The 57,671-nt window shown below is 63.2% G+C and carries 52 protein-coding genes and 1 tRNA gene (2 of these 53 running past the window's edge); 38 read left to right on the forward strand and 15 right to left on the reverse strand.

The annotated features are described in order from the left end of the window. The 3 genes in view from BMI91_RS16115 to BMI91_RS16125 are tightly spaced (at most 1 nt apart) and all read left to right on the forward strand, a layout consistent with a single transcriptional unit that may run on beyond the window. Positions 1–501 carry the 3' portion of a DUF1365 domain-containing protein gene (locus BMI91_RS16115; RefSeq protein ID WP_078605887.1) on the forward strand. Its footprint begins 252 nt before the window's first position, so only the last 501 of its 753 coding nucleotides appear in the window; its start codon lies beyond the left edge, outside the window; the stop codon is at positions 499–501. After that, positions 501–1,664, forward strand: coding sequence for an SAM-dependent methyltransferase (locus BMI91_RS16120; RefSeq protein ID WP_078606075.1), 1,164 nt, complete (start codon positions 501–503; stop codon positions 1,662–1,664). Before BMI91_RS16115 ends, BMI91_RS16120 begins: the two co-directional genes overlap by 1 nt. Position 1,665: 1 nt before the next feature. After that, positions 1,666–2,232 carry a DUF3833 domain-containing protein gene (locus BMI91_RS16125; RefSeq protein ID WP_078523339.1) on the forward strand — a complete coding sequence of 189 codons (567 nt, stop codon included), beginning with the start codon at positions 1,666–1,668 and terminating at the stop codon, positions 2,230–2,232. On the opposite strand, the gene mtgA is transcribed toward BMI91_RS16125, so the two are convergent. From mtgA to BMI91_RS16165, 8 genes are all read right to left on the reverse strand, one after another. Continuing rightward, the gene (mtgA, locus tag BMI91_RS16130) at positions 2,233–2,979 is read right to left on the reverse strand and encodes a monofunctional biosynthetic peptidoglycan transglycosylase (RefSeq protein WP_078570635.1); all 747 of its coding nucleotides are present in this window, start codon (positions 2,977–2,979) and stop codon (positions 2,233–2,235) included. Positions 2,980–3,010: 31 nt separating this feature from the next. Continuing rightward, positions 3,011–3,928: a Hint domain-containing protein gene (locus BMI91_RS16135; protein WP_078605888.1), complete on the reverse strand. Its 918-nt coding sequence runs from the start codon at positions 3,926–3,928 to the stop codon at positions 3,011–3,013. 130 nt (positions 3,929–4,058) lie between these two features. Then, positions 4,059–4,634 (reverse strand): DUF1269 domain-containing protein, encoded by a 576-nt coding sequence (locus BMI91_RS16140; protein ID WP_158522189.1) that lies wholly within the window; start codon positions 4,632–4,634, stop codon positions 4,059–4,061. A gap of 76 nt (positions 4,635–4,710) precedes the next feature. Continuing rightward, entirely contained in the window at positions 4,711–9,249 is a 4,539-nt protein-coding gene (gene gltB / locus BMI91_RS16145; RefSeq protein WP_078605890.1) for a glutamate synthase large subunit, read from the reverse strand. After that, positions 9,246–10,001 carry a hypothetical protein gene (locus tag BMI91_RS16150; RefSeq protein WP_244176667.1) on the reverse strand — a complete coding sequence of 252 codons (756 nt, stop codon included), beginning with the start codon at positions 9,999–10,001 and terminating at the stop codon, positions 9,246–9,248. The genes gltB and BMI91_RS16150 overlap by 4 nt, the downstream gene beginning before the upstream one ends. A 35-nt stretch (positions 10,002–10,036) precedes the next feature. Further along, the gene (locus BMI91_RS16155) at positions 10,037–11,470 is read right to left on the reverse strand and encodes an NAD(P)-dependent oxidoreductase (RefSeq protein WP_078605892.1); all 1,434 of its coding nucleotides are present in this window, start codon (positions 11,468–11,470) and stop codon (positions 10,037–10,039) included. Between the two features lie 217 nt (positions 11,471–11,687). Beyond that, on the reverse strand, positions 11,688–12,485 hold the full coding sequence (locus tag BMI91_RS16160; RefSeq protein ID WP_078523332.1) for an undecaprenyl-diphosphate phosphatase: 798 nt from the start codon (positions 12,483–12,485) through the stop codon (positions 11,688–11,690). 57 nt (positions 12,486–12,542) lie between these two features. After that, positions 12,543–13,529: a complex I NDUFA9 subunit family protein gene (locus tag BMI91_RS16165; RefSeq protein WP_078605893.1), complete on the reverse strand. Its 987-nt coding sequence runs from the start codon at positions 13,527–13,529 to the stop codon at positions 12,543–12,545. A 160-nt stretch (positions 13,530–13,689) separates the two neighbouring features. Here BMI91_RS16165 and BMI91_RS16170 point away from each other — a divergent pair. The 15 genes from BMI91_RS16170 to BMI91_RS16240 all read left to right on the forward strand — a co-directional run bounded on the left by BMI91_RS16170 (position 13,690) and on the right by BMI91_RS16240 (position 31,422). Continuing rightward, positions 13,690–13,774: transfer RNA gene (locus tag BMI91_RS16170), tRNA-Leu, on the forward strand. 708 nt (positions 13,775–14,482) lie between these two features. Beyond that, positions 14,483–16,054, forward strand: coding sequence for an acyl CoA:acetate/3-ketoacid CoA transferase (locus tag BMI91_RS16175; RefSeq protein WP_078605894.1), 1,572 nt, complete (start codon positions 14,483–14,485; stop codon positions 16,052–16,054). Then, the gene (locus tag BMI91_RS16180; protein WP_078605895.1) at positions 16,051–16,818 is read left to right on the forward strand and encodes an enoyl-CoA hydratase/isomerase family protein; all 768 of its coding nucleotides are present in this window, start codon (positions 16,051–16,053) and stop codon (positions 16,816–16,818) included. Before BMI91_RS16175 ends, BMI91_RS16180 begins: the two co-directional genes overlap by 4 nt. Before the next feature lie 2 nt (positions 16,819–16,820). Continuing rightward, a complete protein-coding gene (locus BMI91_RS16185; protein WP_078605896.1) occupies positions 16,821–18,347 on the forward strand; it encodes an aldehyde dehydrogenase family protein in 1,527 nt (508 codons plus the stop codon). A 55-nt stretch (positions 18,348–18,402) separates the two neighbouring features. Continuing rightward, on the forward strand, positions 18,403–19,653 hold the full coding sequence (locus BMI91_RS16190; protein ID WP_078605897.1) for an ABC transporter substrate-binding protein: 1,251 nt from the start codon (positions 18,403–18,405) through the stop codon (positions 19,651–19,653). 73 nt (positions 19,654–19,726) lie between these two features. Beyond that, complete coding sequence (locus BMI91_RS16195) at positions 19,727–20,620, forward strand: carbohydrate ABC transporter permease (protein WP_078522163.1); 894 nt, start codon at positions 19,727–19,729, stop codon at positions 20,618–20,620. Then, complete coding sequence (locus BMI91_RS16200) at positions 20,620–21,504, forward strand: carbohydrate ABC transporter permease (RefSeq protein ID WP_078522164.1); 885 nt, start codon at positions 20,620–20,622, stop codon at positions 21,502–21,504. Before BMI91_RS16195 ends, BMI91_RS16200 begins: the two co-directional genes overlap by 1 nt. A gap of 5 nt (positions 21,505–21,509) precedes the next feature. Beyond that, the gene (locus tag BMI91_RS16205) at positions 21,510–22,622 is read left to right on the forward strand and encodes an ABC transporter ATP-binding protein (RefSeq protein ID WP_078605898.1); all 1,113 of its coding nucleotides are present in this window, start codon (positions 21,510–21,512) and stop codon (positions 22,620–22,622) included. Then, positions 22,619–24,118 (forward strand): FAD-dependent oxidoreductase, encoded by a 1,500-nt coding sequence (locus tag BMI91_RS16210; protein ID WP_078605899.1) that lies wholly within the window; start codon positions 22,619–22,621, stop codon positions 24,116–24,118. The genes BMI91_RS16205 and BMI91_RS16210 overlap by 4 nt, the downstream gene beginning before the upstream one ends. Before the next feature lie 43 nt (positions 24,119–24,161). Further along, on the forward strand, positions 24,162–25,748 hold the full coding sequence (locus tag BMI91_RS16215) for a GMC family oxidoreductase (RefSeq protein WP_078605900.1): 1,587 nt from the start codon (positions 24,162–24,164) through the stop codon (positions 25,746–25,748). A 1-nt stretch (position 25,749) separates the two neighbouring features. Further along, positions 25,750–26,082, forward strand: a complete 333-nt coding sequence (locus tag BMI91_RS16220; protein ID WP_093477220.1) for a Dabb family protein — start codon at positions 25,750–25,752, stop codon at positions 26,080–26,082. 1 nt (position 26,083) lies between these two features. Further along, positions 26,084–27,109 carry a LacI family DNA-binding transcriptional regulator gene (locus BMI91_RS16225; RefSeq protein WP_078605902.1) on the forward strand — a complete coding sequence of 342 codons (1,026 nt, stop codon included), beginning with the start codon at positions 26,084–26,086 and terminating at the stop codon, positions 27,107–27,109. Positions 27,110–27,202: 93 nt separating this feature from the next. Continuing rightward, positions 27,203–28,372, forward strand: a complete 1,170-nt coding sequence (locus tag BMI91_RS16230) for a Gfo/Idh/MocA family protein (RefSeq protein WP_078605903.1) — start codon at positions 27,203–27,205, stop codon at positions 28,370–28,372. A gap of 24 nt (positions 28,373–28,396) precedes the next feature. Next, on the forward strand, positions 28,397–30,487 hold the full coding sequence (locus BMI91_RS16235) for an FAD-dependent oxidoreductase (RefSeq protein ID WP_078605904.1): 2,091 nt from the start codon (positions 28,397–28,399) through the stop codon (positions 30,485–30,487). Next, the gene (locus BMI91_RS16240) at positions 30,484–31,422 is read left to right on the forward strand and encodes a sugar kinase (RefSeq protein WP_078605905.1); all 939 of its coding nucleotides are present in this window, start codon (positions 30,484–30,486) and stop codon (positions 31,420–31,422) included. Before BMI91_RS16235 ends, BMI91_RS16240 begins: the two co-directional genes overlap by 4 nt. 366 nt (positions 31,423–31,788) lie before the next feature. Here BMI91_RS16240 and BMI91_RS20375 read toward each other — a convergent pair whose 3' ends face one another. Then, complete coding sequence (locus BMI91_RS20375) at positions 31,789–32,034, reverse strand: DUF6538 domain-containing protein (RefSeq protein ID WP_425274943.1); 246 nt, start codon at positions 32,032–32,034, stop codon at positions 31,789–31,791. A gap of 169 nt (positions 32,035–32,203) precedes the next feature. Beyond that, the gene (locus BMI91_RS16245) at positions 32,204–33,073 is read right to left on the reverse strand and encodes a MurR/RpiR family transcriptional regulator (protein ID WP_078606076.1); all 870 of its coding nucleotides are present in this window, start codon (positions 33,071–33,073) and stop codon (positions 32,204–32,206) included. Between the two features lie 146 nt (positions 33,074–33,219). Here BMI91_RS16245 and BMI91_RS16250 point away from each other — a divergent pair, with 146 nt between their 5' ends. From BMI91_RS16250 to BMI91_RS16345, 20 genes are all read left to right on the forward strand, one after another. Next, the gene (locus BMI91_RS16250) at positions 33,220–33,990 is read left to right on the forward strand and encodes an N-formylglutamate amidohydrolase (protein ID WP_078605906.1); all 771 of its coding nucleotides are present in this window, start codon (positions 33,220–33,222) and stop codon (positions 33,988–33,990) included. Further along, positions 33,990–34,496 (forward strand): TRAP transporter small permease subunit, encoded by a 507-nt coding sequence (locus BMI91_RS16255; RefSeq protein WP_078522175.1) that lies wholly within the window; start codon positions 33,990–33,992, stop codon positions 34,494–34,496. Before BMI91_RS16250 ends, BMI91_RS16255 begins: the two co-directional genes overlap by 1 nt. Then, entirely contained in the window at positions 34,496–35,821 is a 1,326-nt protein-coding gene (locus BMI91_RS16260) for a TRAP transporter large permease (protein WP_078605907.1), read from the forward strand. The genes BMI91_RS16255 and BMI91_RS16260 overlap by 1 nt, the downstream gene beginning before the upstream one ends. A 43-nt stretch (positions 35,822–35,864) precedes the next feature. Next, entirely contained in the window at positions 35,865–36,902 is a 1,038-nt protein-coding gene (locus tag BMI91_RS16265; protein ID WP_078522177.1) for a TRAP transporter substrate-binding protein, read from the forward strand. A 110-nt stretch (positions 36,903–37,012) separates the two neighbouring features. Further along, entirely contained in the window at positions 37,013–38,377 is a 1,365-nt protein-coding gene (locus BMI91_RS16270; protein WP_078605908.1) for a glutamine synthetase family protein, read from the forward strand. Between the two features lie 44 nt (positions 38,378–38,421). Further along, positions 38,422–39,810: an aldehyde dehydrogenase family protein gene (locus BMI91_RS16275; RefSeq protein ID WP_078570835.1), complete on the forward strand. Its 1,389-nt coding sequence runs from the start codon at positions 38,422–38,424 to the stop codon at positions 39,808–39,810. After that, on the forward strand, positions 39,807–40,961 hold the full coding sequence (locus BMI91_RS16280; protein ID WP_078605909.1) for an iron-containing alcohol dehydrogenase: 1,155 nt from the start codon (positions 39,807–39,809) through the stop codon (positions 40,959–40,961). The genes BMI91_RS16275 and BMI91_RS16280 overlap by 4 nt, the downstream gene beginning before the upstream one ends. Positions 40,962–41,239: 278 nt before the next feature. After that, positions 41,240–42,307: an ABC transporter substrate-binding protein gene (locus BMI91_RS16285; RefSeq protein WP_408648145.1), complete on the forward strand. Its 1,068-nt coding sequence runs from the start codon at positions 41,240–41,242 to the stop codon at positions 42,305–42,307. Between the two features lie 77 nt (positions 42,308–42,384). Then, entirely contained in the window at positions 42,385–43,239 is an 855-nt protein-coding gene (locus BMI91_RS16290) for an ABC transporter permease (RefSeq protein WP_078602374.1), read from the forward strand. Further along, on the forward strand, positions 43,236–44,024 hold the full coding sequence (locus BMI91_RS16295; RefSeq protein WP_078541553.1) for an ABC transporter permease: 789 nt from the start codon (positions 43,236–43,238) through the stop codon (positions 44,022–44,024). The genes BMI91_RS16290 and BMI91_RS16295 overlap by 4 nt, the downstream gene beginning before the upstream one ends. Before the next feature lie 3 nt (positions 44,025–44,027). Next, positions 44,028–45,086: an ABC transporter ATP-binding protein gene (locus BMI91_RS16300; RefSeq protein WP_078541554.1), complete on the forward strand. Its 1,059-nt coding sequence runs from the start codon at positions 44,028–44,030 to the stop codon at positions 45,084–45,086. A 109-nt stretch (positions 45,087–45,195) separates the two neighbouring features. Continuing rightward, entirely contained in the window at positions 45,196–45,939 is a 744-nt protein-coding gene (locus tag BMI91_RS16305) for a hypothetical protein (protein WP_146684131.1), read from the forward strand. A gap of 75 nt (positions 45,940–46,014) precedes the next feature. Beyond that, positions 46,015–46,656 carry a DedA family protein gene (locus BMI91_RS16310; protein WP_078605911.1) on the forward strand — a complete coding sequence of 214 codons (642 nt, stop codon included), beginning with the start codon at positions 46,015–46,017 and terminating at the stop codon, positions 46,654–46,656. Positions 46,657–46,761: 105 nt separating this feature from the next. After that, positions 46,762–47,376 carry a ribonuclease D gene (locus BMI91_RS16315; protein WP_078605912.1) on the forward strand — a complete coding sequence of 205 codons (615 nt, stop codon included), beginning with the start codon at positions 46,762–46,764 and terminating at the stop codon, positions 47,374–47,376. Then, positions 47,357–48,313 carry a KpsF/GutQ family sugar-phosphate isomerase gene (locus BMI91_RS16320; RefSeq protein ID WP_078605913.1) on the forward strand — a complete coding sequence of 319 codons (957 nt, stop codon included), beginning with the start codon at positions 47,357–47,359 and terminating at the stop codon, positions 48,311–48,313. Before BMI91_RS16315 ends, BMI91_RS16320 begins: the two co-directional genes overlap by 20 nt. After that, the gene (gene lptC, locus BMI91_RS16325; protein ID WP_146684133.1) at positions 48,313–48,915 is read left to right on the forward strand and encodes an LPS export ABC transporter periplasmic protein LptC; all 603 of its coding nucleotides are present in this window, start codon (positions 48,313–48,315) and stop codon (positions 48,913–48,915) included. Before BMI91_RS16320 ends, lptC begins: the two co-directional genes overlap by 1 nt. A 41-nt stretch (positions 48,916–48,956) precedes the next feature. Beyond that, positions 48,957–49,415, forward strand: coding sequence for a lipopolysaccharide transport periplasmic protein LptA (gene lptA / locus BMI91_RS16330; protein WP_093477254.1), 459 nt, complete (start codon positions 48,957–48,959; stop codon positions 49,413–49,415). Beyond that, positions 49,415–50,191, forward strand: coding sequence for an LPS export ABC transporter ATP-binding protein (gene lptB / locus BMI91_RS16335; protein ID WP_078605916.1), 777 nt, complete (start codon positions 49,415–49,417; stop codon positions 50,189–50,191). Before lptA ends, lptB begins: the two co-directional genes overlap by 1 nt. A gap of 297 nt (positions 50,192–50,488) precedes the next feature. Further along, positions 50,489–51,064, forward strand: coding sequence for a ribosome hibernation-promoting factor, HPF/YfiA family (gene hpf / locus BMI91_RS16340; protein WP_078522191.1), 576 nt, complete (start codon positions 50,489–50,491; stop codon positions 51,062–51,064). A 33-nt stretch (positions 51,065–51,097) separates the two neighbouring features. Further along, on the forward strand, positions 51,098–51,562 hold the full coding sequence (locus BMI91_RS16345) for a PTS sugar transporter subunit IIA (protein WP_078522192.1): 465 nt from the start codon (positions 51,098–51,100) through the stop codon (positions 51,560–51,562). A gap of 67 nt (positions 51,563–51,629) precedes the next feature. On the opposite strand, the gene BMI91_RS16350 is transcribed toward BMI91_RS16345, so the two are convergent. The 5 genes from BMI91_RS16350 to galE all read right to left on the reverse strand — a co-directional run. Beyond that, positions 51,630–53,021 carry a nodulation protein NodH gene (locus BMI91_RS16350; protein WP_078605917.1) on the reverse strand — a complete coding sequence of 464 codons (1,392 nt, stop codon included), beginning with the start codon at positions 53,019–53,021 and terminating at the stop codon, positions 51,630–51,632. Positions 53,022–53,024: 3 nt separating this feature from the next. Further along, positions 53,025–54,725: a DUF5927 domain-containing protein gene (locus BMI91_RS16355; protein ID WP_078605918.1), complete on the reverse strand. Its 1,701-nt coding sequence runs from the start codon at positions 54,723–54,725 to the stop codon at positions 53,025–53,027. 13 nt (positions 54,726–54,738) lie between these two features. Further along, positions 54,739–55,749 carry a glycosyltransferase family 2 protein gene (locus tag BMI91_RS16360; protein WP_078605919.1) on the reverse strand — a complete coding sequence of 337 codons (1,011 nt, stop codon included), beginning with the start codon at positions 55,747–55,749 and terminating at the stop codon, positions 54,739–54,741. A 212-nt stretch (positions 55,750–55,961) separates the two neighbouring features. Further along, complete coding sequence (locus tag BMI91_RS16365) at positions 55,962–56,984, reverse strand: glycosyltransferase family 2 protein (protein ID WP_078605920.1); 1,023 nt, start codon at positions 56,982–56,984, stop codon at positions 55,962–55,964. A 25-nt stretch (positions 56,985–57,009) separates the two neighbouring features. Then, positions 57,010–57,671 carry the 3' portion of a UDP-glucose 4-epimerase GalE gene (galE, locus tag BMI91_RS16370; protein WP_078605921.1) on the reverse strand. The gene runs 325 nt beyond the window's last position, so 662 of the gene's 987 nt are visible here — the last part of the coding sequence; its start codon lies off the right edge, out of view; its stop codon occupies positions 57,010–57,012.

The following is a 57,671-nucleotide window of genomic DNA, read 5'->3' on the forward strand; positions in this document are numbered from 1 at the left end:
ACGCTGCGCCTTCTGACCCAGCCGAAGATCCTCGGGGCGGGGTTCAACCCGGTGAATTTCTGGCTGGCCTATGATGCGCAAGATGACCTGCGCGCCGTGATCGCAGAGGTGAACAATACCTTCGGCGACCGTCACTCCTATCTCTGCGCCACCCCGAATTTCGACCCTATTTCTGCGGAAACCGAGCTTCATGCTGCGAAAATCTTCTACGTCTCCCCGTTCCAGACCATCGCCGGGGAGTATCGTTTTCGCTTCGACATCGGAGCCGAGCACATCCGCATCCGCATCGATCATCGCAATGGCGAGGAGGGCGTTGTCGCGACCCTCGCCACCCAGCGCCGCAAACTGACTTCGGCGGCGCTTCTCGGTATGGCGCTGCGCCGTCCGCTCACCCCGATCCGCACGCTCGGCCTGATCTACTGGCAGGCCCTGCGGCTCAAGCTCAAAGGCGCCCGCTACTTTTCGCGGCCCACACCCCCCAGCGAGGAGATCAGCCAATGATGCCTTTCCTGACCAACCGGATCCGCAGCGAATTCCTCGCGACCTGCGAGAAGATCGAGCAGGGGACGCTGCATCTGCGCCTGCCTGACGGCACCGTGCGCAGTTTCGGTCGCGGGGAGCCGCAAGCCGACATGGAAATCCGCGACTGGCAGGCCGTGGTGGCGATGGCGTCGCGCGGCGATGTCGGGCTGGGCGAGGCCTATATCGCGGGGCTGTGGGAGACGTCTTCGATTGAGGCGCTTCTGTCGCTCGCGCTGAAGAACCTCGATGTGGTCGACGGCTATGCCTATGCGGGCTTCTGGTCGAACGTGAAGTTCCGCCTGATCGATCGGCTGATGCGGGCCAATTCGCTGCGCGGGGCGTCGCGCAACATCCGGGCGCATTACGACGTGGGGAACGAGTTCTACCAGCTCTGGCTGGACGAGGGGATGAGCTATTCCTCTGCCCTTTTCGCGCCGGGGGACAACGATCTGCACCGGGCGCAGAACCGCAAGCTCGACCGCATTCTCGACCAGATGGGCGACGGGGAACAGGTGCTGGAGATCGGCTGCGGCTGGGGACATTTCGCCGAACGCGCAGCCGAGCAGGGACGTCATGTCACCGGCATCACGATCTCGCCCAGCCAGAAAGGTTACGCCGATGCGCGGCTCGACGGGCGGGCAGATATCCGGTTGCAGGACTATCGCCATACGCCGGGGAAATTCGACCATATCGTTTCGATCGAAATGATCGAAGCGGTCGGCGAGCGCTATTGGCCGAACTATTTCCAAACCGTGAAAGATCGCTTGGCGGAGGGCGGCTCTGCGATGATTCAGGCCATAACAGTGTCTGATTCCTACTTTCCGAAATATCGCGAGACTTCCGATTTCATTCGGCAATACACTTTCCCGGGTGGCATGCTTCTGTCCGATGGGGTGATCCGCGATCAGGCGGCGAAGGCCGGGTTGGCGGTGAAGGAAAGCTTCGCCTTCGGGCAGGACTATGCCGAGACCTGTCGGCAATGGGCGACCCGTCTGAAAGAGCGCAGCGCGCGGGCCACCGAACTTGGCTTCGGGCCGGAGTTCCTGCGCAACTGGTCCTATTATCTCGAAGCCTGCGCGGCGGCCTTCGCGGTAGGCCATACCGATGTGGTGCAGGTCCAACTGGCACATGCGAGGGCGTAAGATGTTGTTAAAATTGCTTTTCACCCTCGCGGTTCTGATCCTGGCGGCTCTCTTGATCCGGCATTTCTTCTTCTCCTTCCCGGCGCAAAAGTCTGCGGATTACGCGGCCGAAAGCCCGGAATTCGATATTCGCCGGGCGTTCGAGGGCCCTGTCGAGGCGCATGGCATGATCTACGGCCCTGACGGGCGGGTCACCTCGCGCTTCCGTGCCGTGATGACGGGGCGGTTCACCAATGATGGCGGCGTGATCGAGGAGGAGTTCGAATATGCCTCCGGTAGGCGACAGAGCCGTGCCTGGAATATCCAGTTCGGGCCGAACGGCGAGATCAGCTCGACCGCCGACGACATCGAAGGTCGCGCCGAGATGGAGCAGTCGGGCAATGCGCTGCGGATGCGCTATCGGTTGCGGCTGCCCGAGGATGCGGGCGGCCACGTGCTCGACGTGACCGACTGGATTTACCTGATGCCGGACGGGACGCTGCTGAATCGGTCGCAGATGCGCAAATTCGGGATCAAGGTCGCGGAGCTCTTCGCCGTCATGCGCCCGATGACCGAACCGGCCGAGTGATCACTCGAAGCAGCTTGCGCGCCCGTCCTTCTGGATCGTCGCCGCGCCGTCCATGATCGATTGCGCGCGGCGCGACAGGAAGCTGCCGGGCTTCGCCGCCGAACGGTCCTTCGGGTCGGGCAGGACGCCAGCGATCAAGGCAGATTGGCGGGCGCTCAGCTTGTCGGGCGTGGTGCGGAAATAGCGATGCGCGGCGGCATCCACCCCGAACGCGCCTTCGTCGAATTCAGCGACGTTAAGATAGATTTCCAAGATCCGCTTCTTGCCCCAGATCGCCTCGGCCAGCGGCGTCATCGACGCCTCAAGCGCCTTGCGCAGCCAGTTTCGGCCCTGCCAGAGGAACACGTTCTTCACGGTCTGCTGGGTGATCGTCGAGGCGCCGCGATTGGCGCCATCGTCGATCGCCTTGCGGATCGCGCGCATGTCGAAGCCCCAGTGGTTGCAGAAATTCGCGTCCTCCGCCGCGACGACGGAGCGGGCGAGCACGGGCGCGATATCCTCGATCGGCACCCATTTCTGATCGACTGCGCCAAGACGCTGGCGTTCGCTCCACATCGTCCAGGTGGTCGGTGGATTAACGAATTTGAACAGGACCATCAGCACAAGCACCAGCGCAACGAGACCCATCACGCCCCGCAGCGCCCATTTCAGGGCAGTGCGGAAAGGCGCGCGCATGCTGCTGGAAACGCTCGATTTCGTGCTGCGTTTGGCGGGTTTGCGGCCCGATTTTTTCTTGCTCTTAGCCATGTGCGTATAAGTCACAGCGTGCCCCGAAGGGTCAAGCGACAAGCAGTGCCAATTCCGGTCCGCGCGCGACCTGTCGCGCCGTTACCATGGTTTCGATCGGCGCATCTGACACCTGCTTCCACGCGGTGCGTATCTCGCGCGCGATACCGTGGTCGTCTTCAAGGACGACATTGCCGGGAAAAAGGCTCTCGGTCGGCGCGCCCTCGGCCATGAGGATGTGATGGCGCGCGAAAAGCAGGTGGCGGTATTGCACGCGCGGGCGCGGAGCCACCCGAATGCTCTTGCCGTTCACGAGATGCTTGGCGGCGACCAGAACTTCGCTATGGGCGCAGGCGATCTCGGCGCGCCAGCCGCGCAGCAACATCCGATGTTGTTGAGACACGTAAAGAGCGCGTCGATTTCCCATAGCCCCCGGCGCGAACCGGATCGGCGCATAGGCCCCGACGCCGCGACAGACCCGACCACCCGTCCAAAGAAGAGGCTGCGGCCCGTCGTCCTCGGTGATGACAAGATCGCCCGCCTTGAGCCGCTCTACCGGTCGCGGCCCTTCGGGCGTGTCGATCCGCGTCCCGGCGAGGAAACATTCCGGCCCCAGATCGCCGACCGGCGCTTGGGTGCTCTGCGTGACATAGGTGGAGCTGATGAAGGTCGCGTTGTGGAGGATCGTGCCATCGGACGGAGTGAACACGGCACTCCCGTCGCGCAGGTAGAACGTGTCGCCGGTGATCGTCTCTTGCACGCCATTCGGACGCTCGATGGTGATCGTGTCGCCGCGCCAGACATCTTCGACGCGTTGGCCGTTGATCGTGTCGCGGGCGCTGTTGCTGCTGGAAATCCAATTGTCGTTATTCCGATCGACAATTTCATATGTCGTCGGCGAAAGCGCCGTGCCCGCAGCGGGCGGACTGCCCGGATCCATGATGTAGAACTGGTCGTAATAGGTTGCCATTTTTGCTGCTCGAGTAACGTTATTATAAATTATTCGTTACTTGGTAAGCACGGAACTGGGCGACACAAAGGCGCCTGTGGGGCGCAAAGTTAACTATGGGTTAAAGAGTGACATCCCGGTCACAGCGGGTTTAGAGGGCAGAGGGGCCCACCATCCGCGCGAGATTTCCTGTGGCACCTTCGGTGATTTCCTCGCCGGTGAAGGCTGTGGTGCCCCCCGAAGACAGGGCGGACTCGAGCCGTTCGTGGAAATCTTCCGGCAAGGGGATCTGCAGCACGCGACCGCGCGCGTGGCCTAGGGTCTTCATCCGGTCGAGGACCTCTGCAGCGGTGCCCTTCTTAAGCAAGATGAACACGGCCGAACCGCCTTGCGGCAAGCTCTCGCCCGCTTCGCGCAGGAAAGAGTCGTTCAACCCGAGGTCGGTGAACTTGCCGGACACAGCGCCCGCGCCCGCACCGATTGCCGCGCCGACGACAGGCGACAGGAAGACGAGACCCAGCAGTCCGCCCCAGACAGCGCCACCAATCGCGCCAAGCGCCATCGTGTTGCTGTTTTCATGAACGTGAATCTCGCCGTTTTCGTCTCGGGTCACGACGACAATGTCCTGCGACCGGAAAAAGCCTTCTCTTTCCAGTGCTCTGAGTTCCTCGCGCGTCGCGAAGCCCGCGGCCTCGGTTTCATGCGCCATCACCAACAGTTCGGACATCGTTACCTCCAGACAGAACAAAGGGCGAAGCATGTGCTTCGCCCTCTGAAACGGTTCCGTAGGGGAAAGGGTTCCCTTATTCCGCCGGCATCGCCTGCGGTTCGTCGCTGAGCGGGTAGGACAGATGCGCCAGCATCTCCTTCGGGCAGACCTGCAGGAAGTTCGCCTTCTCGGTCTCCCAGTGCTGGAGAATATCGGCCCCTTTGCGCGAGCCCGTCTCGGCGACGTGACGCTCGATCAGGCCTTTCAGCTCGGCTTCCCAATGCTCGTGGCCCAGACCGCAGGTGACAAGGCTTTCGAGATTGATCAGCTCTTCCGCCGTGTTGTCCGGATCGTAGAGATAGGCCATCCCGCCGGTCATCCCCGCACCGAAGTTCGGGCCGATCGAGCCGAGGATCACCGCGACGCCGCCGGTCATGTATTCACAGCCGTTGGAACCGCAGCCCTCGATCACCACTTTCGCACCCGAGTTGCGCACCGCGAAGCGCTCGCCTGCGCGGCCCGCCGCAAACAGGTGGCCCTCGGTCGCGCCGTAAAGCACGGTGTTGCCGATGATCGTGTTCTCGGAGGCGACCAGCGGCGAGGCCATCGGCGGACGCACGACGATCATGCCGCCCGAGAGACCCTTGCCGACATAGTCGTTGGCATCGCCCGACACTTCGATCTTCAGCCCCGGGGCCGCGAAAGCGCCCAGCGACTGACCGCAGGAGCCGGTCAGCTTCACCGTCAGGTGGTCCGATTGCAGCGCGTTGCGCATCCCGAAGTTCTTCACGATATGGCTCGAAGCGCGCGTCCCGATAGTGCGCAGCGTGTTGCGCACCGCGTAGGAGAGCTGCATCTTCTCGCCTTCCTCGAAGAAGCGATGACCATCCTTGATGATCTCCGCATCGAGCGTGTCCGAGACCCAGTTACGCGGCTTCGAACGGTCGTAGACGATCTTGTCCCAGCCATCGACGGTGATCAGGAGTGGATTGAGATCCAGATCGTCGAGATGGGCGGAGCCACGGCTCACCTGGCTGAGAAGATCGGCGCGACCGATCACCTCGTCGAGCGAACGCGCACCGATCGAGGCGAGGATCTCGCGCACTTCCTGAGCGTAGAAGGTGATGAGGTTCACCACTTTGTCCGCCGTGCCGGTGAACTTGGCGCGCAGCTCGGGGTCTTGGGTGCAGACGCCAACCGGGCAGGTGTTCGACTGACACTGACGGACCATGATGCAGCCCATCGCGATCAGGGCGGCGGTGCCGATGCCGTATTCCTCGGCCCCCATCATCGCGGCCATCACGATATCGCGGCCCGTGCGCAGACCGCCATCGGTCCGCAGGGTGACGCGTTCGCGCAGGTTGTTCATCGCGAGCACCTGATGCGCCTCGGTCAGACCCATCTCCCACGGGAGACCGGCATATTTGATCGAGGTCGCAGGCGATGCGCCGGTGCCGCCGTTGTGGCCCGAGATCAGGATAATGTCGGCCTTCGCCTTCGCCACACCGGCCGCGATCGTGCCGACGCCCGAGGACGCAACCAGCTTCACCGTCACTTTGACCTTCGGGTTGATCTGCTTGAGGTCGTAGATCAGCTGCGCGAGGTCTTCGATCGAGTAGATGTCGTGGTGCGGCGGCGGCGAGATCAGCGTCACGCCCTTGGTCGAGTGCCGCAGACGCGCGATCAGGTCGGTGACTTTCATCCCCGGAAGCTGACCGCCTTCGCCGGGCTTGGCGCCCTGAGCGACCTTGATCTCGAGCTCTTCACAGTGGTTGAGGTATTCGGCGGTCACACCGAAACGACCCGAAGCCACCTGCTTGATCTTCGCCGACGGGTTGTCGCCGTTGGGCTCGGGCACGAAATGCGCCGGGTCTTCGCCGCCTTCACCCGAGTCCGACTTCGCGCCGATCCGGTTCATCGCGACGTTCAAGAGCTTGTGCGCCTCGGGCGACAGCGCCCCCAGCGACATGCCCGGCGTCACGAAGCGCTTGCGGATCGAGGTGATCGACTCGACCTCTTCGATCGGCACCGGTTTGCCCAGCGATTTGATATCCAGCATGTCGCGGATATGGATCGGCGGGTTCGCCCGCATCATCGAGCTGTATTGCTTCCACAGATCATAGCTCGCGCGGTTACAGGCCGATTGCAGCATGTGCATCGACTGCGCGCCCCACGCATGGGACTCGCCGGTGCGGCGGGCCTTGTAGAAGCCGCCGATCGGGAGCACGTCCTGACCGCCTTTCCAGCCTTTCGCATGCACACCTTCCAGCGCGTGCTGGATGCCGTGCAGACCGATACCGGAGATGCGCGAATGCATGCCGGGGAAGTATTCCGCGACCATTGCGCGCGACAGACCCACGGCTTCGAAGTTCAGACCGCCGCGATAGGAGGAAATCACCGAGATCCCCATCTTCGACATGATCTTCAGCAGGCCGGCGTCGATCGCATCGCGATATTTGCGCATCGCGTCGACCAGCGTGCCGCCCAGCAGACCGCGGTCGATCCGGTCGGCCAGCGTGTCCTGCGCGAGATAGGCGTTCACCGTGGTCGCGCCCGAGCCGATCAGAACCGCGAAGTAATGCGGGTCGATACATTCCGCCGAGCGCACATTGATCGAGCAGAAGGTCCGCAGACCTTTCTGCGTGAGCCAGCTATGCACGGCGCTCGTCGCGAGGATCATCGGCATCGCAACCTTGTCTTCGTCCTGCTCCTCATCGCTCAGCACGATATGGAGCGCGCCCGAGCGCACCGCGTCTTCGGCTTCCTGACGGATCCGGGTCAGACCCTCGCGCAGCGCATCCTGATCGGCATTGGCCGGGAAGGTACAGTCGATGATCGTCACCTGCTCGCCGAATTCGTTGAGCATGTGATCGAATTCGGAATTCGCGAGGAACGGGCTCTCCAAGATCCAGATCTCGGTCTGCGAGCTATCCTCGTCGAGCACGTTCTTGAGGTTACCGAAGCGCGTCTTGAGCGACATCACCCGGCTTTCGCGAAGCGAGTCGATCGGCGGGTTGGTCACCTGGCTGAAGTTCTGACGGAAGAAATGGCTCAGCGGGCGATATTGCTTGGACAGAACCGCAGGCGGCGTGTCGTCGCCCATCGAGGCGATGGCTTCCTTGCCGTCCTCGGCCATCGGCGCGAGGATCTGTTCGATCTCTTCGACCGAATAGCCAGCCGCGACCTGACGCTTGCGCAGTTCACCGCCCGAGAATTTCGGGTTTTCCGGCACGTCGACGAGGATCGCGTTCAGATCGGTGACCTTGCCGACCCATTCGCCGAAGGGCTGGGCCGCGGCCAGTTTGTCCTTGATTTCGGTGTCGTGGTAGAGCTTGCCCTCGCGCATATCGACCGCGATCATCTGACCCGGACCAAGCGCGCCTTTCTCGACAACGCTCGCCTCGTCGACCGGCACCATGCCGGCTTCCGAGCCCGCGATCAGCACGCCGTCGCCGGTGATGACATAGCGCAGCGGACGTAGACCGTTGCGGTCGAGACCGCCACAGACCCAACGACCATCGGTCATCGCCAGCGCCGCCGGGCCGTCCCACGGCTCCATCACGGCGTTGCAATAGGCATACATGTCCTGCCACGCGGAGGGCATCGTGTCGGTGGATTTCGACCACGGCTCGGGGACGAGCATGGTCTTCACCATCGGCGCGTTGCGGCCCGAACGGACCATCAGTTCGAACACCGCATCGAGCGCGCCGGAGTCGGACGCCCCCGCCGGGATGATCGGCTTGATGTCTTCGGCGCTGTCGCCGAAGGCCGAGGAGGCCATGCGGATTTCATGGCTCTTCATCCAGTTGGTGTTGCCCTTGATCGTGTTGATCTCGCCGTTATGCGCCAGCATCCGGAAGGGCTGCGCCAGCCACCATTGCGGGAAGGTGTTGGTGGAATAGCGCTGGTGATAGATCGCGAAGGCGGACTCGAAGCGCTCGTCCTTCAGGTCGGGATAGAATTCCGCGACCTGCTCGGCCAGCATCATGCCTTTGTAGATGATCGAGCGGCACGACAGCGAGCACATGTAGAGCCCGTTGATCTGCGCCGCGATCGCCGCTTTCTCGATACGGCGGCGGATGATGTAGAGCTCGCGCTCGAACTGCTCCTCGTCGATATCCTTGTCGTTGCGGATCAGGATCTGCTCGATCTCGGGGCGGGTCGAATTGGCTTTCTCGCCCAGCACCTCGGTGTTCACCGGAACGTGGCGCCAGCCGTAGATGTAGTGACCCATCCGCAGAACTTCGGATTCCACGATCGTGCGGCAGCGCTCCTGCGCGCCGAAATCGGTGCGCGGCAGGAAGACCTGACCGACGGCGACCATTTTCTCCATGTCCGGCTCGTGGCCGGTGCGGCGGATCTGGTCATAGAAGAAGGGGGCGGGGATCTGGACGTGGATGCCCGCGCCGTCGCCGGTCTTGCCGTCGGCATCGACCGCGCCGCGGTGCCAGATCGCTTTCAGCGCGTCGATGCCGTTCTCCACGACGCGACGCGAGGCCTTGCCGTCGATCGACACCACGAGGCCGACGCCGCAGGACGCCTTCTCGTCTTCTTCCTTCCACAGCGAATTCTCGTTCATCCACTGGCGTTTCGCTTCCTCGGCGGCCACCCAGGCTTCGTCATATTTGGTCATTGCAGTGCCTCCTTGGAGAAAGAGCGGGAAAGGGGGGCGAGGCTGACTTGCGTGGGCCGAAGATCGGCCTGCGTCATCATCAGGTCGCAGTCATATTCGGGCGTCTCGGTCGAGAAACCGGGATCGCCGGGAAAGTCGAAGCGCACGGGGCTGTCGTCATAGCTCACGACATCGCCCTGATCGTTCTCGAACCGCTCCGCGCCGCTGAAAAACACGCGATATTTGCGCGAGATATATTGCGTGCCGGTGCGGGTCGCGACGGTCTGGCCGTTCTGGTCATCCTCGCGCAGATCGAAGGTGATCGTCTCGAGCGGGACATCGTCGATGCTGACCGACTTGCCCGTGAGGGTATCGCTGCCGACATAGCGGCGCAGACCCCGATAATTCGAGCGCGTGACGAAATCGTAATCGTCCTTGCCATCCGACAGGAGCGCCGAGAACGAGGGAGCATCCTTCGATGCGCCCGGATCGAACATCTCGATCTCGCCGTTATCGGTCGACACGCTTTCAAGCCAGCGCGTCTCGGCATCGATATGGCTCAGGTAATAGATGCCCTCACCATCCGCGAAGGCGGTCCAGAGATCTCCCTCCGGATCGGCGGCGCAGCGGTAGTAATTGGCCACCTGACAGTTATGCATCTGCACGGTCATGAAGACCTCGCAGCCCTGCGGCGGCGCGAAGTCTTCGGCATGGGCGGGCAGGGCGCTGAACAGCCCCCCGCAGATCGCCATGCCGAGAAAATTCGACCGCATCGCATACATTCCTTTTCAGATCGGCAGGGCGCGGATCACTCCGCCGCCACCGCCGCCACGTTTTCGAGATAGCGCAGGATCGAGCCCGCCGCTTCGCGCCCGTCGCGGATCGCCCAGACGACGAGGCTTGCGCCGCGCACGATGTCGCCCACCGCATAGACGCCCGGGATCGAGGTCGCGTGGGTGCCGAATTCGGCCTTCACGGTGCCCCAGCGGGTCGTTTCCAGATCGTCGGCCTCCCAAGTGCCGGGCAGGTCTTCGGGCTCGAAGCCGAGCGCCTTGATCACCAGATCGGCCTCTTCGTCATAGATGCCGCCCTCGATCTTCTCGGGGCTCTGACGGCCGGACGCATCCGGCGCGCCCAGACGCATCTGCTGCACCGAACAGTTGGTGACCGGGTTGCCCGAGAAGGCCGCAGGTGCGGAGAGCCAGACGAATTCCACGCCCTCTTCCTCGGCGTTCTGCACTTCGCGCTGCGAGCCCGGCATGTTGGCGCGGTCGCGGCGATAAAGACATTTCACCGACTTGGCGCCCTGACGGATCGCGGTACGCACGCAGTCCATCGCGGTGTCGCCGCCGCCGATGACGATGACGCGCTTGCCTTCCGCGTTCAGCGTGCCGTCTTCGAACTCGGCCACGTCGTCGCCAAAGCTCTTGCGGTTCGAGGCGGTAAGATAGTCGATCGCGCGCACGATGCCGGCCGCATCCGCGCCCTCGTCGGTCAGTTCGCGCGTCTTGTAGACGCCCGTCGCGATCAGCACCGCGTCATGCTTGCCGCGGATCGCGTCGAAGGAAATATCGGTGCCGACATTGCAGTTCAGCACGAATTCGACGCCGCCATCTTCCAGCTGCTTCACGCGCTGCATGACGATGTCTTTCTCCAGCTTGAAGCCGGGGATGCCATAGGTCATCAGGCCGCCCGCGCGGTCATAGCGGTCATAGACCGTGACCTGCACGCCAGCGCGACGCAGCGCGTCGGCGGCCGCCAGACCGCCCGGGCCCGCGCCGATGATGCCGACGCTTTCGGCGCGCTCGGTCGACGGTTTGATCGGTTTCACCCAACCCATGTCGAAGGCGGTGTCGGTGATGTATTTCTCGACCGCGCCGATGGTGACGGTGCCGTGGCCCGACTGTTCGATCACGCAGTTGCCTTCGCACAGACGGTCCTGCGGGCAGATGCGACCGCAAATTTCCGGGAAGGTGTTGGTGGCCTGCGACATCTCGTAGGCTTCCTGCAGACGGCCTTCGGCGGTCAGGCGGAGCCAGTCGGGGATGTTGTTATGGAGCGGGCAATGCGTGTGGCAATAGGGCACGCCGCATTGGCTGCAGCGGCTCGCCTGCTCGGCGGCCTTCTCGGCCGCGTATTCGCGATAGATTTCGTTGAAATCATGGGAGCGCACGTTCGCGTCGCGCTTCTGAGGCATCTCTTTCGCCGTCTTGACGAACTTGAGCATCGGTTGCTTGGCCATTGTGGCGCCTCCCTAGAAAACCGGTGGGTGCGCATGACTACACTGCCTGCCACAGCAATAAAAGTAAGCAAGGCTGACCTAAATGTGCATTTTTTGCGAGAGGCGCACGAGAAGGCACCTCAAATTCGCTCAAAATAGGTCAGCTTCATTTACTTTGTTGCCGCTTTACCCTGATTTTCCTGAGGATCACGCGCTGCCGAAAAGCGATTCGCCTTCGTCAGCCTAACACACCGACCGCCGCAAGGCTCAGCAGGAGCCCGCCGAAGATGATCCGGTAGATCGCGAAGATGGTGAAACGGTGCCCCTGAATATAGCCAAGAAGCCATTTCACCGCGACAAAGGCCGTGACGGTCGAGACGACGAAAGCGATGCCGAGCCCGGCCCAATCCTCGTTGCCGCCGGTCCCGTCCTTGAGCTGCTTGAGCAATTCGTAACCGCTCGCCGCGTACATGGTGGGAATACCGACGAGGAAGGCGAATTCGGTCGCCGCCGCCCGGTTCGAGGTGCCCAGAAGCATCGCCACGAAAATCGTCGTGGCCGAGCGCGAGGTGCCCGGAAAGACCCCGGCCACGATCTGCGCGATCCCGACCGCGATGGCGACGCGCCAGAAGATTTGGCTGTTATCGGCCTGCCGATCCGCGACGCGTTCCGCAAACAGCATCCAGAAGCCGCCGATCACAAGCGCCCAGGCGACGGGTTGGATCGTTGTCGGCAGCTCGAAGCCCATCTTTTTCACGATCAGGCCCAAAACGGCGGTGATCAGGAAGGCCACGGTGAGCTTCGCGAGATAGTCGCGGTTCTCCGGATTGCGCCAGTTGAACAGAAGCTCCATCAGGCGACGCCAATAGATCAGCGTCACAGCGAGGATCGCCCCGGCCTGAATGACGATATTGTAGGTATCCGAGCGCGTGCCAAGCCAATGTTCGGCCAAGATCAGGTGGCCAGTGCTCGAAATCGGGAGAAACTCGGTGATCCCTTCGATCACACCGAGCAGAACGTCGTTCAGATAGCTCAAGAAATACCGCCTAGGTCAGAGAGGCGCCGCAAGCGGCACCGGGGAGGAAGGAGGGGGTTATGTCTTGCGAAGGTTCTTCGCCGAAGCTTTGATGTCGTCATATTGCCCACCGGGGCGGAAGCGCCACAGGTAGCCGGGCATCACCGCTTCCATTGCCATAGGCTGAATTCCGAGATCGGAGAAGCCTTTCGCGCCCTCGGACACGACATTGTCAGCTTGCAGGTTCTTCACCTGATCGCGCGTGAGAATGCGGTTAGTGAACAGCCCGCCGGTGACCGCCTGACCCAGATCGAAGACGCCGCCGAGGATGCTCGCGATCCAGCGCGGCAACGACAGTACGAGGCGACGACGGTGAATCACCGTCAGCATCTGCTTCATCAGGTCGTGGAACGTCTCCACATCCGGCCCGCCGAGTTCATAGGTGCCGGGCGAAACTTCCCCGTCCGCTGCCATCACCGCGACCTTCGCCACGTCGTCGACGAAAACCGGCTGGAATTTCGTGTGACCGCCGGTGATCGGAAGGATCGGGGTGAAGCGCGACATCGAGGCGAATTTGTTGAAGAACCCGTCCTCGTTGCCGAAAATGATCGAGGGGCGCAGGATCACGGCCTGCGGATAGGCGTCCAGCACCGCCTTCTCGCCTGCAGCCTTGGTGCGGGCATATTCGCTCTCGCTGTCGGGATTGGCGCCGATGGCCGAGATCTGCACCAGTTTCGGCACATCCATCTCTGCGGCGATACGCGCCACGCGACCCGCACCTTCGGCTTGCACGGCGCCGAACTTGTTCTTGCCTTCATTGACGAGAATACCGACGCAGTTGATCACCGCATCCGCGCCCTGCATCGCCGCGCGCACGCTGGCGTCGTCGCGAATGTTGCAGAAGACCGGCTCGACTTGCCCGACCGCACCATAGGGTTTGACGAAGAGCGCCTCGTTCGGACGCCGGACCGCAACGCGAATCCGCCAACCGTCCTTTGCCATGCGCTGCGCGATATAGCGCCCGACGAACCCCGAACCGCCGTAGATCGTAACCAGCTTGGACATGGGCAGAGGCCTTTCCTTGCAAGAATTTCGTTCTTTGATTACCGCCTCGCCCCCGCGGGAACAAGGCCAAAGACCCGAAGAGTCGAAGCTTGCGAATTTTTCGTGTCGATCCCCGTTGACAGTCCCAGCGCCGCTATGTATCTCGCGCTCCACGACACCTGCCCAGGTGGCGGAATTGGTAGACGCGCACGGTTCAGGTCCGTGTGCCGCAAGGCGTGGAGGTTCGAGTCCTCTCCTGGGCACCATAAACCAAGCGAAAAGCTCGGAAAACTTCGGTTTTCCGAGCTTTTCTCTGTCTTGGGCCTGATTTTGCCTCAAAAACGGTCCCGCATGTGAATTTCATGAGGTGGGTTATGAATATCGTTCGTGAGGCTCGACCCTGAGGCGTAACGATAAGATTCGGGCGCACCGGTTCCGGTTCAGTGGAGCAAATGCGGAAAGGATTTGGTGGCGCGCCCAGTTGAGCATTGGCTCGCCATCTCTTCAGCGCGATTACCGGCTCGCCTAAAGCCGCGCAGGCAAGTCCACCGACGCCGCCTGATCCAGCCGATGAAGGCTTGGCCTTCACGGGCCAAGGCGGCCAGTCAACTGCCCGCTACCTGGGGAGCGCGGTTGACCGGTCGCTGTCTCATAGTGCGCGTCGCGCCCTTACCCCGAAGTCGCCGTTTTTTGCGCCGCCGATGGCAGGATTTTACCCCGCCGTTGACAGTTGCTCCTCATCGTCAAGGCTCTGCGCGGGCCGCCGACCTCCTTAGCGCGGCAAAAAGGGGCCTCTTCGCGCGATCGTCTCGTTTCCATGTCCTCTCGAATGAATTTGTTCAGCTAAAAACGTTTGACACAAATTTGGAACGTTCCTATAGGTATTTGGAACGTTCCTATTTGCTGAGTCTTTTTGGGGCGTGTCGACTGAAATCTTGTCTGGGGTCGGCAATTTGGATTGGGAGAAGCGAACTATGGGCACGATCGTCAGTGCATCGGAAGCAGTGGGGAAAATCGCGGATGGCGCTATCATCACGGTGTCCTCGTCTTCGGCGTTGGGCTGCCCCGATTCCGTGCTCAAGGCGATCGGCGAGCGCTTCGATCAGGAGCAACATCCGCAGAACCTGACCATGATCCATCCGATCGCTGCGGGGGACATGTACGGTGTGAAGGGCATCGATCACATCGCCAAGGATGGTCTGCTCAGCACAGTTCTGGCCGGATCCTATCCGTCGGGTTCGTCGAACCTGCCGATGCCGGAAATCTGGAAGATGGTCGTCGAGGATCGGGTTGCTGCCTATAACGTGCCCTCCGGCATCCTGTTCGACATGCATCGCGAAGCGGCCGCGCGGCGTCCGGGGGTGATGACCAAGGTCGGTCTGAAAACCTTCGTCGATCCCGAGCGCGAGGGCTGTGCGATGAACGATCGCGCAGCAGGCGCCCCCATCGTGCGCCGCGTGGAATTCGATGGCGACACCTGGCTCCATTTCCCGAATATCTATCCCGATGTCTGCATTCTGCGCGCAACCACCGCCGATGAGCGCGGCAATCTGACCTATGAGCACGAAGGCGCCTATCTCGGCGGGCTCGAGCAGGCGATTGCGGTGCGCAACAATGGCGGGCTGGTGATCGCGCAGGTGGAGCGGGTTACAGCGGCGGGTTCGCTGCGTCCCCATGACGTCCGGGTGCCGGGCCATCTCGTGGATTACGTGGTCGTGGACGAAGATCAGAAACAGACCTGCGAGACTCCCTATGATCCGGCGATCTCGGGTCAGGTAATGCGTCCGTGGTCGAGCTTCGAACTGGCCGAGCACGGGATCGAGAAGGTGATCGCACGGCGCGCGGCAATGGAGCTGCGCGGAGGCATGACGGCCAATCTCGGCTTTGGGATTTCGGCGATGGTGCCGCGCATCCTGCTCGAGGAAGGCCATCCCGACGCGGTCACCTGGGCGATCGAACAAGGCGCGGTGGGCGGGATGCCCCTGACCGGCTTCGCCTTCGGCTGCGCATCGAACGCCGATGGCTACGTGCCCTCGCCGCAGCAATTCATCTATTTCCAGGGCGCCGGGTTCGACATGTCCTTCCTGTCCTTCCTCGAAGTCGATGTGGAGGGGAACGTGAATGTCTCCAAGCTCGGCAAGAAACCTTACCTGACCGCTGGCTGCGGCGGTTTCGTCGATATCACCGCCCATGCGCGCAAGATCGTCTTCTCGGGTTGGTTCGAGGCCGGGGCGCAGATGGAGATGGACGCGACCGGCATCCGTGTCCGTGCGCCCGGCAAGTTCACCAAGATGGTGGACCGGGTCGAGCATGTCACCTTCTCCGGGGAGCGTGCGCGCGAGCAGGGGCAGGAAGTGCTCTATATCACCGAGCGCTGCGTGATGCGGCTCGATGACAAAGGGCTCATCGCGACCGAAATCATGCCGGGGATCGATCCCGAGCGGGACATCGTCGGCGCCTCCGAGGGGCGGGTGCGCGTGGCGGAGAATGCCGTCACCATGTCCACGAAGCTTCTCGCCGATGCCCCGATGGGGTGGACGCCATGAGCGATATTCACCTGATCATCGACGGCGCGGTTGCAGAGCTGCGTCTCGACAACCCGGCGAAGATGAACGCCCTGACAGTGGAGATGCTGCGCGCGCTCAAGGCGCATCTCGATCGGATCGAACGCGATGTCGAGATTCGCTGCGTGCTAGTGACCGCCGAGGGCGACCGGGCCTTCTGCACCGGGGCGGATATCAACGGTTGGGGCGATCTGAGCCCCGCCCAGTTCGCGCGGCATTGGGTCCGCGACGGACACCGGATCTTCGACCGGCTGGCGCGCCTCTCGAAGCCGACGATTGCGGCGCTGAACGGACACGCCTTCGGGGGCGGTCTCGAACTTGCCGCAGCCTGCGACCTTCGGGTCATGGCACCCGGCGCCAGCCTTGCCCTCCCGGAAGCTGGCGTCGGGATCGTTCCCGGTTGGTCGGGCACGCAGCGGCTGATGCGTCTGCTGCCCGAACCGATGGTGAAGGAGATGGCGCTTTTCGGTCACCGGGTGAAAGCCGAGCGGGCTTTGGCGGTCGGCTTCGTGGCCGCGGTCTCCGACGATCCGCGCGCCGCAGCGCAGACCCTGATCGACCGTGCGCTCGGGCTGTCGCCCCGCGCCGTCGAAATCACGAAATCGATGATCCATGTCGCGGCGGGTGAAGATCGCGGCGCCATGGCTGAGGCGCTCGGAAGTGCCGCCATTTCGGCCAGCGAAGATCGCGCCGAAGGGGTCACGGCTTTCCGCGAGAAACGCAAACCTAATTTTTCGGGACTTTGAACATGACCGAGCTGAACCTGATCTCCGCCGTTGACGCGGCGATCCCCGCAGAGCCCTTCATCTGTCGTCACCTGATCGCAGGCGAGTGGCGCGACAGTGCCTCTGGCGAGACCTACGATCGGATGTCCCCGGCGCATGGCTGCCTCGTGAGCCGCGCGGCGCTGGGCGCCGAAGCCGATGCGGAAGCCGCGATCGTCGCGGCGCGCGAAGCGTTCGACAGTGGCGTCTGGAGCCGGATTTCGGGCAAGGAACGCGCCACGATCCTGCTGCGCGTTGCCGATCTGATCGAGGGCAATGTCGAGCGCATGGCACTGCTGGAGACGCTCGAAAGCGGCAAGCCGATCTCGCAGTCGCGGGCCGAAGTGTCGGGCGCGGCCGATCTGTGGCGCTACGCGGCTTCGTTGGCGCGCACCATGCATGGGGACAGCCACAACACGCTGGGGCCGGACATGCTCGGCGTCGTCGTGAAAGACCCGATCGGCGTCGTGTCGATGATCACGCCTTGGAATTTCCCGTTCTGGATCCTGAGCCAGAAGCTGCCCTTCGCGCTCGCCGCCGGCTGCACCACGGTCATCAAGCCGTCCGAACTGACGCCGTCGACGACGGTGATGCTCGGGGAACTGCTGTTCGAGGCGGGGATGCCCGCGGGCGTCGTGAATATCGTTCTGGGTTACGGGCCTGCCGTGGGCGGCCTGATGTCGACGCATGAGGCCGTGGACATGGTGACCTTCACCGGCTCGACCGCGGTCGGCAAGGCGATCTCGGCGGCCGCGTCGAGCACGTTGAAGAAGGTCGCGCTGGAGCTTGGCGGGAAGAACCCGCAAGTCGTGTTCCCAGATGCCGATATCGAGAGCGCAGCCGATGCGATTACCTTCGGCGTCTATTTCAACACCGGGCAATGCTGCAACTCGAGCAGCCGGATCATCGTCCATGAAGATATCGTGGATGAGGTGGTCGAGCGCGTGGTGGAACTGTCGAAGCGCGTGGCTTTCGGCGACCCGCTCGATCCCCGCACGCAGGTCGGGGCGATCATTTCCGTCCAGCATCAGGGCAAGATCGACGATTACGTTCGCGCAGCCGTCACCGAAGGCGCAGAGATCGCGCTGGGTGGCGGGCCGATGACCGTGCCGGGGCTCGAAGGGCAATTCTATCAACCCACCGTCGTGCGCGGCGTCTCGCCCGAGATGGCGATCGCCCGCGAGGAGGTCTTCGGACCGGTGCTTTCGGTTCTGACCTTCCGCACGATGGACGAAGCGGTAGCGCTAACGAATGATGCAAGCTACGGTTTGTCTGCGGGCGTTTGGAGCGAGAACGTCCACACCTGCCTCGAGTTCTCGACGCGGGCGCACGCTGGGACCGTCTGGACGAATACCTGGATGGACGGTTTCCCGGAATTGAGCTTCGGCGGGGTCAAGCAATCCGGTCAAGGGAGAGAGATCGGACGCTACGGCCTCGAGGAGTTCTTCGAGATCAAGACGCTCGTGATGCGCATCGGTCGCACGCGAGAGCCTTGGGTAAGACCCGAATGACCTGATCGGTCGCACGGGAGGAGAAGTGTAACGACAACGCAGAGGGAGGAAAATCATGCGTAGTTACATCGGACGGACACTGAAAATGGCGAGCGTTCTGGCGCTCGTCGCAGGTTCGGCACAGGCGGAGGATGTGGAGGTCCTTCACTGGTGGACTTCGGGCGGCGAAGCAGCCGCGCTCAACGTTCTCAAGGACGATCTGCAGAAAGAAGGCATCGGCTGGAAGGACATGCCCGTTGCAGGTGGCGGTGGCCAAAGCGCGATGACCGTGCTGCGTGCGCGTGTCACCTCGGGTGATCCGCCGACCGCGGTTCAGATGCTCGGCTTCGACATCTCGGACTGGGCGCAGCAAGGCGCGCTGGCCGATCTCGACAAGGTCGCGGCCGATGGCAACTGGGATGCCGTGGTGCCTGCGGCGCTGCAGAAGTTCTCGAAATATGACGGCCATTGGGTCGCGGTTCCGGTGAACGTGCACTCGACCAACTGGGTCTGGTCGAACAAGAAGATGCTCGCCGATCTCGGCATCGAAGAGCCGAAGACCTGGGACGAGTTCATCGCTGCGATGCAGAAGGTGAAGGATTCCGGGAAGATCGCGCTCGCCGCGGGCGGCCAACCCTGGCAGGAAGCCACGATGTTCGATGGCGTCGTGCTGTCGGTCGGTGGCCCCGAGTTCTACAAGAAGGCCTTCGTCGATCTCGATCCCGAAGCGCTCGGCGGTCCGCAGATGGTCGAATCCTTCAAGCGCATGGAGCAGCTTCACAGCTTCGTCGACCCGAACTTCTCGGGCCGCGACTGGAACCTCGCGACCGCGATGGTCATCAATGGCGAAGCCGCCTTCCAGATGATGGGCGACTGGGCCAAGGGTGAATTCCTGCGGGCCGGCAAAGAAGCCGAGGTCGATTTCGGCTGCTTCCGCACCCCGGGGACCGCAGGCGATGTGACCTTCAACTCCGACCAGTTCGCGATGTTCAAGGTCGGCGGGGATGCGCAGGCCGCGCAGGACGCGATGGCGAAAGCCGTGATGTCGCCCTCGTTCCAGATCGCCTTCAACACGGTGAAAGGCTCTGTTCCCTCGCGCACGGACGTGTCGGACGAAGAGTTCGACGCCTGCGGCAAGAAGGCGATGGCTCAGCTGAAATCGGCGAGCGAGAACGGCACGCTGCTGGGTTCGATGGCGCATGGCCATGCTGACCCGGCTTCGGTGAAGAACGCGATCTATGACGTGGTGACGGCGAATTTCAACGGCGAATATGACGCCGAGACCGCCGCCAAGGAACTCGTCAAGGCCGTGTCGCTGGCTCAGTAACAGGCCCTCGGGCCGGTCGATCTGACCGGCCCGAACCTCACCCATCCGTCTCATTTCCCCAAAGGAGAGAGCAATGGCCCGTCCGGTCCAGTCAGACTTGCGTACCCGGCTTCAGGAATGGATTCCCAAGATCGTCCTCGCGCCCTCTGTCGCGTCCATGTTGATCTTCGTCTACGGCTTCATCGTGTTCACCGGGTACCTGTCGTTCACAAACAGCCGGATCCTGCCGAGCTTCGACCTTGTCGGCTGGCACAATTACTGGCGGCTTTTCCAATTGCCGACCTGGACGATCGCGGTGCAGAACCTTGCGATCTTCGCCTCGCTCTACATCGCGATTTGTATCGCGATCGGCCTCACCCTCGCGATCTTTCTGGATCAGAAAATCCGCGGCGAGGGGATGTTGCGCCCGATCTTCCTCTATCCGATGGCGCTTTCGTTCATCGTGACGGGCACGGCGTGGAAATGGCTTCTCGATCCGGGCATCGGCATCGAACATACCCTGCATCTCTGGGGATGGGAGAGCTTCCATTTCGGTTGGATCAAGAGCTCGTCCATGGCGATCTACACGGTGGTGATCGCCGCGGTCTGGCAAAGCTCGGGCTTCGTCATGGCGATGTTCCTCGCCGGGCTGCGCGGCATCGACAACGAGATCCTGAAAGCGGCACAGATGGATGGCGCCTCGAACTGGAACCTCTATCGCCGCATCATCATTCCGCAGCTTCGGCCCGCGTTCCTGTCGGCCTTTGTCATCCTCGCGCACCTCGCGGTCAAATCCTATGACCTCGTCATCGCGCTGACCGGTGGCGGCCCGGGCCGGGCAACCGAACTGCCCGCGACCTTCATGTATTCCTACACTTTCACCCGCAACGAGATGGGCGTGGGCGCAGCGTCGGCGGTTATCATGCTGATGACCATCGCCGCGATCATGATCCCCTATCTCTACGCTGAACTGAAGGAGCCGAAGTAATGTCCGGCGCCGTCGATACCGGGGTCGCGATCCGCACAAATCGCGTGACCCGCACCTTCATCTATCTCTTCCTGCTGCTGTTCGCGCTGTTCTACCTGCTGCCGCTCGCGGTGATGCTGATCAACTCGGTCAAACCTCTGAGCGAGATCACGGGCGGCAACATGATGGCGCTGCCCAATGTCTGGACCTTCGAGCCTTGGCGCGAAGCCTGGTCCTCGGCCCAGATCGGCGTTCAGCCGACCGGCCTGCGCCCCTACTTCATCAACTCGATCCTGATCGTGGTTCCGGCGGTGGCGATCTCGACCATCATGGGCGCGCTCAACGGCTACGTGCTGACCAAGTGGCGGTTCCGCGGCGACACGATCCTTTTCGGGATGCTGCTGTTTTCGTGCTTCATTCCGTTCCAGATCGTGCTGATCCCGATGGCGCGGGTGCTGGGCATGATCGGGCTCGCAGGCTCGGTGCCGGGGCTGATCCTCGTCCACGTCGTCTACGGGCTCGGCTTCACGACGCTTTATTTCCGCAACTACTACTCGGCCTTCCCGACCGAGCTGGTGCGCGCGGCGCAGATCGACGGGGCCGGGTTCTTCCGGATCTTCTACCGCATCCTGCTGCCGCTGTCGGGGCCGATCATCGTGGTCACGATCATCTGGCAGTTCACCAATATCTGGAACGACTTCCTGTTCGGGTCGTCCTTCGCCGGGCAGGCCAGCCAGCCGATGACCGTCGCCTTGAACAACCTCGTTCAAAGCTCGACCGGCGTGAAGGCCTACAACGTTCACTTCGCGGGTGCGATCCTTGCGGCGCTGCCCACTCTCATCGTCTACATCGTCTCGGGGCGCTTCTTCGTGCGCGGCCTGATGGCGGGCTCAGTCAAGGGGTAATGCCAATGGGTCTCCTCGATATTTCAAACGTCACCAAGTCCTACGGCGCGGTCGAAGTGCTACACAGCGTCGACATCTCGGTCGATGAAGGTGAATTCCTCGTGCTGGTCGGCCCGTCCGGCTGCGGCAAGTCCACGCTTCTGAGCATGATCGCGGGGCTGGAAGGGATCACCTCCGGCGAGATTTCGATCAAGGGGCGCACGATGAACGGTGTGCACCCGTCGAAGCGCAACATCGCGATGGTGTTCCAGTCCTACGCGCTCTACCCGAACATGACCGTCGGCCAGAACATCACTTTCGGTCTCGAGATGCATGGCACACCCAAGCCCGAACGCGAGGACGCGATGAACCGGGTGGCGGAGATGCTGCAGATCGACAATCTGCTCTCGCGCAAACCGGGGCAGCTTTCGGGCGGTCAGCGTCAGCGCGTCGCAATGGGCCGTGCTCTGGTGCGTGACCCGGATGTGTTCCTGTTCGACGAGCCGCTGTCGAACCTCGACGCAAAACTGCGCGTCGATATGCGCACCGAGATCAAGAAGCTGCACCAGAGCCTTGGCACCACGATCGTCTACGTGACCCACGACCAGATCGAGGCGATGACGCTCTCGACCCGGATCGCGGTGATGAACAAGGGCTATGTGCAGCAGCTCGGCACGCCGAAGGAAATCTACGACACGCCGTCGAATGTCTTCGTGGCGACCTTCATGGGCAGCCCCGCGATGAACGTGTTCCCGTCGCGGATCGTGGTGAAGGACGGTGCGCCCCATGCGGCCGTGACGGGCCATGACGGGGTGGAGCAACTGCTCCGCTTTCCGCAAGCCAATCTCGCCGCGTGGGACGGGCGCGAAATCCTTCTCGGGATTCGGCCGGAGACGATCACCGATCCGGAGGGGGCCGATCGCAACGCCGCCCATATCGCATCGCTGCGCAACCATATCGGTGTCACCGAACCTGCCGGGTCCGATACTTTCGTGACGATGACGCTGGGCGGGCGCGACGCCATCGCCCGGATGCGGGCCGATGTGACCGTGCGGGCGGGCGAGATCTTCGATTTCGCCGTCAACATGGACAAGGCGGTGGCCTTCGATCCCAAGACGGAGGAGCGCATCCAGCCATGAGCGATGCCGACGTCATCATCATCGGCTCGGGCATGGGCGGTGCGACCACGGCGGCGGCACTGGCCCGGACGGGGCGGCGCGTGCTGGTGCTCGAGCGTGGCGAACGCCTGCCCGACACGCCGGACGCGCGCGACCCGGACGCGATTTTCGCGCGCGGTCATTACCGCCCCGAGGAAACCTGGCTCGATGGCGATGACGTGCCGTTCAACCCCGGCAATTACTACAATGTCGGCGGCAATTCGAAATTCTACGGCGCGGTTCTGATGCGCTACCGCAAGGCGGATTTCTCGCCCGTCGCGCATCAGGGCGGGACCACGCCGGGCTGGCCAATCGCCTATGACGAGATCGAGCCGTTTTACCAGAAGGCCGAGGCGCTCTATCAGGTGCGCGGTCAGCTTGGAGAGGACCCGACGGAGCCGCGTCATTCCGGTCTCTACACCCATGCGCCGGTCCCGGACGAGCCCGATATCAAGGCGCTCCGGCGGCGGTTGAAATCGGTCGGGCTGCATCCGTCCTCCCTGCCGCTCGGGGTCGATATCGACCGCTGGCTCACGCATGGGCAGACGCCTTGGGATGCGTTCCCCGATACCTGCGGCGGCAAGATGGATGCCGAAAGCGTCGGTCTGGCGACGGCGCTGAAATCCCCGAATGTGGAGCTGATGACGGGCGCGCGGGCGCAGCGTCTGATCGTGGACGACGAGAACCGCATCAGCGGGGTCGAGATCGAGAAAGATGGGCAGACGCAGACACTCACGGCGTCGGTCGTGGTGCTCGCCGCCGGGGCAGTGCAAAGCGCGGCCCTCTTGCTGGCCTCTGCGAATGAGCGCCATCCGACCGGGCTGGCGAACGGTTCCGATCAGGTCGGGCGCAATTTCATGAACCACAACTGCTCGGCCGTTCTGGCGCTGCACCCGCTGCGCCGGAACCGGGCGGTCTATCAGAAAACGCTGGCGATCAACGATTTCTATCTGTCGGGCGGGGCGAACGGCGCGCCGCTGGGCAATATCCAGCTGCTCGGCAAAATCTCCGGTCCGATCCTCGCCTCGGCCTCGCCGCTGCCGCGACCGGTGGCGAGCTGGATCGCCAACCGCTCGGTCGATCTTTACGCGATGTCCGAAGACCTGCCCAATCCCGAGAGTCGCGTGACGCTGAAGGACGGCAAGATCCGGCTCGACTGGAAGCGCTCCAACTGGGAGGCCCATCTCGAACTCGTCGCCATGCTGCGCCGGAAGCTGCGCGCTGCGGGCTATCCGATCGTGCTCGCGCGGCCGTTCGACCGGCAGACCCCGTCGCATCAGTGCGGGACGGCGCGGATGGGTAACGATCCGGCGTCGAGCGTCGTCGATACGTTCTGCCGCAGCCATGATCACCCGAACCTGTTCATCGCCGATGCGTCCGTCCTGCCGACCTCGGCTGCCGTGAACCCCGCCCTTACCGTCGCGGCGCTCGCCCTGCGCGCAGCCGAGCATATCGCACAGACAGAGCTTGCCGCCTGAGCCACCCGGGCTGCGGCGAGAGACTTGGCCAAAGGAGGCCAGCATGAAGACGACTTACGATTTCATCATTATCGGCGGTGGTTCGGCGGGCTCGGTGCTGGCCGGGCGTCTCTCCGAGGACCCGTCGGCTGACGTGTTGCTGCTCGAGGCGGGCGGCAGCGATCGCCACCCGTTCTATCATCTGCCCGCGGGCTTCGCGAAGATGACCAAGGGCATCGGCAGCTGGGGTTGGGACACGGTTCCGCAGCGCCACATGCAGAACAAGGTCTTTCGCTACACGCAGGCCAAGGTGATCGGCGGCGGCTCCGCGATCAACGCGCAGGTCTATACCCGTGGCAATGCGCGCGATTACGACGAATGGCGTCAGATGGGATGCACCGGCTGGGGCTATGAGGACGTGCTGCCCTATTTCCGCAAGGCCGAGGATAACGCGAGCCTCGAGAACCGGTATCACGGCAAGGGCGGCCCGCTCGGCGTGAGCGATCCGCGTGCGCCCCTGCCGGTCTGCGAGGCCTATTTCGAAGCGGCCGCCGAGCTTGGCATTCCGCGAAATTACGACGTGAACGGCGAGAAGCAGGACGGGGTCGCCTATTACCAGCTGACTCAGCGAAATGTGCGCCGCTCCTCGGCCGCGATGGCCTATGTCGCGCCCAATCGTCACCGCGAGAACCTCACGGTGAAGCTGGGTGCTCAGGTGCGCCGGATCGTGGTCGAGAATGGCCGCGCCACCGGGGTCGAGCTTGTCGATGGCACGCGGCTTCGGGCGGAAAGCGAAGTGCTGCTCTGCTCCGGGGCGATCGGCTCGCCGCGGCTGCTGCAGCTGTCGGGGATCGGGCCGGCGGATGAGCTGGCCTCGCTCGGGATCGATGTCGTCTTCGACCAGCCGGAGGTGGGGTCCAATCTGCAGGATCACCTCGACCTTTATTGCATCAGCGAACTCTCGGGCCCCTATAGCTACGACCGTTATGCGAAACCGCATTGGGCGGCGCTGGCGGGGCTGCAGTATCTGTTCGGACGCAAGGGGCCGGTGGCGTCGTCTTTGTTTGAAACCGGTGGCTTCTGGTATGCCGATCCCGAGGCGCGGTCCCCGGATCTGCAGTTTCACCTCGGGCTCGGGACCGGTATCGAACACGGCGTCGTCTCGATGCCGCAGGGCGGTATCACGCTCAATTCCTGTTACCTGCGCCCGCGCTCGCGCGGCAGCGTCCGCCTGCGAAGCGACGATCCGGCGAAGGCGCCGCTGATCGATCCGAACTACCTGCAGGATCCGCTCGATCGCGAAATGTCGATCCGGGGGCTGAAGCTGACGCAGGAAATCCTGTCGCAATCGGCTCTGCGCAAATATATCCTCGCCGAGCGTCTTCCGGGGCCTGACGTCCGAACCGATGAGGATTACTTCGATTTCATCTGCACCCATTCGAAAACGTCGCATCACTGCGCGGGGACATGTCGCATGGGCGCCGATCCGGGAGCTGTCGTAGACCCGACATTGCGGTTCAACGGGATCGAGGGGCTGCGCGTCGTCGACAACTCGATTATGCCACGTGTGATCTCGTCCAACACCAACGCCGCGGCGATCATGATCGGCGAGAAAGCCGCCGATATGATCCGCGCGGCACATGGAGGCTGACATGACAGTGCGCCACATTGTTCTCGTCAAATTCAAATCCGAGCTGAGCGAGGAAGAGATCGCGCCGCTCTGGCAGGAGCTGCATGCGATCGAGGGCAAGGTGGACGGGCTTGGCGCGATCTGCGCGGGCCGCTCCGAGAGCCCCGAGAAGATCGAGCGCGGTTACATGCACGGCTTCACGGTCGATTTCCGCGACTGGGAGGCGCTCGCCGCCTATCAGGAACATCCCGATCACCGGGCGCTCGGTGCGAAGCTCGTGGCCAACGCCCAAGGCGGGATCGACGGCATCCTCGTCTTCGACCTTGAGATCGCGGCACAGCCGCAGGGGGCGTGACATGGCGCCGAGCGACCGCAGACCGACGATCATCGACGTGGCCCGCAAGGCCGGGGTCTCGAAATCGACCGTCAGCCTCGTGATCCAGAACAGCCCTCTGGTGAAGCAGAAAACGCGCGAGCAGGTGCAGGCTGCGATGACCGAGATCGGCTATGTCTATAACCGGGCGGCGGCCAATCTGCGCAGCGCCGGGGCAGGGCTTGTCGGTCTCGTGATCAACGACCTGCGCAACCCGTTCTTCACCGAATTCGCGACATCCGTTCAAATGGCGTTGTCGAGCCGCGGCTATGCGGCGGTCGTGGCCAATACCGACGAAGACCCGCAGCTGCAGGCGCAGGTGGTCGAGGCGATGATCGAGCACGGCGTCTCCGCGATGATCCTCTCGCCCGCCTATGGCGACGAGGCGCTGAGCTTCGAGGCGCTTCAGCGGGCGGGCATTCCGGCGATGCAGGTGCTGCGCAAAGTCGAGATGCGGACCGAGCTTTTTCCCTTCGCCGCGCCGGACTATCCAAACGGGACGCGCATCGCGACCGAGCATCTCCTCGAACAAGGCGCGAAGCGGATCGCTTTCGTGGGCGGTCTGGAAGGCCGGGCCGTCACGCAGGAACGCATGGCGGGGTATCTGAGTGCGATCGAGATGGCCGGGCTCGAGCCCCATGTTCTGACCGGCAGCGCGAGCCGCGCTTTCGGCAGGCAGGCGGCGCACGCGTTGGCGGACGACCATCCGGAAGTGGATGGCGCGGTCTGCTTCAACGATCAGGTCGCGCTCGGGATGATTTCGGGCTGCGCCGAGATCGGGCGCAACGTCGGCCGCGATCTGCGCATTGTGGGCTTCGATGACATCGAGGAGGCGGCCCATTCCTGGCCCCCGCTCAGCTCGGTGCGCTGCGACATTGACGGCTTCGGGAAGCTTGTCGCCGAAACGATCCTGGCCTGGCTCGAGAACGACAAGGTGCCGGCGCCGGAAATCCGCACGCCGGTCTCGCTGGCCATACGTGGATCGAGTGGCGAGACGCCTGCGGGCTGAGACGACAGGGAGACGGGAGGCCCGCCCGTTCGGACGAAACAGAGACGAGACCGCGCGGAGAGACACCGGCGCGAACAGGAGAGGAGTGTTCAAATGACAGAGATCCGCGTTGCCGTGCTCGGCGCTTCGGGGTGGATGGGCAAAGTCCATACGATGGCCTACCAGACCTTTCCGCATTTCTTCGGGACCGAGGGAGGCACGGCGCGCGTCGTCACCCTCGTCGATCGTAATCCTGCGCGGGCGCAGGAACTTGCCGCGCGGGTGCCCGGTGCGCGGATCGTTCAGGACTGGCGCGAGGTTATCGCCGATCCCGAGGTCGATCTCGTAGATATCTGCCTGCCCGACAACCTGCATTACGAGGTTGCGAAAGCCGCGCTCGAAGCAGGCAAGCATGTCTTTTGCGAAAAGCCCCTTGCCGAGTCCGCCGAAGAGGCGCGCGAGCTTGCCGATATCGCGAAGGCGCGCGGCCTGATCACCCGCGTCGGTCACGGCTTTCCGCGCAACCCCGTCCATGATCTCGCAAAGGAGATCATCGATGCGGGCGAGATCGGCGAGATAACGATGTTCAAAGGGTGCCAGCATGTCGACATGTATGGCGACCCGATGGTGCCCTACATGTGGCGCGCCGACGGGTCGCTCGCGCCGACCGGGATCGTCGGGGATACCGGCAGCCACGTCTTCAGCTTCATGGAATTCCTCGTCGGTCGCGTCTCGTCTCTGATTGCCAACAACATCATCGTCACGCCGCGCCGTCCCAAGATCGAAGGGCTGGGGCTCGGCGAGACGGCGGAGCTGACCGGCAGCGAGGAATGGGCCGACATCACCAATCCCGACGCGAGCCAGATACTGTGCATGTTCGAGAACGGTGCCAACGGGATCGTGGATTTCAGCCGTGTCGCGACCGGGCGCAAGTTCATGCAGACCTATGAGATCTACGGCACGAAAGGCAGCCTCGCCTATACGTTCGACGAGGTGAACCGGCTGCGCTTCTACACCAATGCCGATCCGATTGGGCGCCGCGGCTACCGCGAGATCGATGTCGGGCCCGAGCATCCGACCTACGCGGCCTTCCTGCCGCTGCCGAATTTCGCGCTCGGCTATAACGAGACCAAGATCATCGAAGCGGCGGAGGTCATCCGCTCCATCGTCTCCGGCAAGGAGATGTGGCCGACCTTCGAGACAGGCCATCACATCACCCAGATCGTCGACGCCTGCATGAGCTCGTCCCGGCAACGCGCCTGGGTCGATATTCCGCAAAGCTGACCGGACCGCAAACGGAGCCAAGACATGGACAGTGCAATCCCTCAGGAAATCCTAGACGCCCTGACCGATATCGAGATGCCGCGGCTGCGGGCCGACGAGGCGGTCCCGGAGATGCTCGAGATCGCGGGCCTCACCCTGCCGGTCTATCGCACCGGCTGTCTCGTCGTCGGCAGCGGGGCCGCGGGTCTGCGCGCCGCCGTCGAACTCAAGCGGCGCGGCGGCGAGGTGATCGTCGCGAGCCAGAGCGCCTGGGGCGGGACCTCCGCCTGCTCGGGCTCCGACAAGCAGACGCTACACACCGCGAATACCGCCGATCACGGGGATGATTTCCAGGCGATGGCGCGGGCGATCCGGGCTGGCGGCGCGATGGACGAGGACACGGCCTATATCGAGGCGGTCGGCTCGCCGCGCATGATGGCCTCGCTGCAATATCTCGGCCTGCCGCTGCCGCAGGACCGGTTCGGCGCGACGCTGCGCTACAAGACCGACCATGACGAGACCGGGCGCGCCACAAGCTGCGGCCCCCGAACCTCGCGGCTGATGGTCAAGGTGCTGGCGGAAGAGGCGCTGCGGCTCCATGTGCCGATCTTCAACCACACGACGGTCGTGCAACTGCTCACCGAAGGCGAGGGCGATGGCCGCCGAGTCACCGGCGCGCTGGCCTTCCGCAAATCCGACCGCAGCGAGGCCAATCCCTACGGTCTCGTGCTGTTTGCCGCGCCGAATGTCGTGCTGGCGGCGGGCGGGCCGGGCGAGCTCTATCGCGACAGCGTCTATCCCAATGGCTGTTTCGGAACGCTGGGTCTCGCGCTCGAAGCGGGGATCGAACTGGTCAACCTCACCGAGAGCCAGTTCGGCATCGGGACGCGCCGCGAGGGGTTCCCGTGGAACCTTTCGGGGACTTACGTGCAGTCGCTGCCGCATATCTATTCGGTCGATGCCGAAGGGCGCGAGCATCATTTCCTCGCGCAATATTACCGAACGACGCAGGAGCTGGCCTCCAACGTGTTCCGCAAGGGCTATCAATGGCCGTTCCACGCGACGCGGATGCTGGATTTCGCGTCGAGCCTCGTCGATCTGGCGGTCTGGCGCGAGAGCGCTGCGGGGCGCCGGGTCTTCATGGACTTCAACCGCAATCCGCTTCCGGTGCCCGGGGATCAGCCCTTCGATCTTAACCGCCTCGACGAGGATGTGCGGACCTATCTGGGCACGGCCGGCGCGGATCAGGAGTTGCCGATCGATCGGCTGCGCCACATGAACCCGCTCGCGATCGAACTGTACCGCCGCTACAAGGTCGACATCGCCGCCGCGCCGCTCGAATTCGCGGTGAACAACCAACATATGAATGGCGGGATCGCGGTCGATCCCTGGGGACGTTCCAACCTGCGCGGTGTCTATGCCGCGGGCGAGGCGGCGGGCACGCATGGCGTGACGCGCCCGGGCGGATCGGCCCTGAATGCCGGTCAGGTCTTCGGCACCCGCGTTGGCGAGCATATCGGCGCAAGCCGCACGGCGCATGCGCCGGATGCCGTCGGATCGGAGGCCCTCACGGCGGCGGTGACGGATCTGCTTGCACGGTTGAACACGGACAGCGCGCATTCCGTGAAGTCGGTCCGCGACGAAGTTCAGGCCCGGATGAGCGACCATGCCGGGATGATCTGCAACGGCGAGGACGTGGCCGAAGCGCTTGCAGCGGCGCGCCAGTTGAACCGGAGTTTGCGCAGCGGCGGGATCGCCCCGGAGCGCGCGGGCGATGGCGGGCGCGCGATCCAGTGGCAGCAGATGGCGCTTGCCTCCGAGGCTGTTCTTGCTGCGCTCGACCAGTATATCTCGCAAGGCGGTGGCAGCCGCGGCGCGCGCGCGATCTGTTCCGATGACGGAGAAGCGATCCCGATGGCGCGCGATACGGATCTGAGCGCGTTCCGCTTCAAGACGGAGCGCGACATCGACAAGCAGACGCAAATCCTCGTCCGTCTGGAGGGGGAAGACTTGAAGATCGACACTCGCGAAAACCGCCGCTTCGACGAGAGCGCACGCGCGTTCTTCGAGCGGGACTGGCCCGATTGGCTGACCGGCCGCATCTTTGACCTCGATGCGAAAGGCCTGCGCGAATGAGTGAGAACCCGAAGAAGATGGTCGCCGTCGGGGAAGCGATGCTGGAACTCGCCCCGGTCGAGGGCGGCACGTTCCGCCTTGGCTATGCGGGCGATACGTTCAACACGCTGTGGCATGCGGCGCAACTGCTTGGGGCGCGTGCCCGGGCGGGCTTCGTCACGCGCATCGGCGTGGATAAGCTGTCCGGTCGTTTCCTCGCCGAGATGGAGGCGGATGGCTTGGACATCTCCACCGTTCAGCGCGATGCCGAGCGCGAGATGGGGCTCTACATGATCGAGCTCGAGGGGGCGGAGCGCAGTTTTCACTATTGGCGCCAGCTCTCTGCGGCGCGTCGGCTCGCGGATGATCCCGATACCCTCGGGCGCGCCTTGTCCGGCGCGGATCTCGTCCATGTGTCGGGCATCACCCTTGCCATTCTCTTGCCGGAGGCGCGCGAGACGCTGTTCGACGCGATTGCCAAAGCGCGCAGCGAAGGCGCGCGAATTTCCTTCGATCCGAACTATCGGCCACGGCTCTGGCAATCGCCGGAGGAGGCGCGTGACACGTGTCTGCGCATGCTCGACCATACCGATATCGCGCTGCCGAGCTTTGACGACGAGGCTGCCTTGTGGGGCGATGCGACGCCGGAACAGACCTTGGAGCGATTGAGTGGGCAGGGGGTTGCTGAGATCGCCGTGAAGGATGGCGCGCAACCCGTCTGGTATCATGCCGAGGGCCACACTGGTCGGCGCGACACCCCGGTTCTGACAGAGTTGCGCGATACCACCGGCGCGGGCGATGCGTTCAATGCGGGCTATCTTGCCTCCCGTCTTCTTGGGCATTCGGTCGAACAGGCGATCGGCATGGGGCAGACAGTCGGCGGCGCGGTCTTGGGCGAGCCAGGCGCGCGGCTGGGCAAGGACGCAGCACGCGCCCTCGCGGCATCGCTGAAATAGGCGGGTTCGGTCCATCGCGTGACCTCATGCCTATGCGGTGGTCGTCATTCCGCCGCGCCGTGACGCTTCAAACCTGTCAGGCTGCCGTGTCGGGCGCGGGTCTTCCACCCACGCCAAACCACTCTGGCATCCGAAAATAGGTAAGCGTTGACGTGTGTTCTTCGCACGAACCTCATTCGCCTTCAGGATGGGCATGCCTTTGGCTCTCATAGAGAGACAGGTCGGGGAGGCCTATGGCTCCGCGTGCTGCCGGGACTGCGGGCGACAGAGGATCCACATTGGCAATGGCCTCGATTCGGGAATGGAGGTCGCTGAGAGGTCCCGTAATCAGGTCTGCCATCGGGCTGAAGCTCATGCCCCAGGCCTTCAGTATGTTGACCTAGGCGTCGAACATAGCTCGTGTATCTGCGGCACGCCCGGCGCGACGCGCCCTCCACTCGGTGAAGAGAGCAAGCCTGACGATGGCACAGCGTGGCTCGGCCTTGATGAGTCCCTCGTCTTAAGAGACCTGTTAATCTCACGGAGGGGTTCGACGTCCGTAAACTCATTCGGGACGCGCATGCGGAAGTAGTAGGTCTTGCCCGTTGCCCCACCCGGGTGGAGTTCTCGCAAATTCCACCCGCAGTTGGGTGGAGAAATTTCTCCAAAGAAACCAGGAGCTTCCGACGCCCGAGAGAAAATTGCTTTCTCCCTCGAGGCAGCATCTCCTGGGCACCATTACTCAAAAAGTCGCGCAACTCATCCGGGCTGAGCTTTTTCGCGCAGGCGCGCGCGCTGGGCCTTATTTCCTGCGGAAAAAGCGCGCACGGTCATAAAGGGCCTCCAGCCGCGCCATGCGGGCCGAGGTTTCTTCCCAAGTCAGCGACTGGATCGCGGCCATGAGCGTTTCGACCAGAACCTGAATCGCGACCGTCGAATCCCAGGCCGAGGGCGCTTCGATCTGCGCCGAGAAGCGATAGCGTGCATGGGTCGCGGCGGGCGAGACCCATGGGTCGGTGATCAGCACGACTTCCGCGCCCTGCTCGACCGCCATCTCGACCAGTTGCAGCACGCTCGATTCGTAGCGGCGAATGTCGAAAACCAGCAGCACGTCGCCCTTCTGCATCTCGAGAAGCGCGGGCGGCCAGCTGTTCGAGAGCGGTTCGAGCAGTTCGACCCCGGGGCGGATCACCTTCATATGCGCCACGAAATAGGCCGCGATCGGGCCGGTGACCCGGCCCCCGGTCGCGAAGATGCGGCGCTTCGGGTCGGCCATCAGCGCGGCGGTGGCGTCGAACTCGGCATGGTCGATCTGTTTCAGCGTCGCCTGCAGATTGCCCAGAACCGTATCGGCGAAGCGGTTGATCATATGGGTGTCGGGCGCATCCCCTGCCCAGCGATCGTGTTTGACCAGCGGCGAGACAAGCTGCGCCTCCAACTCGTCGCGCACCGCCTGCTGCAGCCCCGGATAGCCGCCATAGCCCATCTTCTGCGCCAATCGCACCACGGTGGGAGAGGACACTTCGGCGGCCCGCGCCAGCTGCGCGACAGATCCCAGAAGCGCCATCGGATAGTGGCGCAGGATATGTCCGGCGAGTTGTTTCTCGGTTCGGGTCATCTCTTCGATGCCCGTCCGGAGCCTGTCTTCGATGCTTTGCGTCGCTGCTGACAAATCGGGCACCCCCGTGCGAATCAAGTTAGAAATGATTGTAACAGAATTTTCTTCTCTGAAATTTTCTTGACAGATGCGGCTTGGCGGGGCGAGCCTGACCCCAGGACGCGACGTAGAATCGCGCCGCTCAACAGAGAGGGACCGATTTGAACAGCGCGCATGCAGCGGTGGAAATCGAAGGCGCGGATCGACCGGGTGAGGTCGTTCTGGTCTGCGAACATGCGTCGAATGCCTTTCCTGCGCCTTGGGGCGATCTGGGTCTGACACCCGATCAGCGCGAGGCGCATATCGCTTGGGATCCCGGTGCGCTGGGCCTTGCGCGCGGTCTGGCTGCGCAATTGGAGGCGCCGCTGGTCGCCGCCCGCCAGTCGCGACTGATCTACGATCTCAACCGCCCGCCGCATCATCCGGGTGCAATGCCCGTGACTTCCGAGATTCACGACATTCCCGGCAATGCGGCGCTTTCGCCGGACGACCGTAGTGCGCGCACCGAGGCGCTATACGAGCCGTTCCACGCATCCCTACGTAGTCTGATCGCCGAGCGGTTGGCCCGCGGGCGGCCGACGGCGCTGGTGACGGTCCATTCCTTCACGCCGATCTGGTTCGGGAAGCCCCGCGAAGTCGAGCTTGGCGTGATCCACGATGCCGATCCGAGCCTGGCGCAGGCGGTTCTCGAGGAAGCCCGCCGTGTGACCCAGCTCGATGCGCGTCTTAACGAACCTTACTCCGGCGCGGATGGCGTCTGTCATACGCTGGCGCTGCAGGCCACGCCGATGGGGCTGCCGAATGTCATGCTGGAGCTGCGCAACGATCTGATCGCCGATCCTACCGCGCAAGAGGCGATGGCCGTGACGCTTGCCCCGGTGCTGCAAGCCGCGCTGTCGCAGATCACCGCAAATAACGGGGAGGCCGCCTGATGCCACGCTGGAGTGTCGCCTATGTCCGCCTGATCGACGGGTTCAACCGCAAGCTCGGCAAGGTGGCGATGTACCTGCTCTACGTGATGATGGCGATCATGTTGTTTTCGTCGCTGACGAAAATCTTCGAGATTCCCGCGCTCTGGACGCTCGAAATGGCCCAGTTCACGCTGGTTGCCTATTACATGCTCGGCGCGCCGTGGACGCTGCAGGGAGATACCAATGTGCGGATGGACCTGCTGTATTCTCGCTGGTCGCCGAAAGGGCAGGCCTGGTGGGATGCCTTCACCGTTTTCGCGCTGATGTTCTACCTCGGGATCATGGTCTACTCGGCCTTCGATTCCACGGTCTATTCCTTCGAATATAACGAGCGAAACCCGACCGCGTGGCGTCCGGTGCTGTGGCCGATCAAGGTCATCATCACCACGGGCTTCGCGCTTCTGTTCTTGCAGGCCGTGGCGCTTCTGATCCGCGATGTCGCGACTATTCGCGGAGAGGAAATCTGATGGATCACAACACCATCGCCCTTCTGATGTTCTCGACGATGCTGCTGATGATGCTGACCGGTCAGCGTGTCTTCGGCGCGATCGGCTTCGTCGCAGTCGTCGCGGCGTTCTGGCTCTGGGGGCCGGGCGGCACGCAGATGGGCTTCGGCTCGGTCATGAAGCTGATGAAATGGACGCCGCTGCTGACGCTGCCGATGTTCGTCTACATGGGCTACGTGATGTCCGAGAGCCGTCTGGCCGAAGACCTCTACCGCATGTTCCACGTCTGGTTCGGGCCATTACCGGGCGGCCTCGCCATCGGGACGATCATGCTGATGGTGATGATCTCGGTGATGAACGGGCTGTCGGTCGCGGGCATGGCCATTGGCGCGACGATCGCGCTGCCGGAACTGCTGCGGCGCAACTACGACAAGCTGATGATCTCGGGGGTGATTCAGGCGGGCTCGTCCTTGGGCATCCTGATCCCGCCCTCGGTCGTGCTGGTGCTGTTCTCTCTGATCGCGCGGCAGCCGGTGTCGGAACTTTGGCTGGCAGGTGCGGTGCCGGGGCTGCTGATGGCCACGCTTTTTGTCGCCTATATCGTGATCCGCTGCAAACTGAACCCGGACCTCGCGCCGCCGATGGATGCGGAAGAGCGCGCCATGATCACCATGCGCGAGAAGCTGCGCCTGCTGCGCGCGGGTCTGATGCCGGTCTTCATCTTCGTTGCGATGATGGTGCCCTTCCTTAAGGGGTGGGCGAGCCTGACCGAAGCCTCGGTGATCGGCGCGCTGGCCGCTGTCTTCGCGGCGGCCATCAAGCGGCGCTTCACCTGGCAGGTCTTCAAGGTTTCGACCGAGAACACGCTCAAGATCACCGTCATGTTTATGCTGATCATCACCGCGGCGCTCTCCTTCGGGGCGGTGTTCGACGGTCTCGGCGCGGGCCGCGCGATCGAAGACTTCTTCACCGAAAGTCTCGGTCTTGGCCCGTGGCAGATCCTGATCCTGATGCAGCTGAGCTTCCTCGTGATGGGGATGTTCCTCGACGACACGGCGATGCTGGTGATCGTGGCGCCCGTCTATGTCTCGCTCGCCCGGCATCTGGGCTTCGACATGATCTGGTACGGTGTCCTTTATACCATCACCTGTCAGGTTGCCTATCTCACGCCGCCCTTCGGTTATAATCTGTTCCTGATGAAGGCGATGGCGCCCAAGGAATTCACCCTGCCGGTGATCTACGCCTCGGTGATCCCCTTCGTGGGCGTGATGGTCCTGACGCTGATCCTCGTGATGATCTTTCCGCAGCTGGCGCTCTGGCTGCCGCATGCGGTGCTTGGAAGATAACCATAACCCGGAAAAACCGGGATCAACCAACAAGGAGAGAGTGATGACGACAAGAAGACAGTTCCTCACCACCGGTGCGGTGGGTGCGGCTGCGGCGGGCCTTGCGGCCCCGGCCGTCGCGCAGACCACGCCGATCAAGTGGCGTATGCAGACCTATGCCGGACCTGCGCTGGCCGAACAGGTCGTGGACAATTGCATCAAGACCTTCAACGAAATCGCCGATGGCGAGATGGAGATCGAACTTTACTACGCCGACCAGCTGGTGCCGACCTCCGAGCTGTTCCGCGCGATGCAGTCGGGCACGATCGACGCCGTGCAATCCGACGATGACTCGATGGCCTCGCCCACCGAAGTCACCGTCTTCGGCGGCTATTTCCCCTTCGGCCTGCGCTACTCGCTCGATGTGCCGACGCTGTTCAACGAATGGGGTCTCAACGAGATCTGGGACGAGCAGTATTCGGCCGTCGGCGTGAAGCACATCTCGGCGGGCTCGTGGGACCCGTGTAACTTCGCCATGAAAGAGCCGGTGAAGTCGCTCGACGATCTGAACGGCAAACGGGTCTTCACCTTCCCGACCGCCGGGCGCTTCCTCGCGCAGTTCGGCGTCGTGCCGGTGACGATCCCGTGGGAAGACGTGGAAGTCGCGCTGCAGACGGGCGAGCTGGACGGCGTCGCATGGTCGGGCATCACCGAGGATTACACCTCGGGCTGGGGCAAGAACGCGCCCTATTTCCTGACCAACAACATCTCGGGCGCATGGATCGGCCACTTCTTCGCCAACATGGATCGTTGGAACGAGGTGCCGGATCGTCTGAAGACGCTGATGAAGACCTGCTTCGATCAATCGCATTACCACCGCCAGTACTGGTACTGGTCGGGCGAGGCGAAGCTGCGCGTCGAAGGCACCGATATGGAGCTGACGACCATTCCGGACGCCGAATGGCAGAAGGTCGAAGACGCCGCCCACAAGTTCTGGGACGAGATCGCGGCCGAGAGCGAGTTGAAGGCCAAGGTCGTCGACATCTTCAAGAAATACAACGCGACGATGGCGAAGGCAGGCCCGCCCTATCGCTGCGGCTAAGCAGAGCGGGGGCGGCGGAAACGCTGCCCCTACGACGCAACATTTGCCCTCTTGTGGGGCCCCGCACCGCGCGGCAATCTCGCGCGGTGATCTTGATCCCGGAGGAACTCATGTCGCGTAAATTATCGTTCGACGCGCTCAAGAAATCGGTCAATGCAGGCGAGGTCGATACGGTCATCGCAGCCCTTGTGGATATGCAGGGACGGCTTCAGGGCAAGCGGTTCCACGCGGCGCATTTCATCGACAGCGCATGGGAAGAGACCCATTGCTGCAACTACCTGCTGGCGACCGACATGGAGATGGTCACGGTGCCGGGCTATGACGCGTCCAGCTGGGAGCGCGGCTACGGCGATTACGTGATGAAGCCCGACATGGAGACGCTGCGGCTGATCCCGTGGGTTCCGGGCACGGCGCTGGTGATCTGCGATCTGCTCGATCATCACAGACACGAGCCGATCCCCCATGCGCCGCGCCAGATGCTGAAATCGCAGCTCAAGCGCGCCAAGGACATGGGCTTTGACGTGATGATGGCGACCGAGCTGGAGTTCTTCCTGTTCGAGGAAAGCTATCCGCAGCTCTTTGATGCGGGTTATCCCGATCCGACCCCGGTCGCGCGCTACAATGTCGACTATTCGCTGATGGGCAATTCGCGCGCCGAACCGGCGATGCGGGCGATGCGCAACGCGCTTTATGCGGCGGGCGTGCCGGTCGAATGCTCCAAGGGCGAGGCCGAATGCGGTCAGGAAGAGCTGAACGTGAAATATGCGGGCGGGCTTCAGACCGCCGACATGCATGTGCTGGTCAAGCAATGCGCCAAGGAAGTCGCCCAGTCCCACGGGCTCTCGGCGACCTTCATGGCGAAATACCACACCGACAAGGCGGGCTCGTCGAGCCACGTTCACCAGTCGCTCTGGAAGGGCGGCAAACCGGCCTTCTTCGACAAGGACGCGCCGAACGGCATGTCCGAGTTGATGCACCAATTCCTTGCCGGGCAGCTGACCCATGCGCGCGAGATCACCTATTTCCTCGCGCCGTATACCAACAGCTACAAGCGCTTCTGCGAGGGGCTTTTCGCGCCGACGAAAGCGGTCTGGTCGCTCGACAACCGCACGGCGGGCTTCCGCATCTGCGGCGAGGGCACGAAAGGAATTCGCGTCGAGTGCCGCATCGGCGGGGCCGACCTGAACCCCTATCTGGCCTGCGCGTCGCTTCTCGCGGCGGGGCTGGCCGGGATCGAGGGTGAGATGGACCCGAGGCCGGAAGCCGCGGGCGACATCTACAAGGCGGGCGAAGTGACCGAGGTGCCGAAATCCCTGACCGAGGCGCTGGGCGCTCTCGAAGGTTCGGACATGCTCAAATCCGCCTTCGGTGAGGACGTGATGGCCCATTACGTGCGCGCCGCTCGCTGGGAAATCGAAGAACAGAACCGAGTTGTGACCGACTGGGAGCGGATGCGCGGTTTCGAACGCGCCTGAGTTTTGACAGACCCGCGGGGCCCTACACCCCGCAAGGAGACATGATGACCAAGACCCTGAAATGTATCTCGCCCGTCGACGGGCAGGTCTATGCCGAACGCGAGGCGCTGAGCGCCTCCGACGCGCAGGCGCTGGCCGCGAGCCTTCGCGCCGCGCAGCCCGCATGGGCCGAACGCCCGCTGTCGGAGCGTATCGCGCTCGTCGAGGCGGGCATCGCCAAGCTCAACGAGATGAAGGATCTCGTGGTCGAGGAGCTTGCGTGGCAGATGGGCCGCCCGACCCGCTATGGCGGCGAATTCGGCGGCATGAACGAGCGCGCGGGCTACATGGCCTCGATCGCTGAAGAGGCGCTCGCCCCGATGGTGGTCGAGCAGAGCGACAGCTTCCTGCGCCAGATCGCGCGCGAACCGGTCGGCGTCGTCTTCATCATCGCGCCGTGGAACTACCCCTATATGACGGTGATCAACTCGCTGGTTCCGGCGCTGATCGCGGGTAACACGGTGATGTTGAAGCACGCGACCCAGACCATGCTGGTGGGCGAGCGTATCGCCGAAGCCTTCCACGCGGCGGGCGTGCCGCAGGACGTGTTCCAGAACGTCTACCTCACGCACGAGACCTCGGAAGAGCTGATGGGCGCGAAGGCGTTCGATTTCGTCAACTTCACTGGCTCGGTCGGGGGCGGCCGCGCGGTGGAGCGCGCGCTGGCGGGCACCTTCACCGGGCTGGGCCTAGAACTGGGCGGCAAGGATCCGGGCTATGTGGCCGCGGATGCCGATCTGGATGCGGCGGTCGACGGGCTGATGGATGGCGCGCTGTTCAACGCGGGCCAGTGCTGCTGCGGGATCGAGCGGATCTACGTCCATGCCAGCCTCTACGATGCGTTCGTCGAAAAGGCCGCAGCCTGGGCGAGCAAGCTGACCCTCGGCAATCCGTTCGAACCGGAGACGACCCTCGGCCCGATGGCCAACAAGCGCTTCGCCGAAGTGGTGCGCGGCCAGATCGAGGATGCGATCACCGATGGCGCCAAGCCGCTGCTCGACCCCGAGCTGTTCCCGGCAGACGACGGTGGCGCCTATCTCGCGCCGCAGATCCTCGTCGACGTGAACCACGAGATGCGCGTGATGCGCGAGGAAAGCTTCGGTCCCGTCGTCGGCATCATGCCGGTGAAGGATGACGAGGAAGCCATCGCCGCGATGAACGATTGCGATTACGGGCTGACCTGCTCGATCTGGACCGCCGATCCCGCCCGCGCCGAGGCGATGGGCAAGCGGCTGCAGACCGGCACCGTCTTCATGAACCGCTGCGACTATCTCGACCCGGCGCTGTGCTGGACCGGCTGCAAGGAAACGGGCCGTGGCGGCTCGCTCTCGGTGCTGGGCTACCACGCGCTGACGCGTCCGAAATCCTACCATCTCAAGAAGGTGACGAAATGACTGCCCCCACCGCAAACTGGTCCTATCCGACCACGATCAAATTCGGCCCCGGCCGGATTTCGGAACTGGCCGATCACTGCAAATCCGTGGGTATCGCGAAGCCGCTTCTGGTGACCGACAAGGCGCTGGCCGCACTGCCGATCACCGCCGGGGCGCTCGACGTGCTGGATGCGGCGGGTCTTGGCCGCGCTGTGTTCTCCGAGGTTGATCCGAACCCGAACGAGGGCAACATGGCCGCCGGGATCGAGGTCTATAAGGCGGGTGGCCATGACGGCGTGATCTGCTTCGGCGGCGGCTCCGCGCTCGATCTGGGCAAGATGATCGCGCTGATGGCGGGGCAGGACGCTTCGCTGAGCGTCTGGGATCTGGAAGATATCGGCGACTGGTGGACGCGGGCGAATGGTGACGCCATCGCGCCGATCATCGCGGTGCCGACGACGGCCGGGACCGGCTCGGAAGTGGGCCGCGCAGGCGTTCTGACCAATTCCGAGACTCACAAGAAGAAGATCATCTTCCACCCGAAACTGATGCCTGCGATCACGATCTGCGATCCGGAGCTGACGGTCGGCATGCCGCCCTTCATCACGGCGGGCACCGGGATGGACGCGCTGGCGCATTGCCTCGAGGCGTTCTGTAGCCCGCATTACCACCCGATGAGCCAGGGTATCGCGCTCGAAGGGATGCGGCTCGTCTTCGAGAACCTGCCGCGTGCCTATACGACGCCGGACGATCTGGAAGCCCGCGCGAACATGATGTCGGCTGCGGCGATGGGGGCGGTGGCCTTCCAGAAGGGCCTCGGCGCGATCCACTCGCTGAGCCACCCGGTCGGCGCGGTCTACGGCACCCATCACGGCACCACCAATGCCTGCGTGATGCCGATGGTGCTCGACTTCAACCGCGCCACCATCGAGGAGCGGATCAACCGCGCGGCGGCGTATCTGGCCATCGCGGGCGGCTTCGAGGGCTTCAAGGCCCGGATCGAGAGCCTGCGGACCGAATTGTCCATCCCGGCGAACCTGACCGAGATGGGCGTGAAGCGCGAAGATCTCGACATGCTGGTCGAGATGGCGCTGGAAGATCCGTCCTGTGGCGGCAACCCGGTCGAGATGACGGCCGAGAATACCCGCGCGCTTTACGAGGCGTGCCTTTGACATCGGCGCGAGCGGGGGCTGCGCCCTCGCTCGTTGGCGCGGCTCACGCGTCTGTAACTAGTGTTGATGAGGAATTTTGCTTCAACATCTGTACTGCCAAAAATCTGTTACAACGCCCGCATAAAGGGTCGCCGATGCCGGAGCCAACCGGACGGCACAACCGTCGAAAGACATTAGCTCGGGGGAGACAGGACCGCATGAGGCGGCACCGCCCTCCATCAACGGGGAGAGACCTGAAAATGACCTTCAAGTTCCGTTACCTTGCAGCGGCCAGCGCCATGGCCCTTGCTGCCAGCACCGGCGTCAGCTTCGCCGACAGCATGGATGACCTCTACGCTGCTGCGAAAGAAGAAGGCAGTCTGACCACGATCGCGCTGCCGCATTCGTGGTGCAACTACGCGGGCGTGATCGACGGCTTCAAGAAGAAGTATCCCGGGATCACCGTGAACGAGCTGAACCCCGATGCGGGCTCGGCCGATGAACTCGAAGCGATCCGCGCCAACAAGGACAACAAGGGTCCGCAGGCGCCCGACGTGATCGACGTGGGCCTTTCCTTCGGCCCGGCGGCCAAGGACGAGGGTCTGATCCAGCCCTACAAGGTCTCGACCTGGGACACGATCCCGGACAGCGCCAAGGATGCCGAAGGCTACTGGTATGGCGACTACTACGGCGTGCTGTCGTTCGCGGTGAACAAAGACATCGTCGACAACGTGCCGCAGGACTGGTCGGACCTGCTCAAGCCGGAATACGCGAACTCGGTGGCTCTGGCGGGCGATCCGCGCGCCTCGAACCAGGCGATCCTCGGCGTTCTGGCCGCGGGCGTCGCAGCAGGCGGCGAGCCGGGCAAAGCCTCGGGCGAAGCCGGTCTGAAATACTTCGCCGAGATGAACAAGAACGGCAACTTCGTGCCCGTCATCGGCAAGACCGGGACGCTCGCTCAGGGCGCGACCCCGATCGTCGTCGAGTGGGACTATAACGCTCTGGCCGGTCGCGACACGCTGAACGGCAACCCGCCGGTCGACGTCGTCGTGCCGAAATCGGGCGTCGTCGCCGGCGTCTACGTTCAGGCGATCTCGGCCTACGCGCCGCACCCGAACGCAGCCAAACTCTGGATGGAATACCTCTATTCGGACGAAGGTCAGCTCGGCTGGCTCGAAGGCTATTGCCACCCGATCCGCTTCAACGACCTGTCGGCCAACGGCAAGGTTCCGCAGAAGATGCTCGACGCGATGCCGCCCGCCGAGGGCTACGCCAAGGCGGTCTTCCCGTCGCTCGACGCGCAGGCTGCGAACAAGGAAGTCGTGACCGGCGGCTGGGATAGCGTCGTCGGCGCGAACGTCCAGTAACCGAACCCGCATAAGCACACGCCCCGCGCCTGATCGCGCGGGGCGACTTTATTGAAAATTCTGCAAAGCGAGGCCCGATGCAAAGCCGCAAGCTGCCGCTGACTTGGGTGGGGATGGTTCCCTTCACGCTCTTCGCGCTTTTGTTCCTGATCGCACCGACGATGTATATCGTGGTGGGCGCGTTTAGGACGAGCGACGGGGGCTTCACGCTGTCGAACCTCGTGAACCTGTTTCAACCGACGATCCTCGCGAGCTACTGGATCTCGATCAAGATCAGCCTCGCCACTGCGCTTGTAGGCTGCCTGATCGGCTTCGCGCTGGCCGCCGCCGTCACGCTGGGCGGCCTGCCGAACTGGCTTCGCGGTCCGGTGATGACCTTCTCGGGCGTGGCCTCGAACTTCGCAGGCGTGCCACTGGCCTTCGCCTTCCTCGCGACGCTGGGACGTCTGGGTCTCGTGACCGTGCTGCTGAAGTCGTGGTTCGGCTTCAACATCTACAGCCACGGCTTCAACCTTCTCAGCTTCTTCGGCCTGACGCTGACCTATCTGTTCTTCCAGATCCCGCTGATGGTGCTGATCATCACCCCGGCGCTGGACGGTCTGAAGCGCGAATGGAAAGAGGCGGCGAGCATCCTCGGTGCGACCGGCTTCCAGTATTGGCGCATTGTCGCGCTGCCGATCCTCTGGCCCTCTCTGCTGGGCACGCTGGCGCTGCTGTTCGCCAATAGCTTCGGCGCGGTGGCGACGGCCTATGCGCTCACCGGCTCGTCGATGTCGATCGTGCCAATCATGCTTTACGCGCAAATCCGCGGCGATGTGCTGCAGGACCCGCATCTGGGCTACGCGCTGGCCTTCGGGATGATCGTCATCACCGGCCTCGCCAACCTCGCCTATGTCTGGCTCCGCGTACGCTCGGAAAGGTGGATGCGATGAAATCCAAGAAACTCTGGTCCTGGCTCGCACTGGCGTTCGGGGCGCTTTATTTCGCGCTGCCGCTGCTCGGCACGCTGGAATTCTCGCTGCGCGCGCGGCGCGGGGTCTATTCGCTCGACGCTTACCGCTCGGTGCTCGCCGATCCGCAATTCCGCGAAACCTTCAGCTACTCCGTCGTGATGGCGATCTTTACGATCCTCGTGGGCGCGCTGATCGTGGTGCCGACCGCCTATTGGGTGCGTCTCAAGCTGCCGCATTGGCGCCCGGTGGTGGAGTTCATCACGCTCCTGCCGCTGGTGATCCCGCCGATCGTGATCGTCTTCGGCTATATCCGGCTCTATAACACCTCGTCGATCCTGCCGCTGACCGGCACGACGACGGGCACCAACCTCCTGCTGATGCTGGGCTATGCCACGCTCTCGCTGCCTTACATGTATCGCGCGGTCGATACCGGGCTGCGCACCATCGATGTCGGCACGCTGACCGAAGCCGCGCAAAGCCTCGGCGCCGGGTGGAGCACGATCCTCGCCCGCGTCATCCTGCCGAACGTGCTGGTAGCGGTGCTCTCGGGCGCCTTCATCACCTTCGCCATCGTCATCGGCGAGTTCGTCCTCGCCTCGCTCCTCAACCGGCCAGCATTCGGCCCCTATATGCAGCTGACCGGCGCGAACAAGGCTTACGAGCCCGCCGCGCTTGCGGTGATCGCCTTCTCGATCACCTGGATCTGCATGGGGCTGATCCAACTCGTCACCCGGTTTTCCAAACATACGAACGCAAAGCGGTAACCCATGGCCTCTCTCGAGATCGAACATCTGGAAAAATCCTTCGGCGCGAACCGCGTGGTGAAGGATTTCAACCTCTCCATCGAAGAGGGCGAATTTATCTCGCTGCTCGGCCCGTCGGGCTGCGGCAAGACGACCGTGCTGCGGATGGTGGCAGGCTTCGAGAGCCCTTCGGGCGGCGCGATCCGCATCGGTGGGCAGGACGTCACGCATCTGGGGGCGAACCAGCGCAATATCGGCATGGTGTTCCAGGCCTACGCGCTGTTTCCCAACCTGACGGTCGCGCAGAACGTGGGCTTCGGGCTGCGCGTGGCGAAACGTCCGCGCGCCGAGATCAAAGCCCGTGTGACCGAGATGCTGGAGCTGATCGGCCTGCCCGATCTGGGCAACCGCTACCCGTTCCAGCTGTCGGGTGGGCAACAGCAGCGGGTGGCGCTGGCCCGCGCGCTCGCCATTCAGCCGCGCGTGCTGCTGCTCGACGAGCCGCTTTCCGCGCTTGATGCGAAGATCCGCGTCTCCTTGCGCGAAGAGATCCGCGACATTCAGCGCCGCCTCGGCATCACCACGATCTTCGTGACGCACGATCAGGAAGAGGCGCTGTCGATCTCGGATCGGGTGGTGGTGATGAATGGCGGTGTGGCCGAGCAGATCGGCGCGCCTTTCGAGATCTACAACCAGCCGAAGACCCGCTTCGTCGCGCAATTCGTGGGCACGCTGAACGCGCTCGAGGCCGAAGTGGCCGATCCGGAACGCGGCGCTCTGCGCGTCGGCAGCACCGAGGTGATCCTGTCCGAACCGGTCACCGCGGGCCAAGGCACTCCGGTCACGCTGGCCGCGCGGCCCGAAGTTCTGGCGCTGGGCCGCCGCGAGGGCAATGACACAGTGTTCACGGGGCGGATCGTCGAGACGCATTTCCTCGGCTCGATTCTGCGGGTGAGAATGGAAGTGGAAGGGCAGCTTATCGCGCTCGACACGTTCAACCGTCCCGGCAATCCGCCGCCCAAGGTCGGCACCGAGGCCGAGGTCAGCGTCGCAAGCCGCGATCTGCTCGTTCTGGCCGACTGACGACGCGAAACAAGCCCTGCGCCCTTCTTTTCTCCGGGTTTCGGACCCGGAGCCCCTTCTGCCGCGTTGCCGATGAAAGCTTACACGCGACCGTAGCAGAAGGATGAAAATGGAGTGGCTCGTCGATCATAATCAGGTGGTGAGTATCGCGGTGCAGATCGTCACCGCGCTCGTCTGGATTATCTATCTGCAACTTCTGCTGCAGAATTTCCGGCGGGAGCGTCGCTCGAAACTGCTGCTCACCCGTGTCGCGGGCGGCCATGAGCGCGGGCATCTGATGCTCGGCAATATGGGTGCCGAGCCGATTTTCGTGAAAGCCCTTCTGGCCGATCTCGTGATCGACGGGAAAACCTATCACTCGATCGCCAGCGATTCCGGGGGCTTTGCGCCATTCGCGGAGTCCAGCCCCAACGAGTCGATCAAGGGCCCGCTGAAAACCGCAGCATATCGCGATCTCGGTCGCATTTCCGATCTTGTGGACGTCGCGCTGGAATTCTCCGACCTGCCCGAAGACGCAAAACGGGTGGAAACGGTGATTTTCACCGTGCTGGCAGAGGGCAGTCGCGACAATATCCTGACCGCCGGGCGGCTCTGTTTCGATGTCTATCACGCCGGGGAGCATCAGCGCTTCTTGCCGCAGACCTCTTCGACGGTGCAGTTGCGCAGTTTCCGCAAACGTCGCGAATTGGCGGCGCGGCTGAAGGAAATGCTGGAGCAGGAAGCGCGCGCTTTCCTCACCAGTGAAGACGGCCAACGCCGCGAGCGTGGCGCAGAGCTACAGCAGCTGCGGCGTCGCCAGCGACAAAGCGAGAAGGAACGCCAGGCCGACGCTCCGCACGAGGCTGCCGAATGAGGCTTTGCGAGACCTGTCGTCCAATATAACCGAACCCAGCGCGCCGTTCCGGCTTGAGGCGCCAAAGGAGACATCATGTTCAACTGGATCACCGGCGTCATCGCATCCTTCGGCTATTTCGGTATCGCGGGGCTGATGCTGCTGGAGAACGTGTTTCCGCCGATCCCGTCCGAACTGATCATGCCACTCGCAGGCTACATGGCGGCGCAGGGGAAATTCTCGCTCACATTGTTGATCGTTGCGGGCACTATCGGTTCGGTGCTGGGCGCGCTCCTTTGGTACTGGATCGGCCTCAAGATCGGGATCAAGCGCCTGTGCCACCTGTCGAGCCGCCATGGCCGCTGGATCGGCATCACCCCGCGCGACATTACCCGGACCAAGAAATGGTTCGACAAGCACGGCTGGGTGGGCGTGTTCTTCGGGCGCATGCTTCCCGGCGTCCGCACGCTGATCTCGGTGCCGGCGGGCATGGCGCGGATGCCCTTCGTCCCGTTCCTTGCCTACACGACGCTGGGCAGCGCGCTCTGGACCGCCTTGCTGACCGTCGCGGGCTATCTGCTCGGGAAGCAGTACAGCGAAGTCGCAAGCTGGGTGAACCCGGTCTCGACCGGCGTGATCGTGGTGCTCGTCCTGCTCTACGCCTATCGGGTGATTACCTGGAAGCCGCTGAGAGATGACGACGAACCCAGCGGCGCCACGCCCGCGCGCGAGAGCTGAACTGCTGAGCACAAGCGACACCTAAGCCGGGTTTTGCCATCTCGCGTTGGCAAGAACGCGGCAAAAGGCTTATATGCCCGGCAAGACGTTAAAGAAGGACACGCCGTGGCAATCCACCTGCATCAAAACGACCTTCCCGACGGGCTCGATCTCGGTCCCGTCGTAGCCATCGACTCCGAGACGATGGGCCTCGACCCGCGCCGCGACCGGCTCTGCCTCGTGCAGCTTTCGGCGGGCGACGGCGACGCGCATCTGGTGAAGATCGCCCAAGGTCAGACCGAAGCGCCAAACCTGTGCCGCATGCTGGCCGATCCCTCGGTGGAGAAGCTGTTCCACTTCGCGCGCTTCGACGTCGCCGCGCTTTTTAATGCGTTCGGGGTGGAGACGAAGCCGGTCTTCTGCACCAAGATCGCCTCGAAGATGGTGCGGACCTTCACCGATCGCCACGGGCTGAAGGTGCTGGTGCAGGAGCTTGTCGGCGTCGACATTTCCAAGCAGCAGCAAAGCTCGGACTGGGGCGCGGCGGAGCTGACCGACGCGCAGATGGAATATGCGGCTTCGGACGTACTCTACCTGCACCAGATCAAAGCCGAACTCGTGGCACGGCTGGAGCGCGAGAACCGGCTCGGGCTGGCGCAGGCCTGTTTCGATTTCCTGCCGACGCGTGCGAAGCTCGACCTGCTGGGCTGGGATGAACCCAATGACATCTTCCACCACTGATTATTCCGACGTCGCCCGCCGCGTGATCGGCATCGAGGTCGCCGGGCTGGAAGCCTTGGCGGCGAGCCTCGATGGCGAGTTTTCGCGCGCGGTGGCGATGATCCTCAAGACCGAGGGGCGCGTGATCGTCTCCGGCATGGGGAAATCGGGCCATATCGGGCGCAAGATCGCGGCGACGCTGGCCTCCACCGGGACGCCTGCGCATTTCGTGCATCCGGCGGAGGCGAGCCACGGCGATCTGGGCATGGTCACCCGGCACGACCTGGCGCTGGTGCTGTCGAATTCCGGGGAGACGCCGGAGCTGGCCGACCTGATCGCCCATACACGGCGCTTTCAGATCCCGCTGATCGGTGTCGCGAGCCGCCCGGACTCGACGCTGCTGCGGCAGGCCGATCTGGCGCTGGTGCTGCCCAAGGCCGAGGAAGCCTGCGGGACGGGCGTGGTGCCCACTACATCTACGACGATGACGCTCGCACTCGGTGACGCGTTGGCCGTCGCGCTGATGGAGCATCGCGAATTCACCGCCGAGCATTTCCGCACCTTCCATCCGGGCGGCAAGCTGGGCGCGCGTCTGTCAAAGGTTTCCGATCTGATGCATCGCGATATGCCGCTGGTGGCGGAAGACACGCCGATGCCCGATGCGCTCTTGATGATGAGCCAGAAGGGCTTTGGCGTCGTCGGCGTCACCGATGACGCGGGCCGCCTGACCGGGATCGTCACCGACGGCGATTTGCGGCGCCACATGCAGGGGCTGCTGGAGCATAAGGTCTCCGAGGTGATGACCGCCAATCCGCGCACCATCGCGCCCGGGCAGCTGGCCGAGGCTGCCGTGGCGCAGATGAACGAGCGAAAGATCACCGCGCTTTTCGTGGTCGAAGATGAGAAACCCGTGGGCTTCCTGCAGATCCACGACTGCCTGAGGGCCGGGATCGTCTGATGATGTACGACAACAGCCATACGCGACTGGTGAACTGGGCGAAGATCGTCCTGCCGCTGCTCGCGCTGGCGCTGTTGTCGACGATCTTTCTCGTCTCGCGCCGGATCGATCCGAGCGCCGCGATTCCCTATGCCAAGGTCGATGTCGAGAAACTCGCGCGCGAAAATGCGGTCACCCGGCCCGAATATTCCGGCGTGACCGATACCGGCGCGACGCTGTCGGTGACGGCCGCGCAGGCCCGCACCCAGCCCTCGCAGGATCAGGGTGCGAGTGCCGATCAGGTCGCGGCGAAGCTGACCGCACCCGATGGCCATGTGACCGATTTGAGCGCGAATGAGGGTCTATTCCAGCCCAATTCGAACCGGATCGACCTGACCGGCAAGGTCGCGATGCAGACCTCCGATGGCTACCGGGTGAACTCCGACAAGGTCGAGTTGCAGACCGATAGCAGTATCCTGACCTCGCCCGGCCCGATCCATGGGACGTCCCCTTTCGGAACGCTCGATGCGGGCTATATGCAGATGGTCCCGACGGCGGATGGCAGCAGTCACGATCTTGTTTTCAAACAGGGTGTGAAGCTGGTATATCAGCCGCAACAATGAGGGTGTGGATGTTTCGAGCGCGTTTTTTCACCGCCTGTGCGATGGCGGTTTCGTTCCCGGTTCTCGTGATGGCGCAAAGCGTCGATTTCGGCGGGCTGCGCGCCGACAAGACCGCCCCGGTCGAAGTCACGGCCGACTCGCTCAACGTCAATCAGGAAAGCGGGCAGGCGGTGTTCTCCGGCAATGTGGAGGTCACGCAGGGCGACATGCACATGAAAGCCGCCGAGCTTGAGGTGTTCTACGCCAGCGACAAGCGCTCCGAGATCACGAAGCTGCACGCGACGGGCGGCGTCACGCTGGTTTCGCCCACCGAGGCGGCGGAGGCCGAGGAAGCCGTCTATGACGTGAAGGCGGGCACCGTCGTGATGACCGGCAAGGTGCTGCTGACCCAAGGCGACAACGTGATGTCCGGCAACAAGCTCAATGTCGACCTGAGCACCGGCGCCGGCACGATGGACGGGCGTGTGCGCACGCTTCTGAAGCCCGCCGGGAGCAAGTGATGGCCGAGGATGCCGTCAAAAGCGACGCCGGGCTGGCCCCGGTCGCGGGCCAGGGCGGTTTGCAGGTCCGGGGGCTGCGCAAGAGCTACAAGCGCCGCCCCGTGATTCGCGACGTCTCGCTCGACCTGTCGCGCGGTGAGGTCGTGGCGCTTCTCGGGCCGAACGGGTCGGGCAAAACCACCTGTTTTTATAATATCGCCGGTCTGATCCGCCCCGATGCGGGCGAGGTTCTGATCGACGGGCGCGATGTGACGGGCCTGCCGATGTATCGCCGCGCGCGGCTCGGGATCGGTTATCTGCCGCAGGAAGCCTCGATTTTCCGCGGGCTTTCGGTCGAAGACAACATCATGGCGGTGCTCGAAGTCGCGGAGTCCGATCCGCACACCCGTCGCGAGCGTCTGGAAGAACTTCTGGGCGATTTCTCGATCGGCCATTTGCGTCACGCGCCCGCTTTGGCGCTGTCGGGGGGCGAACGCCGGCGCTGCGAAATCGCACGCTGTCTGGCCGCCGATCCGAAATATCTGTTGCTGGACGAACCCTTCGCTGGCGTCGATCCGATCGCCGTGTCGGAGATTCGCGCGCTCGTCGCACAGCTGAAAGATCGGGGTATCGGGGTTTTGATCACCGATCACAATGTGCGCGAAACGCTCGAGATCGTGGATCGTGCCTACATTCTGCACGACGGGACGGTGCTGATGTCAGGCACCGCGGAAGAGGTTGTGCAGGACGAAAACGTGCGCCGCGTCTATCTCGGCCAGCACTTCCGCATCCTCTGATCGTGATCCGCGGATCCCTGCCGGGCGCCTCCGCCTACCGGCAGTTTTGCACTGCAGCGAGGGAGACCCGTTGACACCCCCCACGATCCATCCCCAAATACATAAGAGATGCGTAATGTTCGCCCCCACTCCCCGGGCGCGCTTGCGGCCCCCGAGAGGGGTCCGGCGCGCGGAAGGTCCCCGAAAGAGGGCCCGGGCGAATTCAGACTCAACGCGACTTTTCAAGAGATTAACCGGCCCGAAACACCTCAGCCCAAAGGCTGGGGTCACTGGCCCAATGCGTGAAGGAGGAAATCCATGCGTTACCAAATCACCGGCAAACAAATCGATGTCGGAGAGGCCCTGCAATCTCACGTCAAGTCGGAGTTGGGCGAGGTCGCCGAGAAATACATGCAGCGTCCCACCGACGCGCAGATCACCTTCTCGCGCGATGCGCATGAGTTTATTTGCGAGGCGACGGTGCACCTGTCGACCGGGCTCACCGCTTCGGCCAAGGGTCATGCCACGGAAATCTATGCGGCCTTCGATGCGGCGCGCGAAAAGATGGACAAGCAACTGCGGCGTCACAAGCGCAGATTGAAAGATCATCACCGTGACCGTGCTGAACCAGTTGAATTCGAAGCTGCAGGTCTGTATGTGCTCGCCTCGGAAGAGGATGACGATACCGGCGAGACGCACGAAGGTGCTCCGATGATCGTAGCCGAGATGGAAACCAAGGTTCCCACTCTCTCGGTCGGTGAAGCGGTCATGCAGATGGAGCTGTCTGATGCGTCGCTACTCGTCTTCCGCAACGAAAAACATGGCGGGGTCAACGTCGTTCATCGGCGTGAAGACGGCAATGTCGGCTGGATCGACCCGCGCAACAGCAAATGAGCGGCCCGGAACGGGCGCGGAGTAGACGAGTTCATGGACCTATCTAAACTTCTCGTGCCAGGCGCGGTCAAAGTGCTGTCGAATGTCACGAGCAAGAAACGCCTGTTTCAGGATCTCGGTGACATCGCGGCGGCGTGCTACAAGATCGACGCCGCGGAGACTGTCGATGCGCTGCAGGAGCGTGAAAGCCTCGGGCCGACCGGTGTCGGCCACGGCGTTGCGCTTCCGCATGCGCGGCTCGACGGGCTGAGCGAAGTCGTGGGTGTCTTCCTGCGTCTGGAAAAGCCGCTCGATTTCGACGCGGTGGACCGGCTGCCGGTCGATCTGGTCTTCGCGCTCTTCGCGCCGAAGGATTCCGGGGTCGAGCATCTCAAGGCGCTGGCCCTCGTGTCGCGCACGATGCGCGATCCGGAAACCTGCGAGAAGCTGCGGGCGAATACCGATCCGTCGACGCTGCACGCAGTGCTGACGGAGGCTCAGAGCCGTCAGGCGGCCTGAACCGGTCTCGAATGAAAATCGAAAAAGCGCGTCGGTCCGCCCGGCGCGCTTTTTTCGTGGGGTAGGCTCAGTCGCGCCAGTTGCCGAAGCCGAACTGCATCATGTCGCGCGTATAGGTCTCGCGCGCGGCGGCTTCGAGGTCAGGCGTCCAGATATCGGCGAGCTTGATCGGCGCGGTGTCGGTCTCGCCGGGCGCGAAGGCAGGCGCCTCCACACCGGCCATGCTGGCGAGATAGGCGAAGTCCTCCGCCATCCGCTCCTCGCGCACCAGAAGGTCGGGCAGAGCGAACTGGCCGATCCCCTGAAGCGCCGCGGATTGCGTGGCCCAAAGCGTATTCACCGGCAGGCTCGTCTGGTTCGCGAGATTGGATTTGAGCCAGCCCAGGAAAGCGATCAGCGCCTCGGCATAGTCGCCTTGCGCGATGCTCTGCCCCTCCTTCGGGATCGGCAGCTTGTAGCTTTGACGCAGGACGGCGCGGGTCTCGTCCATGTTGTCCCAGTTGAGCACCGCGTTGAACGCCAGATGCGCGCGCATCAGCGGGTGGCGCAGCACGGTGAAGCTGCGATGGCCGTGATGGCGACGTTTCCACTGGCGCAGGGTCTTCTGGCTGAACCCTTCGACCAGTTCGCCGGTCGCCGCCAGCCAGTCGCGGATCGGCGCATCCATCGCGGGTCGAAGCGGCATATACAGCAGCCCCGCCTCGCTCGCGATGAAACCGGGCACGCCGGGACCGCGCCGGGGCTCGAAATTCGGGGTTTTCGACAGGTTGAACCGATCGAGCCGCGCCAGCGATGCCTCCATCCCCGGGAAATTCGCGACCTTCGTCTCCAGCGGCTCGGGGTTCTGCACCTTGAGGTTCTCGGGCAACTGTTTCAGCCGCCCCGCGACGCCCAGCCAATTCGCGAGACCGTTGAGCACCTCGACCGACTGCGCATCCTCGTAATCGATATAGAAGGCCGTCTGCCCCGAGCGCTGCAGCGCGTTCAACAGTGTCACCTGAAAGTCCTGCAGCCCTTCCAAATGAGCTTCGAACTCCTCGGCGTCGAAGCGCGCCTTCGTGGCTTTGCGGTGCTTCGCATCGCCCAGCTTCCACTGGCCCGTGGCGCGCGCGATCATCAGGCTGACATAGCTCTCGATCGGATTGCGGGTCAGCACGATCTTCGCGCATTTCGGATCGTTCACGAACACGGCGAGCATCCGCGGGTCGTGATCGTGGAAATAGCGGCAGCCGTTCAGCCCGTCCTGCGATTGGATTGCGTTCCATAGCGCCAGCGGATCGTCATCGCGCTGCGCCTTGGTAACGCCCACCAGCTCCTTGCGGTTGGGATAGCCGATCAGCGCCGGATTGAACGCCTCGCCATGGCAGGTCACGCCGTCCAGATCGTTCAGCGCAGCTTCCAGCAGATTGGAGCCGGTGCGCATCTCGGCAAAGACGACGAAACTGTCAAATTTGGGCATGTCTTATTTCACCAGATATGGGCGACCGCGGCGGGTGGCGGCATCGCGCTGCCCGCTTTGCTCGAGCGGGAAATCCCCCATCACGAGTGGCTGCATCCCCTGGTTCTTGAGATTTTGCAGGAATTGGTTGAACCCCGACAGATCGACCATCTGCGGCGCTTCGGTCAGACGACGGGTGGCGCGGGGGCTGATCTCGTCGATGATGGTCTGCAGGGGCTCCATCGGGTTCTCGATGAAATCCGCGACGGTCCAGATCCGCACGCGCGCCTTCACATACATCGAGCGCAGAATATCCAGATGCTCCAGCTCGCGTTTCTGCAGCATCGCGGCCTCGCGCCGGATCGTCGCGAAATTCTCGTTCTTGCGCGACAGCGGCAGCGCCCAGGCCCCGGTGATGACCGAGATTTGGGCATTCGGATCGGTCGCGGTGAACCAGTTATTCGCCTGATTGTCGCGCGGCGAGAACATGTAGCACTGACGTTCGCCACGCGAGTTCCAGATCAGGTTTGTGAGAAAAGCACGCGGGTTGTAGTCGCGCAGCGCCGCGTCGTCGGTCAGGCAGCCGTTGAACATCCGCTCATTGCCCGCGAATTCGGCGCGCTCGGGGGCGTAGAGATGCCCATGCACCCGCGCGCCCACGTATTTCGCGAGCCAGCCGTCGAAATTCTCGAAGAGATCCGAGAAGCCGTGGAAGATCGAATAGGGCGCCGAGGTCTTGCCGTTCTCGTGGTCTTTCCTGGGAAAACGGCTTTGCATGTAGAGGCCGGGCCGCCCGCGCGTGCGCCGCTCGATCGACTTGGAAAACAGCCGGTCGATCTTGGCGGGGTTCGGTTCCGCCATGACGGACCGCCCGGGGCTCTTGTCGAGGAAGGTCCGATAGAGCTTGTCCGCCTTGGGCCAGATCTTCCGCGCCACGAAACAGTCCGACCGCCGCAGAAGCTGCAGGTGATCGTCGTAGAAGATATGCGGCTTGCCCTGAAAATCGAACTTCGTCAGCGTCAGAGACCGGCTCTCGATCGAGGTGGAATAGAGCCTTGCGAGGGTCTGGAAATAGCTCTCATCCGGAATCCAGACGCGCTTGAAATAGCGGTCGTAAAGCGCGCGATCCGGGTCTTCCAGAATGGCCGACAGGGTCTGGCGCGTCAGACACCACCATTGGCTGCCCAGATGCGGCACCAGCCCGTCGGGGATGCGCCGTTTGAAGCCGACGCGGCGCTGAAACTCGACATAGCGGTCGAACATGCGCCGCTGCTTCTTCCACGAAAACGGGAAGCGTAACGTGAAGCGTTCGATGTCGATCCCGCCCACGGTCCAGCCGACTTCCGTGGTGGTCACGCTCTCGATGAAATCGGTATAGGGACGCGCGTCGAGATAGTCGGTCAGCTCGTGCAGCGGGCGCAGCGGCAGGCAGGAGCCCGACGCCAGATAGACGTGGCGCACGTCGTCATGCAGTGCCAGCATCTGCTCGGCCGCAGCTTGGCTCGCCGCCACCAGCGACCACGTGCCCCAGTCGCATTTGTAGCGCCGCGAGAAGGAGACATTCTCCAGATCGGAGAGCATCTTCTTGAAGCCGTTATAGTCATGCGCGGTCACGCGAGCATCGACATGGATCACCACGGGCGATCCGCCCTCCGACCAGAACCGCGCGACCTGCGCGGCCCGGTCGAGCGCGGTGTGGCACATCATGATGAATCCGACTGTCACGCGCGTTGTTTCCTCACGCCCAATTGCCTTTCGACATCAGCCCGAGGATCTCGAGCTGGCGCCAGTTGATATATTTCTCAGACCATTTGCACCACAAATCGGGCTCTTTTGAGATCGTGCGGGCATAGGCGTGATATTCGCGCGAGCCCGCGTAATGCTGTTTGCGCTCCAGCTCTTCATCGACCTTGTCAGCGAGGGGCGAGAGGAACTTCGCATGCAGCAGGCAGCCCGAGACCATCTCGCCGCCGATCGTGTCGTAGACCTGATTCAGGCCACGCGGCAGCAACGCATGGGTCGACGAGATATAGACGTTACCGCGCTCCCATTTGACGAGCGGAATCTTGTTGAGCGAGGGGGCTTTCTTGGGCGCGTCGGGAAAGAAGATGCGCGCCCGGGGCCCGCCTTGAATCCACAGATTGTTGGTCTCGGGATTGGGCGAGATCATGTAATTGCCCGCATCGAACCAGCAGGCCAGATCGAACGGGTTCTGCCCCTCGCGATAGGGCTGCGCGTCGATCGGCCCTTTCGGATACATATCCAGCAGCATCGCCGGGAAAGACCGGATGCCATAAGTGTCGAGCCAGTCGGTCAGCGCCTGAATGGGCCGGGTATCGCAGAACGGGTAGACGAAGAATTCATCCGGATCGAGCGTCAGCGTCCAATGCCCGGTGCCGTATTTGCGCAGCAGCCAGTTCATCCAGTCGATGCCGAAATTCGACGCCTTGTAGGAGGCCTCCGTGCGCCAGACCGAGCAGTCCACCTGCTGGGCGAGATATTCGGCGCTGCCATCGTCGCTGCTATTGTCGACGAACAGGAAGTGCCCGACGCCCATCTCGCGGTAGTAGCGCAGGAAATAGGGCAGGCGGATGCGTTCGTTGCGGGCGGTGACGAAGACGAGGATATCCTCGGGGCGGATGTCGCCGGTGCGATCGGAATAGAGAGAGAGTTCGCGGCTTTTGCGGAAAGCCCGAATCTGCCGAATTCTGCGTTTACGGCGCAGCCTGGCGATCTCTCTCAGTCCCAATATCCGTCCCTCTCCGACGTCGCGGTCATTTCGTGCCGCACTGGTCCCTTGCTACTCGCAGCGTAGTTCTCAAATCGTTAAAGGTCGCCCTGTTCAAATCGGCAAGTTTTCAACGGCTTATCAATATCTTCCGATACTTACCCGGTTTGCGCGCGGCTGAGAAGGCCACGCCTAACGCTTGCGTCAGCAATGTTGCCTCCAAGTCAACACGTTCACATCCAGCCGCCGCGCGACATCAACCCCTGCGCCTCCAGTTGTCGCCAGTCGCCGAGCCGCGTCGAATGCGGCGTCCAAAGCTCCGGATCGGCGGCCAGCGCGTCGTAATATTGGTCGAATTCCGCGGGCTGGCCGAAATGCTCGCCACGCGATTTCTCCTCCTTCGACTTGTCCACGATCTCGTCGAGAAACTTCGTGTGCAGCAGCAGCCCCGAAATCGCCTCGCCGCCCTCCGTGTCGTAGGTCTGGTTCAGATGTCGCGGCAGCAGCGCATGGGTCGAGTTCAGATAGGCCCATCGCCGGTGCCAGCGCACCAGCGGGATCTTCGAGAGCGTCGGTGATTGGCGGGGACTGTCGGGGAAAAACGCCCGCGCCCGTGGCCCGCCTTGGATCCACAGCGCATCGGTCTGCGCCTGCTGGGTGATCATGTAATTCCCGGCGTCGAACCAGCTCAGGATCTTGCGCGGATCCTGCCCCGCCTCGTAGCGCTGCGCGCCGAGCGGCCCTTTCGGGTAGAGGTCGAGCATCATGGCCGGGAAACTGCATTGCTCCGATCGGTCGAGCCAGTCGGTCAGCGCGGGAAGGGGGCGGCTGTCGTGATAGGGATAGATCAGCAACTCATCCGCATCGACGGTCAGGCACCAGTGATCGTGCCCGTAGCGCAGCATCAGCCACGTCACCCAATCGAGCCCGAAGCGCGAGGCCCGGTAGCTGCCCGTCGTCTGCCAAAGTGACACGTCGCGCGCCTCGGCCAGCAGCGCGGCGGTGTCATCCGTGCTGCCATTGTCGACGATCAGGAAGTGATCCACGCCGAGCTTGCGGTAATGCTTGAGGAAAAACGGCAGTCGCCGCGCCTCGTTGCGCATCACCGCGAAGGCGAGGATCGCGCCGGGCTTTATCTTGCCGGTGCGGTTGGTGACGGGGTCGAGCTGGTGCCGTTTGCGCAGGGCGCGCCACAGGAAATGCTTGCGCTTTAGGCGCAGCCTGTAGCTCTCCCAAAGCTCATGGCGCGATGGCATTCATTCTCCTGACCCTACCTCGGGGTCAGTATTCATACTCTGCCGCCTGATGCCAACGCCATGCATCGGAAATCATGGTGGAAAGGTCCGACCGTTTCGGCTGCCAGCCAAGCTCCTCGGTCGCCCGTTTCGAGCCCGACACCAGCGCGGCGGCATCGCCGGGACGACGGTCGCCTTCGACAATCGGGACGTCTTGATTGGTCACCGCGCGCGAGGCGTCGATCACTTCGCGCACCGAGAACCCGTTGCCCGAGCCGAGGCAGAAGACCCGCGAGGGTTTACCGTCCTCGAGCCATTTCAGACCCAGAACATGGGCATCGACCAGATCGGAGACGTGGACGTAATCGCGGATGCAAGTGCCGTCGCGCGTCGCGTAATCCGAACCGAACACGGTGAGCGCCGGGCGTTTGCCCGCGATGGCATCCAGCATCAGCGGAATGAGGTGCGTCTCGGGGATGTGCTGCTCGCCGACCTCAGCATCGGGATCGGCGCCCGCCACGTTGAAATAGCGGAAGATCACCGAGTTCAGCCCGTGGCTCGCGCCGAAATCGCGCAGCATGTCTTCGATGGCCCGTTTCGAGCCGCCATAGGCGTTGATCGGGCGCTGTTCGGTGTCCTCGTTGAGAACCACCCCGTCCTGATCGCCATAGGTCGCGCAGGTCGAGGAGAAGACGAAGTTGCGGCAGC

It is taken from the genome of Thioclava sediminum (genome assembly GCF_002020355.1).
In the GTDB taxonomy this organism is placed as follows: domain Bacteria; phylum Pseudomonadota; class Alphaproteobacteria; order Rhodobacterales; family Rhodobacteraceae; genus Thioclava; species Thioclava sediminum.

Excerpts from the sequence above, each read along its gene's own strand:
- BMI91_RS16120 (WP_078606075.1), top strand. The coding sequence starts at position 501 with ATGCCTTTCCTGACCAACCGGATCCGCAGCGAATTCCTCGCGACCTGC.
- BMI91_RS16125 (WP_078523339.1), top strand. The coding sequence starts at position 1,666 with ATGTTGTTAAAATTGCTTTTCACCCTCGCGGTTCTGATCCTGGCGGCT.
- mtgA (WP_078570635.1), bottom strand. The coding sequence starts at position 2,979 with ATGGCTAAGAGCAAGAAAAAATCGGGCCGCAAACCCGCCAAACGCAGC.
- BMI91_RS16135 (WP_078605888.1), bottom strand. The coding sequence starts at position 3,928 with ATGGCAACCTATTACGACCAGTTCTACATCATGGATCCGGGCAGTCCG.
- BMI91_RS16140 (WP_158522189.1), bottom strand. The coding sequence starts at position 4,634 with ATGTCCGAACTGTTGGTGATGGCGCATGAAACCGAGGCCGCGGGCTTC.
- gltB (WP_078605890.1), bottom strand. The coding sequence starts at position 9,249 with ATGACCAAATATGACGAAGCCTGGGTGGCCGCCGAGGAAGCGAAACGC.
- BMI91_RS16150 (WP_244176667.1), bottom strand. The coding sequence starts at position 10,001 with ATGCGGTCGAATTTTCTCGGCATGGCGATCTGCGGGGGGCTGTTCAGC.
- BMI91_RS16155 (WP_078605892.1), bottom strand. The coding sequence starts at position 11,470 with ATGGCCAAGCAACCGATGCTCAAGTTCGTCAAGACGGCGAAAGAGATG.
- BMI91_RS16165 (WP_078605893.1), bottom strand. The coding sequence starts at position 13,529 with ATGTCCAAGCTGGTTACGATCTACGGCGGTTCGGGGTTCGTCGGGCGC.
- BMI91_RS16175 (WP_078605894.1), top strand. The coding sequence starts at position 14,483 with ATGGGCACGATCGTCAGTGCATCGGAAGCAGTGGGGAAAATCGCGGAT.
- BMI91_RS16180 (WP_078605895.1), top strand. The coding sequence starts at position 16,051 with ATGAGCGATATTCACCTGATCATCGACGGCGCGGTTGCAGAGCTGCGT.
- BMI91_RS16185 (WP_078605896.1), top strand. The coding sequence starts at position 16,821 with ATGACCGAGCTGAACCTGATCTCCGCCGTTGACGCGGCGATCCCCGCA.
- BMI91_RS16190 (WP_078605897.1), top strand. The coding sequence starts at position 18,403 with ATGCGTAGTTACATCGGACGGACACTGAAAATGGCGAGCGTTCTGGCG.
- BMI91_RS16195 (WP_078522163.1), top strand. The coding sequence starts at position 19,727 with ATGGCCCGTCCGGTCCAGTCAGACTTGCGTACCCGGCTTCAGGAATGG.
- BMI91_RS16200 (WP_078522164.1), top strand. The coding sequence starts at position 20,620 with ATGTCCGGCGCCGTCGATACCGGGGTCGCGATCCGCACAAATCGCGTG.
- BMI91_RS16205 (WP_078605898.1), top strand. The coding sequence starts at position 21,510 with ATGGGTCTCCTCGATATTTCAAACGTCACCAAGTCCTACGGCGCGGTC.
- BMI91_RS16210 (WP_078605899.1), top strand. The coding sequence starts at position 22,619 with ATGAGCGATGCCGACGTCATCATCATCGGCTCGGGCATGGGCGGTGCG.
- BMI91_RS16215 (WP_078605900.1), top strand. The coding sequence starts at position 24,162 with ATGAAGACGACTTACGATTTCATCATTATCGGCGGTGGTTCGGCGGGC.
- BMI91_RS16220 (WP_093477220.1), top strand. The coding sequence starts at position 25,750 with ATGACAGTGCGCCACATTGTTCTCGTCAAATTCAAATCCGAGCTGAGC.
- BMI91_RS16225 (WP_078605902.1), top strand. The coding sequence starts at position 26,084 with ATGGCGCCGAGCGACCGCAGACCGACGATCATCGACGTGGCCCGCAAG.
- BMI91_RS16230 (WP_078605903.1), top strand. The coding sequence starts at position 27,203 with ATGACAGAGATCCGCGTTGCCGTGCTCGGCGCTTCGGGGTGGATGGGC.
- BMI91_RS16235 (WP_078605904.1), top strand. The coding sequence starts at position 28,397 with ATGGACAGTGCAATCCCTCAGGAAATCCTAGACGCCCTGACCGATATC.
- BMI91_RS16240 (WP_078605905.1), top strand. The coding sequence starts at position 30,484 with ATGAGTGAGAACCCGAAGAAGATGGTCGCCGTCGGGGAAGCGATGCTG.
- BMI91_RS16255 (WP_078522175.1), top strand. The coding sequence starts at position 33,990 with ATGCCACGCTGGAGTGTCGCCTATGTCCGCCTGATCGACGGGTTCAAC.
- BMI91_RS16260 (WP_078605907.1), top strand. The coding sequence starts at position 34,496 with ATGGATCACAACACCATCGCCCTTCTGATGTTCTCGACGATGCTGCTG.
- BMI91_RS16265 (WP_078522177.1), top strand. The coding sequence starts at position 35,865 with ATGACGACAAGAAGACAGTTCCTCACCACCGGTGCGGTGGGTGCGGCT.
- BMI91_RS16270 (WP_078605908.1), top strand. The coding sequence starts at position 37,013 with ATGTCGCGTAAATTATCGTTCGACGCGCTCAAGAAATCGGTCAATGCA.
- BMI91_RS16275 (WP_078570835.1), top strand. The coding sequence starts at position 38,422 with ATGACCAAGACCCTGAAATGTATCTCGCCCGTCGACGGGCAGGTCTAT.
- BMI91_RS16280 (WP_078605909.1), top strand. The coding sequence starts at position 39,807 with ATGACTGCCCCCACCGCAAACTGGTCCTATCCGACCACGATCAAATTC.
- BMI91_RS16285 (WP_408648145.1), top strand. The coding sequence starts at position 41,240 with ATGGCCCTTGCTGCCAGCACCGGCGTCAGCTTCGCCGACAGCATGGAT.
- BMI91_RS16290 (WP_078602374.1), top strand. The coding sequence starts at position 42,385 with ATGCAAAGCCGCAAGCTGCCGCTGACTTGGGTGGGGATGGTTCCCTTC.
- BMI91_RS16295 (WP_078541553.1), top strand. The coding sequence starts at position 43,236 with ATGAAATCCAAGAAACTCTGGTCCTGGCTCGCACTGGCGTTCGGGGCG.
- BMI91_RS16300 (WP_078541554.1), top strand. The coding sequence starts at position 44,028 with ATGGCCTCTCTCGAGATCGAACATCTGGAAAAATCCTTCGGCGCGAAC.
- BMI91_RS16305 (WP_146684131.1), top strand. The coding sequence starts at position 45,196 with ATGGAGTGGCTCGTCGATCATAATCAGGTGGTGAGTATCGCGGTGCAG.
- BMI91_RS16310 (WP_078605911.1), top strand. The coding sequence starts at position 46,015 with ATGTTCAACTGGATCACCGGCGTCATCGCATCCTTCGGCTATTTCGGT.
- BMI91_RS16320 (WP_078605913.1), top strand. The coding sequence starts at position 47,357 with ATGACATCTTCCACCACTGATTATTCCGACGTCGCCCGCCGCGTGATC.
- lptC (WP_146684133.1), top strand. The coding sequence starts at position 48,313 with ATGATGTACGACAACAGCCATACGCGACTGGTGAACTGGGCGAAGATC.
- lptA (WP_093477254.1), top strand. The coding sequence starts at position 48,957 with ATGGCGGTTTCGTTCCCGGTTCTCGTGATGGCGCAAAGCGTCGATTTC.
- lptB (WP_078605916.1), top strand. The coding sequence starts at position 49,415 with ATGGCCGAGGATGCCGTCAAAAGCGACGCCGGGCTGGCCCCGGTCGCG.
- hpf (WP_078522191.1), top strand. The coding sequence starts at position 50,489 with ATGCGTTACCAAATCACCGGCAAACAAATCGATGTCGGAGAGGCCCTG.
- BMI91_RS16345 (WP_078522192.1), top strand. The coding sequence starts at position 51,098 with ATGGACCTATCTAAACTTCTCGTGCCAGGCGCGGTCAAAGTGCTGTCG.
- BMI91_RS16350 (WP_078605917.1), bottom strand. The coding sequence starts at position 53,021 with ATGCCCAAATTTGACAGTTTCGTCGTCTTTGCCGAGATGCGCACCGGC.
- BMI91_RS16365 (WP_078605920.1), bottom strand. The coding sequence starts at position 56,984 with ATGCCATCGCGCCATGAGCTTTGGGAGAGCTACAGGCTGCGCCTAAAG.